Annotated in this window: 56 protein-coding genes, 2 tRNA genes, 1 other RNA gene and 1 pseudogene (2 of these 60 running past the window's edge); 41 read left to right on the top strand and 19 right to left on the bottom strand. The window is 53.1% G+C overall.

From position 1 onward, the window contains the following. The 7 genes from mlaF to murA all read left to right on the top strand — a co-directional run. A protein-coding gene (mlaF, locus tag F4V61_RS10460) for a phospholipid ABC transporter ATP-binding protein MlaF (RefSeq protein ID WP_000531682.1) crosses the window boundary here: on the top strand, positions 1–319 show its 3' portion. Its footprint begins 494 nt before the window's first position; only the last 319 of its 813 coding nucleotides appear in the window; its start codon lies beyond the left edge, outside the window; it ends in the stop codon at positions 317–319. A gap of 7 nt (positions 320–326) precedes the next feature. Then, positions 327–1,109, top strand: a complete 783-nt coding sequence (gene mlaE, locus F4V61_RS10455; RefSeq protein WP_000925800.1) for a lipid asymmetry maintenance ABC transporter permease subunit MlaE — start codon at positions 327–329, stop codon at positions 1,107–1,109. A 4-nt stretch (positions 1,110–1,113) separates the two neighbouring features. Continuing rightward, on the top strand, positions 1,114–1,665 hold the full coding sequence (gene mlaD, locus F4V61_RS10450; RefSeq protein WP_001193594.1) for an outer membrane lipid asymmetry maintenance protein MlaD: 552 nt from the start codon (positions 1,114–1,116) through the stop codon (positions 1,663–1,665). A gap of 18 nt (positions 1,666–1,683) precedes the next feature. After that, entirely contained in the window at positions 1,684–2,319 is a 636-nt protein-coding gene (gene mlaC / locus F4V61_RS10445) for a phospholipid-binding protein MlaC (protein WP_000476477.1), read from the top strand. Continuing rightward, positions 2,319–2,615, top strand: a complete 297-nt coding sequence (gene mlaB / locus F4V61_RS10440; RefSeq protein ID WP_000188848.1) for a lipid asymmetry maintenance protein MlaB — start codon at positions 2,319–2,321, stop codon at positions 2,613–2,615. The genes mlaC and mlaB overlap by 1 nt, the downstream gene beginning before the upstream one ends. Before the next feature lie 199 nt (positions 2,616–2,814). Further along, the gene (ibaG, locus tag F4V61_RS10435; protein WP_024132113.1) at positions 2,815–3,069 is read left to right on the top strand and encodes a BolA family iron metabolism protein IbaG; all 255 of its coding nucleotides are present in this window, start codon (positions 2,815–2,817) and stop codon (positions 3,067–3,069) included. A 53-nt stretch (positions 3,070–3,122) separates the two neighbouring features. After that, the gene (gene murA / locus F4V61_RS10430) at positions 3,123–4,382 is read left to right on the top strand and encodes a UDP-N-acetylglucosamine 1-carboxyvinyltransferase (protein WP_038397559.1); all 1,260 of its coding nucleotides are present in this window, start codon (positions 3,123–3,125) and stop codon (positions 4,380–4,382) included. A gap of 63 nt (positions 4,383–4,445) precedes the next feature. Here murA and sfsB read toward each other — a convergent pair whose 3' ends face one another. After that, positions 4,446–4,727, bottom strand: coding sequence for a DNA-binding transcriptional regulator SfsB (gene sfsB, locus F4V61_RS10425; RefSeq protein WP_000444165.1), 282 nt, complete (start codon positions 4,725–4,727; stop codon positions 4,446–4,448). Positions 4,728–4,952: 225 nt separating this feature from the next. Then, complete coding sequence (ispB, locus tag F4V61_RS10420; RefSeq protein ID WP_001047356.1) at positions 4,953–5,924, bottom strand: octaprenyl diphosphate synthase; 972 nt, start codon at positions 5,922–5,924, stop codon at positions 4,953–4,955. 258 nt (positions 5,925–6,182) lie between these two features. On the opposite strand from ispB, the gene rplU reads away from it, so the two are divergent. From rplU to cgtA, 4 genes are all read left to right on the top strand, one after another. Beyond that, on the top strand, positions 6,183–6,494 hold the full coding sequence (rplU, locus tag F4V61_RS10415) for a 50S ribosomal protein L21 (RefSeq protein WP_000271396.1): 312 nt from the start codon (positions 6,183–6,185) through the stop codon (positions 6,492–6,494). A 19-nt stretch (positions 6,495–6,513) separates the two neighbouring features. After that, positions 6,514–6,771, top strand: coding sequence for a 50S ribosomal protein L27 (gene rpmA, locus F4V61_RS10410; protein ID WP_000940593.1), 258 nt, complete (start codon positions 6,514–6,516; stop codon positions 6,769–6,771). Positions 6,772–6,900: 129 nt separating this feature from the next. Next, the gene (locus tag F4V61_RS10405) at positions 6,901–7,866 is read left to right on the top strand and encodes a DMT family transporter (protein ID WP_000813047.1); all 966 of its coding nucleotides are present in this window, start codon (positions 6,901–6,903) and stop codon (positions 7,864–7,866) included. Between the two features lie 15 nt (positions 7,867–7,881). Continuing rightward, entirely contained in the window at positions 7,882–9,057 is a 1,176-nt protein-coding gene (gene cgtA / locus F4V61_RS10400) for an Obg family GTPase CgtA (protein ID WP_000673546.1), read from the top strand. 130 nt (positions 9,058–9,187) lie between these two features. Here cgtA and dacB read toward each other — a convergent pair whose 3' ends face one another. Further along, complete coding sequence (gene dacB, locus F4V61_RS10395; protein WP_001212691.1) at positions 9,188–10,621, bottom strand: serine-type D-Ala-D-Ala carboxypeptidase; 1,434 nt, start codon at positions 10,619–10,621, stop codon at positions 9,188–9,190. Between the two features lie 246 nt (positions 10,622–10,867). Between dacB and greA the strand changes: the two genes are divergently transcribed. Further along, on the top strand, positions 10,868–11,344 hold the full coding sequence (gene greA, locus F4V61_RS10390; protein WP_001147998.1) for a transcription elongation factor GreA: 477 nt from the start codon (positions 10,868–10,870) through the stop codon (positions 11,342–11,344). A 155-nt stretch (positions 11,345–11,499) separates the two neighbouring features. On the opposite strand, the gene yhbY is transcribed toward greA, so the two are convergent. After that, positions 11,500–11,793 carry a ribosome assembly RNA-binding protein YhbY gene (yhbY, locus tag F4V61_RS10385; protein WP_001592995.1) on the bottom strand — a complete coding sequence of 98 codons (294 nt, stop codon included), beginning with the start codon at positions 11,791–11,793 and terminating at the stop codon, positions 11,500–11,502. Between the two features lie 126 nt (positions 11,794–11,919). On the opposite strand from yhbY, the gene rlmE reads away from it, so the two are divergent. The 6 genes from rlmE to F4V61_RS10355 all read left to right on the top strand — a co-directional run bounded on the left by rlmE (position 11,920) and on the right by F4V61_RS10355 (position 17,527). Next, the gene (rlmE, locus tag F4V61_RS10380) at positions 11,920–12,546 is read left to right on the top strand and encodes a 23S rRNA (uridine(2552)-2'-O)-methyltransferase RlmE (RefSeq protein WP_000145978.1); all 627 of its coding nucleotides are present in this window, start codon (positions 11,920–11,922) and stop codon (positions 12,544–12,546) included. A gap of 103 nt (positions 12,547–12,649) precedes the next feature. Further along, on the top strand, positions 12,650–14,584 hold the full coding sequence (gene ftsH, locus F4V61_RS10375) for an ATP-dependent zinc metalloprotease FtsH (protein ID WP_001107481.1): 1,935 nt from the start codon (positions 12,650–12,652) through the stop codon (positions 14,582–14,584). Between the two features lie 103 nt (positions 14,585–14,687). Continuing rightward, positions 14,688–15,536, top strand: a complete 849-nt coding sequence (gene folP / locus F4V61_RS10370) for a dihydropteroate synthase (protein WP_000764706.1) — start codon at positions 14,688–14,690, stop codon at positions 15,534–15,536. Next, complete coding sequence (glmM, locus tag F4V61_RS10365) at positions 15,529–16,866, top strand: phosphoglucosamine mutase (RefSeq protein ID WP_000071157.1); 1,338 nt, start codon at positions 15,529–15,531, stop codon at positions 16,864–16,866. The genes folP and glmM overlap by 8 nt, the downstream gene beginning before the upstream one ends. A 221-nt stretch (positions 16,867–17,087) precedes the next feature. Beyond that, entirely contained in the window at positions 17,088–17,420 is a 333-nt protein-coding gene (secG, locus tag F4V61_RS10360) for a preprotein translocase subunit SecG (RefSeq protein ID WP_000272681.1), read from the top strand. 20 nt (positions 17,421–17,440) lie between these two features. Then, a tRNA-Leu gene (locus F4V61_RS10355) sits at positions 17,441–17,527 on the top strand. A gap of 186 nt (positions 17,528–17,713) precedes the next feature. Here the strand turns inward: F4V61_RS10355 and argG are convergent. Further along, on the bottom strand, positions 17,714–19,063 hold the full coding sequence (gene argG / locus F4V61_RS10350) for an argininosuccinate synthase (protein WP_079832912.1): 1,350 nt from the start codon (positions 19,061–19,063) through the stop codon (positions 17,714–17,716). Between the two features lie 346 nt (positions 19,064–19,409). On the opposite strand from argG, the gene F4V61_RS10345 reads away from it, so the two are divergent. From F4V61_RS10345 to mtr, 12 genes are all read left to right on the top strand, one after another. Next, positions 19,410–19,486 (top strand) — tRNA-Met (locus F4V61_RS10345). Between the two features lie 207 nt (positions 19,487–19,693). Beyond that, complete coding sequence (gene rimP / locus F4V61_RS10340) at positions 19,694–20,146, top strand: ribosome maturation factor RimP (protein ID WP_000105461.1); 453 nt, start codon at positions 19,694–19,696, stop codon at positions 20,144–20,146. Positions 20,147–20,173: 27 nt separating this feature from the next. Beyond that, positions 20,174–21,676 (top strand): transcription termination factor NusA, encoded by a 1,503-nt coding sequence (gene nusA / locus F4V61_RS10335; RefSeq protein ID WP_001031042.1) that lies wholly within the window; start codon positions 20,174–20,176, stop codon positions 21,674–21,676. A 24-nt stretch (positions 21,677–21,700) separates the two neighbouring features. Next, the gene (infB, locus tag F4V61_RS10330) at positions 21,701–24,382 is read left to right on the top strand and encodes a translation initiation factor IF-2 (RefSeq protein ID WP_000133074.1); all 2,682 of its coding nucleotides are present in this window, start codon (positions 21,701–21,703) and stop codon (positions 24,380–24,382) included. A gap of 156 nt (positions 24,383–24,538) precedes the next feature. Then, complete coding sequence (rbfA, locus tag F4V61_RS10325; RefSeq protein ID WP_001040201.1) at positions 24,539–24,940, top strand: 30S ribosome-binding factor RbfA; 402 nt, start codon at positions 24,539–24,541, stop codon at positions 24,938–24,940. Beyond that, positions 24,940–25,884, top strand: a complete 945-nt coding sequence (gene truB, locus F4V61_RS10320) for a tRNA pseudouridine(55) synthase TruB (protein WP_000089684.1) — start codon at positions 24,940–24,942, stop codon at positions 25,882–25,884. The genes rbfA and truB overlap by 1 nt, the downstream gene beginning before the upstream one ends. A 149-nt stretch (positions 25,885–26,033) precedes the next feature. Continuing rightward, positions 26,034–26,303 (top strand): 30S ribosomal protein S15, encoded by a 270-nt coding sequence (gene rpsO, locus F4V61_RS10315; protein ID WP_000059465.1) that lies wholly within the window; start codon positions 26,034–26,036, stop codon positions 26,301–26,303. Positions 26,304–26,546: 243 nt separating this feature from the next. Further along, on the top strand, positions 26,547–28,682 hold the full coding sequence (pnp, locus tag F4V61_RS10310; protein ID WP_080161195.1) for a polyribonucleotide nucleotidyltransferase: 2,136 nt from the start codon (positions 26,547–26,549) through the stop codon (positions 28,680–28,682). 109 nt (positions 28,683–28,791) lie between these two features. Continuing rightward, on the top strand, positions 28,792–29,676 hold the full coding sequence (nlpI, locus tag F4V61_RS10305) for a lipoprotein NlpI (RefSeq protein WP_000802067.1): 885 nt from the start codon (positions 28,792–28,794) through the stop codon (positions 29,674–29,676). Positions 29,677–29,781: 105 nt separating this feature from the next. After that, on the top strand, positions 29,782–29,862 hold the full coding sequence (yrbN, locus tag F4V61_RS10300) for a protein YrbN (RefSeq protein WP_010723222.1): 81 nt from the start codon (positions 29,782–29,784) through the stop codon (positions 29,860–29,862). Continuing rightward, positions 29,855–31,753: an ATP-dependent RNA helicase DeaD gene (gene deaD / locus F4V61_RS10295; RefSeq protein ID WP_000807237.1), complete on the top strand. Its 1,899-nt coding sequence runs from the start codon at positions 29,855–29,857 to the stop codon at positions 31,751–31,753. Before yrbN ends, deaD begins: the two co-directional genes overlap by 8 nt. 153 nt (positions 31,754–31,906) lie before the next feature. Further along, positions 31,907–33,151, top strand: a complete 1,245-nt coding sequence (gene mtr, locus F4V61_RS10290) for a tryptophan permease (protein ID WP_000105966.1) — start codon at positions 31,907–31,909, stop codon at positions 33,149–33,151. 86 nt (positions 33,152–33,237) lie between these two features. Here the strand turns inward: mtr and F4V61_RS10285 are convergent, their stop codons facing one another. The 3 genes from F4V61_RS10285 to ubiU all read right to left on the bottom strand — a co-directional run bounded on the left by F4V61_RS10285 (position 33,238) and on the right by ubiU (position 36,235). Continuing rightward, positions 33,238–34,245, bottom strand: coding sequence for a luciferase-like monooxygenase (locus F4V61_RS10285; RefSeq protein WP_058345461.1), 1,008 nt, complete (start codon positions 34,243–34,245; stop codon positions 33,238–33,240). A 107-nt stretch (positions 34,246–34,352) separates the two neighbouring features. Next, a complete protein-coding gene (locus F4V61_RS10280; RefSeq protein ID WP_141029341.1) occupies positions 34,353–35,231 on the bottom strand; it encodes a U32 family peptidase in 879 nt (292 codons plus the stop codon). An 8-nt stretch (positions 35,232–35,239) separates the two neighbouring features. Continuing rightward, positions 35,240–36,235 (bottom strand): ubiquinone anaerobic biosynthesis protein UbiU, encoded by a 996-nt coding sequence (gene ubiU, locus F4V61_RS10275; RefSeq protein WP_000421304.1) that lies wholly within the window; start codon positions 36,233–36,235, stop codon positions 35,240–35,242. Positions 36,236–36,451: 216 nt separating this feature from the next. Between ubiU and ubiT the strand changes: the two genes are divergently transcribed. Continuing rightward, a complete protein-coding gene (ubiT, locus tag F4V61_RS10270) occupies positions 36,452–36,976 on the top strand; it encodes a ubiquinone anaerobic biosynthesis accessory factor UbiT (RefSeq protein WP_000884718.1) in 525 nt (174 codons plus the stop codon). Continuing rightward, positions 36,970–37,473 (top strand): GNAT family N-acetyltransferase, encoded by a 504-nt coding sequence (locus F4V61_RS10265; RefSeq protein WP_000908571.1) that lies wholly within the window; start codon positions 36,970–36,972, stop codon positions 37,471–37,473. The genes ubiT and F4V61_RS10265 overlap by 7 nt, the downstream gene beginning before the upstream one ends. Here F4V61_RS10265 and F4V61_RS10260 read toward each other — a convergent pair. Further along, positions 37,460–37,777, bottom strand: coding sequence for a GIY-YIG nuclease family protein (locus tag F4V61_RS10260; RefSeq protein WP_072159250.1), 318 nt, complete (start codon positions 37,775–37,777; stop codon positions 37,460–37,462). The genes F4V61_RS10265 and F4V61_RS10260 overlap by 14 nt on opposite strands. A gap of 37 nt (positions 37,778–37,814) precedes the next feature. Between F4V61_RS10260 and F4V61_RS10255 the strand changes: the two genes are divergently transcribed. Continuing rightward, positions 37,815–38,258, top strand: a complete 444-nt coding sequence (locus F4V61_RS10255; protein ID WP_038397573.1) for a YhbP family protein — start codon at positions 37,815–37,817, stop codon at positions 38,256–38,258. On the opposite strand, the gene yhbO is transcribed toward F4V61_RS10255, so the two are convergent. Next, complete coding sequence (gene yhbO, locus F4V61_RS10250; protein ID WP_038397574.1) at positions 38,238–38,756, bottom strand: protein/nucleic acid deglycase; 519 nt, start codon at positions 38,754–38,756, stop codon at positions 38,238–38,240. The two genes, F4V61_RS10255 and yhbO, sit on opposite strands and share 21 nt — an antisense overlap. 127 nt (positions 38,757–38,883) lie before the next feature. Here yhbO and F4V61_RS10245 point away from each other — a divergent pair, with 127 nt between their 5' ends. Beyond that, positions 38,884–39,519: an NAD(P)H-binding protein gene (locus F4V61_RS10245; RefSeq protein ID WP_038397576.1), complete on the top strand. Its 636-nt coding sequence runs from the start codon at positions 38,884–38,886 to the stop codon at positions 39,517–39,519. Between the two features lie 66 nt (positions 39,520–39,585). Here F4V61_RS10245 and dolP read toward each other — a convergent pair whose 3' ends face one another. The 4 genes from dolP to F4V61_RS10225 are packed head-to-tail and all read right to left on the bottom strand — an operon-like array spanning position 39,586 to position 43,178. Further along, entirely contained in the window at positions 39,586–40,161 is a 576-nt protein-coding gene (dolP, locus tag F4V61_RS10240; RefSeq protein ID WP_038397577.1) for a division/outer membrane stress-associated lipid-binding lipoprotein, read from the bottom strand. 9 nt (positions 40,162–40,170) lie between these two features. Then, positions 40,171–40,761: a DnaA initiator-associating protein DiaA gene (diaA, locus tag F4V61_RS10235; protein ID WP_000893481.1), complete on the bottom strand. Its 591-nt coding sequence runs from the start codon at positions 40,759–40,761 to the stop codon at positions 40,171–40,173. 21 nt (positions 40,762–40,782) lie between these two features. After that, entirely contained in the window at positions 40,783–41,178 is a 396-nt protein-coding gene (locus F4V61_RS10230; protein WP_000057288.1) for a YraN family protein, read from the bottom strand. After that, on the bottom strand, positions 41,136–43,178 hold the full coding sequence (locus F4V61_RS10225; RefSeq protein WP_080161193.1) for a penicillin-binding protein activator: 2,043 nt from the start codon (positions 43,176–43,178) through the stop codon (positions 41,136–41,138). Before F4V61_RS10225 ends, F4V61_RS10230 begins: the two co-directional genes overlap by 43 nt. Positions 43,179–43,240: 62 nt before the next feature. On the opposite strand from F4V61_RS10225, the gene rsmI reads away from it, so the two are divergent. Further along, a complete protein-coding gene (gene rsmI, locus F4V61_RS10220; protein ID WP_000812282.1) occupies positions 43,241–44,104 on the top strand; it encodes a 16S rRNA (cytidine(1402)-2'-O)-methyltransferase in 864 nt (287 codons plus the stop codon). Positions 44,105–44,481: 377 nt separating this feature from the next. Here rsmI and kbaY read toward each other — a convergent pair whose 3' ends face one another. The 4 genes from kbaY to kbaZ form a co-directional block, all read right to left on the bottom strand. Next, on the bottom strand, positions 44,482–45,354 hold the full coding sequence (kbaY, locus tag F4V61_RS10215) for a tagatose-bisphosphate aldolase subunit KbaY (protein ID WP_038397579.1): 873 nt from the start codon (positions 45,352–45,354) through the stop codon (positions 44,482–44,484). Between the two features lie 12 nt (positions 45,355–45,366). Further along, positions 45,367–46,521, bottom strand: coding sequence for an SIS domain-containing protein (locus F4V61_RS10210; protein ID WP_000005495.1), 1,155 nt, complete (start codon positions 46,519–46,521; stop codon positions 45,367–45,369). A gap of 305 nt (positions 46,522–46,826) precedes the next feature. After that, positions 46,827–47,960, bottom strand: coding sequence for an N-acetylglucosamine-6-phosphate deacetylase (nagA, locus tag F4V61_RS10205; RefSeq protein WP_079829433.1), 1,134 nt, complete (start codon positions 47,958–47,960; stop codon positions 46,827–46,829). Positions 47,961–48,045: 85 nt separating this feature from the next. Further along, positions 48,046–49,323 (bottom strand): tagatose-bisphosphate aldolase subunit KbaZ, encoded by a 1,278-nt coding sequence (gene kbaZ / locus F4V61_RS10200; RefSeq protein WP_232081996.1) that lies wholly within the window; start codon positions 49,321–49,323, stop codon positions 48,046–48,048. A gap of 263 nt (positions 49,324–49,586) precedes the next feature. Between kbaZ and F4V61_RS10195 the strand changes: the two genes are divergently transcribed. Continuing rightward, on the top strand, positions 49,587–50,396 hold the full coding sequence (locus F4V61_RS10195; protein ID WP_038397581.1) for a DeoR family transcriptional regulator: 810 nt from the start codon (positions 49,587–49,589) through the stop codon (positions 50,394–50,396). Between the two features lie 103 nt (positions 50,397–50,499). Here the strand turns inward: F4V61_RS10195 and garD are convergent, their stop codons facing one another. After that, positions 50,500–52,071 carry a galactarate dehydratase gene (gene garD / locus F4V61_RS10190; RefSeq protein WP_058819653.1) on the bottom strand — a complete coding sequence of 524 codons (1,572 nt, stop codon included), beginning with the start codon at positions 52,069–52,071 and terminating at the stop codon, positions 50,500–50,502. 528 nt (positions 52,072–52,599) lie between these two features. Between garD and garL the strand changes: the two genes are divergently transcribed. From garL to F4V61_RS10165, 5 genes and pseudogenes are all read left to right on the top strand, one after another. Continuing rightward, positions 52,600–53,370 carry a 2-dehydro-3-deoxyglucarate aldolase gene (gene garL, locus F4V61_RS10185; protein WP_079799039.1) on the top strand — a complete coding sequence of 257 codons (771 nt, stop codon included), beginning with the start codon at positions 52,600–52,602 and terminating at the stop codon, positions 53,368–53,370. 7 nt (positions 53,371–53,377) lie between these two features. Then, positions 53,378–54,286, top strand: a complete 909-nt coding sequence (gene garR, locus F4V61_RS10180; RefSeq protein WP_080161192.1) for a 2-hydroxy-3-oxopropionate reductase — start codon at positions 53,378–53,380, stop codon at positions 54,284–54,286. 97 nt (positions 54,287–54,383) lie between these two features. Beyond that, positions 54,384–55,529 carry a glycerate 2-kinase gene (gene garK, locus F4V61_RS10175; protein WP_079828510.1) on the top strand — a complete coding sequence of 382 codons (1,146 nt, stop codon included), beginning with the start codon at positions 54,384–54,386 and terminating at the stop codon, positions 55,527–55,529. Between the two features lie 32 nt (positions 55,530–55,561). Then, an RNA gene (gene rnpB, locus F4V61_RS10170) (RNase P RNA component class A) lies at positions 55,562–55,939 on the top strand. Positions 55,940–56,054: 115 nt separating this feature from the next. Next, a pseudogene (locus F4V61_RS10165) lies at positions 56,055–56,288 on the top strand (IS4 family transposase); its annotated part runs 956 nt beyond the window's last position; the annotation flags it as partial.

Raw genomic sequence — 56,288 nt, 5'->3', positions numbered from 1 at the left:
CATCATGTTCGATGAGCCGTTTGTCGGCCAGGACCCGATTACCATGGGCGTTCTGGTGAAGCTGATTTCCGAATTGAACAGCGCGCTGGGCGTTACCTGCGTGGTGGTCTCGCATGATGTGCCAGAGGTACTAAGTATTGCGGATCACGCCTGGATCATGGCGGACAAAAAAATCGTCGCTCACGGTAGCGCTCAGGCGTTGCAGGAGAATACGGATCCGCGCGTGCGTCAGTTTCTTGACGGCATTGCCGACGGGCCGGTTCCGTTCCGCTATCCGGCGGGCGACTATCACCTTGATTTACTCGAAACAGGGAGTTAAGCCACTCATGCTGTTAAATGCGCTGGCATCGCTCGGACGCAGCGGGATCAAAACCGTCAGGACGTTCGGGCGTGCCGGGTTAATGTTATTCAATGCGGTCATCGGTAAGCCGGAGTTTCGCAAACATGCGCCGCTGCTGGTGCGCCAGCTTTATAATGTGGGCGTCTTGTCGATGCTTATCATTGTTGTCTCCGGCGTATTCATCGGTATGGTGCTGGGGCTGCAAGGCTATCTGGTTCTGACCACTTACAGCGCGGAGACCAGTCTTGGCATGTTAGTGGCGCTTTCGCTGCTACGCGAACTGGGGCCGGTGGTCGCGGCTTTGCTGTTCGCCGGGCGGGCCGGGTCGGCGCTGACGGCGGAAATTGGCCTGATGCGGGCGACGGAGCAACTCTCCAGTATGGAGATGATGGCGGTCGATCCGTTGCGCCGGGTTATTTCGCCGCGCTTCTGGGCGGGGGTGATTTCGTTGCCGTTACTGACCATTATTTTTGTGGCGGTCGGTATTTGGGGCGGCTCGCTGGTCGGCGTAAGCTGGAAGGGAATCGACGCCGGGTTCTTCTGGTCAGCAATGCAGAACGCTGTCGACTGGCGTATGGACCTGGTGAACTGTCTGATAAAGAGCGTAGTGTTCGCCATTACGGTAACATGGATTGCGTTATTCAACGGTTATGACGCAATTCCAACTTCTGCCGGGATTAGCCGGGCAACGACGCGTACTGTGGTTCACGCATCGTTGGCCGTACTGGGGCTGGATTTTGTGCTGACCGCACTGATGTTTGGGAATTGAGTTCATGCAAACGAAAAAAAATGAAATTTGGGTAGGCGTTTTTTTGCTGGTGGCGTTGCTGGCGGCGCTGTTTGTTTGCCTGAAGGCGGCAAATGTGACCTCTATGCGCACGGAGCCGACCTATAAGGTTTATGCGACCTTTGATAACATCGGCGGTCTGAAAGTGCGCTCCCCGGTGCGTATCGGTGGGGTGGTTGTCGGGCGGGTTGAAGATATCTCGCTTGATCCGAAAACGTACCTGCCGCGCGTAACGCTCGACATTGAAGAGCGTTATAACCATATTCCCGATACCAGTTCGTTGAGTATTCGTACTTCCGGCTTGCTGGGGGAGCAATATCTGTCATTAAACGTCGGTTTTGAAGATCCTGAATTGGGAACGTCTATCCTCAAAGATGGGAGTACGATTCAGGACACCAAGTCTGCAATGGTGCTGGAGGATATGATTGGTCAGTTCCTTTATAACAGCAAAGGCGACGACAATAAGAATTCTGGCGATGCGCCAGCCGCAAAGGAAGGTAATACTGAAGCCACAACGCCCGCGGGCGCAACGAAATAATCTCAGGAGAATTGAGGCATGTTTAAACGACTGATGATGGTGGCCCTGCTGGTCATTGCGCCATTAAGCGCAGCAACGGCAGCGGATCAGAGCAATCCTTATAAACTAATGAACGAGGCGGCGCAGAAAACCTTCGATCGCCTCAAAAACGAACAGCCGAAAATTCGCGCTAACCCGGATTACCTGCGCGAAGTCGTTGCTCAGGAGCTACTGCCGTATGTGCAGGTAAAATATGCCGGCGCGCTGGTGCTGGGCCGCTACTACAAAGACGCGACCCCAGCGCAGCGCGAGGCCTATTTCGCCGCGTTTCGCGAATACTTGAAACAGGCTTACGGTCAGGCGCTGGCGATGTACCACGGACAGACTTACCAGATAGCGCCTGAGCAGCCGCTGGGCAATGCGACCATCGTGCCTATCCGTGTAACGATTATCGATCCAAACGGTCGTCCGCCGGTACGTCTGGATTTCCAGTGGCGTAAAAACTCCCAGACCGGAAACTGGCAGGCGTATGACATGATTGCGGAAGGCGTCAGCATGATCACCACCAAGCAAAATGAGTGGAGCGACCTGCTGCGTACTAAAGGCATTGACGGCCTGACCGCGCAACTGAAATCTATCTCTAAACAGAAAATTACTTTGGACGAGAAACAGTAATGACGCCGCAACTCACCTGGACGCGTGAAGCGGGTACCCTGATGCTGGCGGGAGAGCTGGATCAGGACGTGCTGACGCCGTTATGGGACGCGCGCGTAGAGGCGATGACAGGCGTCACCCGTATCGACATGAGCCAGATCTCCAGGGTGGATACGGGAGGTCTGGCGCTGCTGGCACACCTTGTGAACCAGGCAAAAAAGCAGGGCAATGCCGTGTCATTGTCTGGCGTTAACGACAAAGTTTATGCGCTGGCGCAATTATATAACTTGCCCGAAGACGTACTCCCCCGTATGTAATGAATGCCGGATGGCGGTGTATATGCCTTATCCGGCCTACACTTCACATGATCTCCGTAGGCCGGATAAGACGCGTTAGCGGCGCTATTCGGCACTTTTATAGCGCTGATTTATTAGCGTGATCTTTTGCTTATTTAAGACGGCGCCACTTTGCTCTAAGATGGTGGGCTGTTTCCACTATTTGACGAATAAAGAACCCATGGAAAATGATGAAATTCAGAGTGTGCTGATGAACGCTCTCTCCCTCCAGGAAGTCCATGTCTCCGGCGATGGCAGCCACTTTCAGGTTATTGCCGTGGGTGAGATGTTTGACGGCATGAGCCGGGTCAAGAAACAGCAAACGGTCTATGGCCCGCTGATGGAATACATTGCGGACAACCGTATTCACGCCGTATCGATCAAAGCGTATACCCCGGCGGAATGGGCGCGCGATCGTAAACTTAACGGATTTTAAGCTACGGGTAACCTGCCGGTAGCGGAGATGAATGCTTAACTGAGAATACAATAATGGATAAATTTCGTGTACAGGGGCCAACGACGCTCCAGGGCGAAGTCACAATTTCCGGCGCCAAAAACGCCGCGCTGCCGATCCTATTCGCCGCGCTGCTGGCAGAAGAGCCGGTAGAGATCCAAAACGTCCCAAAACTGAAAGATGTGGATACGTCGATGAAGCTCCTGAGCCAATTAGGGGCAAAAGTGGAACGCAATGGGTCGGTACATATTGACGCCAGCCAGGTGAACGTGTTCTGCGCGCCTTATGATCTGGTTAAGACCATGCGCGCCTCGATCTGGGCGCTGGGTCCGCTGGTCGCCCGTTTTGGCCAGGGACAAGTATCCCTGCCGGGGGGCTGTACTATCGGCGCACGTCCGGTTGATCTGCACATTACCGGTCTGGAACAATTGGGCGCGACCATCAAGCTGGAAGAGGGCTATGTGAAGGCGTCCGTTGATGGTCGCCTGAAAGGTGCGCACATTGTTATGGATAAAGTCAGCGTCGGCGCGACCGTCACCATTATGTGCGCCGCGACGCTGGCGGAAGGGACGACCATCATTGAAAATGCCGCACGTGAGCCGGAAATTGTCGATACCGCTAACTTCCTGGTTGCGCTGGGGGCGAAGATCAGCGGGCAGGGCACAGATCGCATTACAATCGAGGGGGTAGAGCGTCTGGGCGGCGGTATTTATCGTGTTCTGCCGGATCGTATCGAAACGGGCACTTTCCTGGTGGCGGCGGCGATCTCTCGCGGTAAAATCATCTGCCGTAACGCGCAACCAGATACTCTGGACGCGGTACTGGCGAAACTGCGCGATGCCGGTGCGGATATCGAAGTGGGTGAGGACTGGATTAGTCTGGATATGCACGGCAAACGACCGAAGGCGGTCAATGTCCGTACCGCGCCGCACCCGGCATTTCCGACCGATATGCAGGCGCAGTTCACGCTGCTGAACTTGGTGGCGGAGGGAACAGGCTTTATCACTGAAACCGTCTTCGAAAATCGTTTTATGCATGTGCCTGAACTCAGCCGCATGGGCGCGCGTGCGGAAATTGAAAGCAATACCGTGATATGTCATGGCGTAGAAACGCTCTCTGGCGCACAGGTCATGGCGACAGATCTGCGGGCGTCTGCGAGCCTGGTGCTGGCGGGCTGTATTGCGGAAGGCACGACGGTCGTGGATCGCATTTATCACATCGATCGCGGCTATGAGCGTATCGAAGATAAACTGCGCGCGCTAGGTGCGCATATTGAACGTGTGAAAGGCGAATAACCTTCTGTACGCTGAATAACCCCCGCGAACGCTATTGCGGGGGTTGCTTTGCGGGCACTCACTCTATATCTGTTTGCCTTTATTACGCGCTCTCATGAGTCGCGTTCTGTCGATAAACTCATGCGTGTGCGGATCGTGATAGCGCGATGGCCAGATAACCCAGGGCTCCGTTCCCAATGCTTTCGCGATAATCAACTCTCCTTTCGGCCACGGGCGTGTTAACGCATTTGCCAGCGTGGATGAACTCAATCCATTCCTGCGTGACTCGGCGGCCATTGAAGTTCCTTTTTTACGCAGCCCGGCAATGATATCGGCCGGATGCCAGTCAATAAGCTTGCTTTCCATACATCCATCACTCCTTAGGTTAATCACTTACGGTTTTAACAACCCGACGACGTTCGATACTATAACTCTTCGTGAAAGAATGTTCTAAAAAGTTCATGTAAGCGATAGGTATATTCAGAATATGCCAGGGAAACCCATCTATAAAAAGACAGCTAAAAGAGTGTCTGGAGTTTATTGGAGCTTAATGGAGTATCCCGCGCTTTCGCGCGGGATAAGAGAACGGCATTAACGATCGCGCTGCACCGCGATGTGTGCGAGACCGATTAGCGCTTCACGCCAGGGGGTATCCGGCAATATCTGCAACGCGGATATCGCTTTGTCGGCTTCTTCTTCCGCTCGTTGACGTGTCCATTCCAGCGAGCCGCAGGTAGTCATCGCTTCCAGAACCGGATCCAGAAGATGACGGCCGTTACCTTGTTCAATAGCGGTCCGGATCATCGTTGACTGTTCTGGCGTACCGTGGCGCATGGCATGAAGCAGCGGTAATGTAGGTTTGCCCTCATTGAGGTCATCGCCCACATTTTTACCGAGATGCTTGCCGTCGGCACTGTAATCCAGCAGATCGTCAATGAGCTGGAAAGCCGTACCGAGGTAGCGGCCATAGTCCTGCAACCCTTTTTCTTGCTCAGGCGTACAACCGGCCAGGATACCGGAGCACTGGGCGGCGGCCTCGAACAGGCGCGCGGTTTTACTGTAAATCACCCGCATGTAGTTTTCTTCGGTAATGTCCGGGTCATTCACGTTCATTAATTGCAGCACTTCGCCTTCTGCAATTACGTTGACCGCTTCCGACATCACTTCCAGCACTTTTAACGAGCCGAGGCTGGTCATCATCTGGAAGGCGCGGGTATAGATAAAGTCGCCGACCAGCACGCTGGCGGCGTTACCGAAGGCGGCATTTGCTGTCGCCTTGCCGCGACGCATATCGGATTCATCCACTACATCGTCGTGAAGCAGCGTCGCCGTGTGGATAAACTCGATCAGAGCGGCGATAGTCACGTGCGCATTGCCCTGATAACCTACCGCGCGCGCAGCAAGAACGGCAATCATTGGACGAATGCGTTTTCCGCCGCCGCTAATGATGTAATACCCTAGCTGATTAATCAGTTGAACGTCGGAATTAAGCTGTTCAAGGATTGTCGCATTGACACCCGCCATATCTTGCGCGGTTAACTCGTTGATTTTTTCTAAATTCATCGCAAAAGCCGGGCTTATCGCCCCGATTATCCCATGTCTGAATGAGGTAACGTAGGGTTTATGGTTAGAAATATACCCTGATTGTACTGAAAAAACGCCGCAGATAAACGTTACCGTATGCGTTGTGTTTTTTTTCTTCATGTATTGATGGTAGCACTTGTCAAAGCCGTGCAATTTGCGTAATATTCGCGCCCTATTGTGAATATTTATAGCGCGCTCTGAATCATTGAAAAGGTGTGCGCGGAAGCGGAGTTTTTTATGTACGCGGTTTTCCAAAGTGGTGGTAAACAACACCGAGTAAGCGAAGGTCAGACCGTTCGCCTGGAAAAGCTGGACATCGCAACTGGCGAAACTATTGAATTCGCTGAAGTTCTGATGATCGCAAACGGTGAAGAAGTCAAAATCGGCGTTCCTTTCGTTGATGGCGGCGTAATCAAAGCTGAAGTTGTTGCCCACGGTCGTGGCGAGAAAGTTAAAATCGTTAAGTTTCGTCGTCGTAAACACTACCGTAAGCAGCAGGGCCATCGTCAGTGGTTCACTGATGTGAAAATCACTGGCATCAGCGCTTAAGATTAGGGGAGCAGATTAAATGGCACATAAAAAGGCTGGCGGCTCGACTCGTAACGGTCGCGATTCTGAAGCTAAACGTCTGGGCGTAAAACGCTTTGGCGGTGAAGCAGTTCTGGCAGGCAGCATCATCGTTCGTCAACGTGGTACTAAATTCCACGCTGGCACCAACGTTGGTTGCGGTCGTGACCACACTCTGTTTGCTAAAGCAGACGGTAAAGTGAAATTCGAAGTTAAAGGCCCGAAAAACCGTAAGTACATCAGCATCGTTGCTGAGTAAGTTCTTCGTGGTCCGGTAACGGATGAAAGCCCCGCACCTGTTGCGGGGCTTTTTACATTCGATGGCCGACCAAAATATACCCGTGCGGCTGTGCGAATGCCGCTAATGGGTCTTTGCAGGAAATACGGAATGAAGCAGCAGGCAGGCATTGGTATTCTTTTAGCGCTCACTACCGCGATGTGCTGGGGAGCGTTGCCAATAGCAATGAAGCAAGTGCTGGAGGTAATGGAGCCTCCAACCATTGTCTTCTACCGCTTCTTAATGGCCAGTATTGGCCTCGGGGCGATATTGGCAGTAAAAAGAAAGCTGCCGCCGCTGCGTATTTTTCGTAAGCCGCGCTGGCTGGTATTACTGGCGATAGCGACCTGCGGACTGTTCGGTAATTTCATTTTGTTCAGTTCTTCCTTGCAATATTTAAGCCCAACGGCGTCGCAGGTTATCGGCCAGCTATCGCCGGTTGGCATGATGGTCGCCAGCGTCTTTATTCTGAAAGAAAAGATGCGTGGTACGCAGGTGATTGGCGCGCTGATGTTATTGAGCGGGCTGGTGATGTTTTTTAACACCAGTCTGATCGAGATTTTTACCCGGCTGACCGACTACACCTGGGGCGTTATTTTTGGCGTAGGCGCGGCGATGGTGTGGGTAAGCTATGGCGTGGCGCAAAAAGTATTATTGCGACGTCTGGCCTCGCAGCAAATCCTGTTTTTACTGTACACTTTATGTACGATAGCGCTCTTGCCGCTGGCAAAACCGATGGTGATAGCGCAACTGAGCGACTGGCAGCTCGTCTGTTTGATTTTCTGCGGGCTGAATACGCTGGTAGGATATGGCGCCCTGGCGGAAGCGATGGCGCGTTGGCAGGCGGCGCAGGTGAGCGCGATAATCACGCTGACACCGCTATTTACCCTGCTGTTTTCAGATCTTTTATCTATGGCCTGGCCCGATTTCTTCGCCAGACCGATGTTAAACCTTTTAGGTTATCTCGGTGCGTTTGTCGTGGTTGCGGGCGCGATGTATTCCGCCATTGGTCATCGTATTTGGGGCGGTTTACGCAAGCATGAAACGGTGGTTTCGCAACCCCGCTCAGGCGAATGATTTACGGAGAGTAAAATGAAGTTTGTTGATGAAGCATCGATTCTGGTCGTTGCAGGCGATGGCGGTAATGGCTGTGTGAGCTTCCGCCGCGAAAAATATATTCCGAAAGGCGGCCCGGACGGCGGCGACGGCGGTGACGGCGGCGACGTCTGGCTGGAAGCCGATGAAAACCTGAATACACTCATCGATTACCGTTTTGAAAAATCATTCCGCGCTGAACGTGGTCAGAATGGTGCGAGCCGCGACTGTACCGGTAAACGCGGTAAAGACGTGACCATCAAAGTGCCGGTTGGTACGCGCGTTATCGACCAGGGAACCGGTGAGACGATGGGCGACATGACCAAACACGGCCAGCGTCTGTTGGTCGCTAAAGGCGGCTGGCATGGCCTGGGTAACACCCGTTTCAAATCCTCGGTTAACCGCACGCCGCGCCAGAAAACCAACGGTACGCCGGGCGATAAGCGCGACCTGCTGCTGGAGCTGATGCTGCTGGCGGATGTCGGTATGCTGGGGATGCCAAACGCCGGTAAATCAACGTTCATCCGCGCGGTATCGGCAGCAAAACCGAAAGTCGCGGACTATCCGTTTACCACGCTGGTACCGAGCCTGGGCGTGGTACGTATGGACAGTGAAAAGAGTTTTGTGGTTGCCGACATTCCCGGGTTGATCGAAGGCGCGGCGGAAGGCGCAGGTCTGGGAATTCGCTTCCTGAAGCACCTCGAACGTTGCCGCGTATTGCTGCACCTCATTGATATCGATCCGATCGACGGTTCCGATCCGGTTGAAAATGCCCGCATCATTATCGGCGAGTTGGAGAAATATAGCCAGGATCTGGCGGCTAAACCGCGCTGGTTAGTGTTCAACAAAATCGATCTGATGGATAAGACCGAAGCGGAAGAGAAAGCAAAATCGATCGCCGAAGCGCTGGGCTGGGAAGGGAAATACTATCTGATTTCCGCCGCCAGCCAGCTAGGGGTGAAAGATCTCTGCTGGGATGTGATGACCTTTATCATCGAGAATCCGATCGCGCAGGCTGAAGAAGCAAAACAGCCAGAGAAAGTCGAATTTATGTGGGATGACTATCATCGTCAGCAGTTGGACGAAGTGGCCGCAGAAGCTGAAGACGAAGAGTGGGATGATGATTGGGATGAAGACGACGAAGAAGGCGTTGAATTTATCTACAAACGTTAATCTCGTAGCCGGATGGCGCTAGCGCTTATCCCGCCTACAATATGCAACGGGCCGCATTTGCGGCCCGTTTTGTTAGGTTCCGTGTAGGCCGGATAAGACGCCTTCGCGTCGCCATCCGGCAAGAATACACTCAGTTGTTCTGATAAATATCTTTGTACAGACGGCTTTCAAAGCGCACCAACGGGATGCGGCGATTACGCTGATCGGCTGGTGGAACCGCATAGCCGGACAGATACTGTACAAATGCCATTCGCTGCCCGCTGGCGGTGGTAATAAAGCCCGCCAGGTTATACACCCCTTGTAGCGAGCCCGTTTTGGCCGATACTTTGCCGTCTACACCTGCCTGATGCAGACCCGCGCGATATTGCAATGAACCATCATAGCCCGCCAGCGGCAGCATAGAGATAAAGTTTAGCTCGTTATCGTGTTGGGCGATATATTGCAGCACCTGCATCATCGTGGCGGGGGCAATCAGGTTATGGCGAGAAAGGCCGGAACCGTCGGCGATAATGGTATTGCCGATGTCGATCCCCGCCTGTTGGCGCAGAATCTGGCGAACGGCATCCGATCCTGCCCGCCAGGTGCCAGGAACGTTAAACCTGACGTGACCAATCATCCGAAAAACTGTATCGGCGATCATGTTGTCTGACTTTTTCAGCATAATTTTAAGCAGATCGTGCAGTGGCGCCGACTGTTTACTGGCGACGAGCGTTCCGGGCTCGTTGACCTGCGTCTGGCGCAGCAGCGTGCCGCGGTAAGTAATCCCGACCTCTTTTAGCTCCTGCTTTAAGATCGCGCCCGCATAGCTGGCACCGTCCTGAATGGCGAAGGCCAGCGGCAGCGGGTCGGCGCGCTGCGGTAAACAGCCAGTAAGCGTATAACGGTTCAGATCCCCGGGTACGACATCCAACTCGCAGTATTGCGCTTCTGCTGAACCACGCGGCAGCGTTCGCACCTGGCTGAACATCGTTACCGGATAATAAGAGGCCACGCGAATAAAGGCTAAATCGTTCGGTTTTTGCGCGCTATAAAGCGACACAGAAAAACAGTTGCGGTCAACGATGGCGGCAGCAGGAGGCGCGCTGAAACACTGCGTCAGGTCGTTCCAGGGCCAGCCTGGCGCTTTATCGTGGCTGGCGAAAATCGACGTGTCGATAAGCACATTGCCGGCGATTTGCGTGACGCCGGACTTTTTCAGCGTTGCGACCATATTGCGAATATCCTGACGTTTTAGCGTTGGATCGCCGCCAAATCGTGCAATTAAATCACCTTTTAAGATTCCGTTATCGACGCTGCCTTTAGTCTCCAGCGTGGTCGTAAAGCGGAAATCCGGGCCGAGTTGAATCAGCGCCGCCAGCGCAGTAATCACTTTTTGGGTGCTGGCGGGAAGCGCCATCTGCTGACCATGGTAATCAATAACAGGCGCGGGCGCGCCAACCTTTTGCACCATCAGCGCGAGGTTGGCGCCGGCCGGAAGCTGTTTGATGTATTCGTCAATATTCGCGGCCTGAACGCTGAACGCTATACTGGTGGTCAATCCGATGATAAATCTGGAAAATCGCATAATCTCGCGCTAACACCCTGGAAACAAGCCGTCATACTACGGCGCAATACCCTAAAAAGTAAACGATGACCCATAGGGAACTCCAGGGTAAAATGATTATCAAAGAGGAAATTGTAGCTGACCTGGGACTGCGCGCTTGGGTTGGTATTTTTTTGCTTCTGACCCTGGTATGGCTATGCCGGGGCTGGCTCAGCAGCCGGGGTAGAGTTCATTGCCCCCTACAGGAATATTCAAGAGGTATAACAAATGCAAGCTATTCCGATGACCTTACGCGGTGCCGAAAAACTGCGCGAAGAGCTGGATTTTCTGAAATCTGTGCGCCGTCCTGAAATTATCGCCGCTATCGCCGAAGCGCGCGAACATGGCGATCTAAAAGAAAACGCGGAGTATCATGCTGCACGCGAACAGCAGGGGTTCTGCGAAGGACGCATTAAAGATATCGAAGCAAAGCTGTCGAATGCGCAGGTGATTGATGTCACCAAAATGGCGAACAATGGCCGCGTGATTTTCGGCGCAACCGTCACGGTGCTAAACCTGGACACCGATGAAGAGCAGACTTACCGTATTGTTGGCGATGACGAGGCGGATTTTAAGCAAAACCTCATTTCGGTAAACTCGCCAATCGCTCGCGGCCTGATCGGCAAAGAACAGGATGACGTCGTGGTGATCAAAACGCCTGGCGGCGATGTGGAATACGAAGTGCTTAAAGTAGAATACCTTTAAGCATTACCCAATATGCAAATTGTTGGTGTATTGTAAAGAAAGGAAAAAGGCCGCATAGCGGCCTTTTATCAACGGAGAGAGCGTGGCATTTTGCTCTCCTGCTCGTGGAAAACCCCTCGTTTTACACAGATTTTGTGTTCGACTTTAGGATATCCTTAACGCGGCAGCGAGATTTTACGCTCTTTAGTTGGGCGATACAGCACCAGCGTTTTACCGATGACCTGTACGTTACAGGCGCCGGTTTCGCGCACGATAGCGTCCACGATCAAGGTTTTTGTTTCGCGATCTTCCGAGGCGATTTTCACCTTGATAAGTTCATGGTGCTCTAACGCTTGTTCAATCTCGGCCAGTACCCCTTCGGTCAAACCATTATTGCCAAGCATAACAACAGGCTTGAGCGGATGTGCCAGACCTTTTAGGTGCTGTTTTTGTTTAGTACTCAGATTCATCGTATATTTTTGCTTACGTTGGGATTGAAAACGGGTCATTCTACCGCCATCTCCCTTATATCGCCAAATAGGCGTGTAGAAATTTACGCCATTGGCTACGATGAACTGCCCCGACGGGAAAGTTAAATGACAGGTAAAAAGCGTTCTGCCAGTTCAAGCCGCTGGCTTCAGGAACACTTTAGCGATAAATATGTTCAACAGGCGCAGAAAAAGGGGCTACGCTCTCGTGCCTGGTTTAAACTTGATGAAATACAGCAAAGTGACAAACTTTTTAAGCCGGGAATGACGGTAGTCGATCTCGGCGCTGCGCCAGGAGGCTGGTCACAATATGTGGTCACGCAGATTGGCGGCAGAGGCCGCATCATCGCTTGTGATCTTTTACCTATGGATCCTATCGTTGGTGTGGACTTTCTTCAGGGCGATTTTCGTGATGAACTTGTCATGAAAGCGTTACTGGAACGCGTGGGTGACAGTAAAGTACAAGTTGTCATGTCGGATATGGCACCAAACATGAGCGGAACACCGGCGGTGGATATCCCCCGCGCCATGTATCTGGTGGAACTGGCGTTAGAGATGTGCCGCGATGTGCTGGCGCCAGGCGGAAGTTTTGTAGTGAAGGTGTTCCAGGGCGAAGGTTTCGATGAGTATCTAAGGGAAATTCGCTCCCTGTTTACGAAAGTTAAAGTTCGTAAGCCGGACTCTTCGCGTGCGCGTTCGCGTGAAGTGTATATTGTAGCGACCGGGCGAAAGTGATAACCGGCAGATTTCAGACGTAACGTTTGAAAGAAACTGGATATAGAGTATCCTGACGCTGTTTTTAACACAGTTGTAATAAGAGGTTAATCCCTTGAGTGACATGGCGAAAAACCTAATACTCTGGCTGGTCATTGCCGTTGTGCTGATGTCAGTATTCCAGAGCTTTGGGCCCAGCGAGTCTAATGGCCGTAAGGTGGATTACTCTACCTTCCTGCAAGAGGTCAATCAGGACCAGGTTCGCGAAGCGCGTATCAACGGACGTGAGATCAACGTTACCAAGAAAGATAGTAACCGTTACACGACTTACATTCCGATTAATGATCCGAAGCTGCTTGATAACCTGCTGACTAAAAACGTCAAGGTTGTTGGCGAACCACCAGAAGAGCCAAGCCTGCTGGCTTCTATCTTCATTTCCTGGTTCCCGATGCTGTTGCTGATCGGCGTCTGGATCTTCTTCATGCGTCAGATGCAGGGCGGCGGTGGCAAAGGCGCCATGTCGTTCGGTAAGAGCAAGGCGCGCATGCTAACGGAAGATCAGATCAAAACCACGTTTGCTGACGTCGCGGGCTGTGACGAAGCGAAAGAAGAAGTGGCGGAACTGGTTGAATACCTGCGTGAACCGAGCCGCTTCCAGAAGCTGGGCGGTAAAATCCCGAAAGGCGTCCTGATGGTCGGTCCTCCAGGTACCGGTAAAACCCTGCTGGCAAAAGCGATTGCTGGCGAAGCGAAGGTGCCATTCTTTACGATTTCCGGTTCTGACTTTGTGGAAATGTTCGTTGGTGTCGGCGCCTCTCGTGTGCGTGACATGTTCGAGCAGGCCAAAAAAGCGGCGCCGTGCATTATCTTCATCGATGAAATCGATGCCGTAGGCCGCCAGCGTGGCGCGGGTCTTGGCGGCGGTCATGATGAACGTGAGCAGACGTTGAACCAGATGCTGGTTGAGATGGATGGCTTTGAAGGTAACGAAGGTATCATCGTTATCGCGGCGACCAACCGTCCTGACGTCCTTGACCCTGCGTTGCTACGTCCTGGCCGTTTCGACCGTCAGGTGGTGGTTGGCCTGCCGGATGTTCGCGGTCGTGAGCAGATTCTTAAGGTGCATATGCGTCGCGTACCGTTAGCGACGGATATCGATGCGGCGATCATTGCACGCGGTACGCCAGGTTTCTCCGGCGCGGACCTCGCGAACCTGGTCAACGAGGCGGCGCTATTTGCCGCACGCGGCAACAAACGCGTAGTGTCGATGGTCGAGTTCGAGAAAGCGAAAGACAAAATCATGATGGGCGCCGAACGCCGCTCCATGGTGATGACGGAAGCGCAGAAAGAATCGACCGCATACCACGAAGCGGGTCACGCGATTATCGGTCGTCTGGTGCCGGAACATGATCCAGTGCATAAAGTAACGATTATCCCGCGCGGCCGTGCGCTGGGAGTGACTTTCTTCCTGCCTGAAGGGGATGCGATTAGCGCCAGTCGTCAGAAACTGGAAAGCCAGATCAGTACGCTATACGGCGGCCGTCTGGCGGAAGAGATCATTTACGGCGTTGAGCATGTTTCCACCGGCGCGTCGAACGATATTAAAGTCGCGACTAACCTGGCGCGTAACATGGTGACCCAGTGGGGCTTCTCGGAAAAACTCGGTCCGTTGCTATATGCAGAAGAAGAGGGCGAAGTGTTCCTCGGCCGTAGCGTCGCGAAAGCGAAACATATGTCCGATGAAACTGCGCGTATCATCGACCAGGAAGTGAAAGCGCTGATTGAGCGTAACTACAATCGAGCCCGTCAGATTCTGACTGACAATATGGATATTCTGCACGCCATGAAAGATGCGTTGATGAAATATGAAACCATTGATGCGCCGCAGATTGATGACCTGATGGCGCGTCGTGAAGTGCGTCCGCCTGCGGGCTGGGAAGATCCAAACGGCACCAATAATTCTGACAGCAATGGTACGCCTCAGGCGCCGCGTCCGGTTGATGAACCACGCACGCCGAACCCGGGCAACACGATGTCAGAGCAACTGGGCGACAAATAAGCGTTTGTTGTACAACATTATGTTTAGCGCTCACCGAAACCCTGGGGCTTGCCCCGGGGTTTTTCTTTTTTAACTCACCATAAATAAAACAGGGATTTTGACCATGAAACTCTTCGCTCAGGGCGCCACGCTCGATCTCACTCATCCGCATGTTATGGGTATCCTGAACGTAACGCCGGATTCTTTCTCCGACGGCGGCGCGCATAACACGCTGATTGAGGCGGTGAAACATGCGAATTTAATGGTGAATGCCGGGGCGACAATTATTGATGTGGGTGGTGAATCAACGCGGCCAGGCGCGGCGGAAGTGAGCGTGGAAGAAGAGCTGGATCGCGTCATTCCGGTGCTGGAAGCAATAGCGCAACGTTTTGAAGTGTGGATTTCTGTGGATACCTCTAAACCCGAGGTGATCCGTGAAGCGGCAAAGGCGGGCGCGCATATTATCAATGATGTCCGTTCGCTCTCCGAGCCTGGCGCGTTGGAAGCCGCGGCGGAAACCGGCTTGCCGGTCAGTCTTATGCATATGCAGGGCAACCCCAAAACCATGCAGGACGCGCCGAAATATGACGATGTCTTTGCCGAGGTGAATCGCTACTTTATTGAGCAAATAGCACGTTGTGAAAAGGCCGGCATCGCAAAAGCGAAATTGTTGCTCGACCCCGGATTCGGTTTCGGTAAAAATCTCTCTCACAACTATACCTTACTGGCGCGATTGGGTGAGTTTCATCATTTTAACCTGCCGCTGCTGGTGGGCATGTCGCGTAAAACGATGATTGGTCAGCTACTTAACGTGGGACCATCAGACCGTCTGAACGGCAGCCTTGCGTGCGCGGTAATTGCCGCGATGCAGGGCGCGCAGATCATTCGCGTCCATGACGTCAAAGAAACCGTAGAGGCGATGCGGGTGGTAGAAGCCACTCTGTCTGCAAAGGGAAACAAACGCTATGAGTAATCGTAAATATTTCGGCACCGATGGGATTCGCGGGCGTGTAGGCGATGCCCCCATTACACCTGATTTTGTGCTTAAACTGGGGTGGGCCGCCGGAAAAGTGCTGGCGCGTCATGGTTCGCGTAAAATTATTATCGGTAAAGATACGCGTATTTCCGGCTATATGCTGGAATCCGCGCTGGAGGCGGGCCTTGCCGCTGCGGGGCTGTCGGCCTCGTTTACCGGACCTATGCCAACGCCAGCCGTCGCCTATCTGACGCGGACTTTCCGCGCGGAGGCGGGTATCGTTATCTCGGCGTCGCATAACCCGTTCTATGATAACGGGATTAAATTCTTCTCTATCGATGGCACGAAACTGCCTGACGATGTGGAAGAAGCCATCGAAGCCGAAATGGAAAAAGAGATCACCTGCGTAGACTCCGCCGAGCTGGGGAAAGCGAGCCGCATCGTCGACGCCGCCGGACGCTATATTGAGTTTTGTAAAGGCACCTTCCCGAACGAACTGAGCCTCAACGGCCTGAAAGTGGTCGTGGATTGCGCCAACGGCGCAACCTACCACATCGCGCCGAATGTGCTGCGCGAGCTGGGCGCGAGTGTTATCGCCATTGGCTGCGAGCCAAACGGCGTCAACATTAACGAAGAGGTGGGCGCGACCGACGTGCGCGCGTTGCAGGCGCGCGTGCTGGCGGAGAAAGCGGACCTCGGTATCGCGCTTGACGGCGATGGCGACCGGGTCATCATGGTTGACCATGAAGGCGCAAAAGTCGATGGCGATCAGATAATGTATATCATCGCGCGCGAAGGGCTGCGTCAAGGCCAACTGCGCGGCGGCGCGGTGGGTACGCTGATGAGCAATATGGGTCTGGAGCTGGCGCTCAAGCAGCTTGGTATTCCGTTTGCCCGGGCGAAAGTGGGCGACCGCTACGTGCTGGAAAAATTGCAGGAAAAAGGCTGGCGCATCGGCGCGGAAAACTCCGGTCACGTTATTTTGCTGGATAAAACGACCACTGGCGACGGTATCGTTGCGGGGCTACAGGTTCTGGCGGCGATGGTGCGTAATCATATGAGTCTGCACGATCTGTGTAGCGGTATGAAAATGTTCCCGCAGATTCTGGTTAACGTGCGTTATACCGCTGGTAGCGGCGATCCGCTGGAAAATGAAGCGGTGAAAGCGGTAACGGCGGACGTAGAAGCTACGCTCGGCAATCGTGGGCGGGTACTGTTACGTAAATCCGGCACCGAGCCGCTGATTCGCGTGATGGTTGAAGGCGAAGATGAAGCGCAGGTTAGGGCATTCGCCCATCGTATCGCGGACGCGGTAAAAGCCGTTTAATCGTTTAAGTGACTAAAAAGGCGGCGGTTGCCGCCTTACTGTCCGCAAAAAACAACGCTTTTGCTGTTTTTTTCCGCAGTTGATACAATGCGCTTAAATTGCCCTTGCGAAGGTCATTCGCTTTGGTTAGTATTCACACCCGCTTCAGTGGGAAACAGTAAAATCCCGTTTTATTGGTAGAAGCATTGGTACGCGGCAACTCCGCAAGGAACAGGTTGATTATGTACGAAGCTCTTTTAGTTGTTTTCCTTATTGTGGCAATTGGCCTTGTGGGTCTGATCATGCTGCAGCAAGGTAAAGGCGCTGATATGGGAGCCTCCTTCGGAGCAGGCGCTTCCGCTACGCTATTTGGTTCAAGTGGTTCTGGTAACTTCATGACCCGAATGACGGCGGTATTGGCGACGCTGTTCTTCATCATCAGTCTGGTGCTGGGTAATATCAATAGCAACAAAACCAATAAAGGAAGCGAGTGGGAAAATCTGAGCGCGCCGACGAAGACCGAGCAGACTCAACCTGCTGCGCCGGCCCAGCCGACCAGTGATATCCCGCACTAATAACTAATAGCAGTATCCGTGCCGAGGTGGTGGAATTGGTAGACACGCTACCTTGAGGTGGTAGTGCCCAATAGGGCTTACGGGTTCAAGTCCCGTCCTCGGTACCAATATTCCAGAAAAAAGACGCTGAAAAGCGTCTTTTTTTCGTCTGTGACCACATCGAATGATGTGGCATGTAGGCCTGATAAGCACAGCGCCATCAAACAATCAATATCGGATGGCGGCGTGTACGTCTTATCCGCCTACAGTTATCATCCCCTATAAAAAAGGCCGCTTGCGCGGCCTGTGAAATATCATTCGGCTACTTTGCTTTTTTCCAGACTGCCGACCTGTGGTAAACCAGTTGCAGACGATGTCGCTAGCAGGCCAGACTGCGCATAGCCATACAGTTTTTCACGCGTATCGGTGATGTCCAGGTTACGCATCGTCAACTGACCAATACGATCGTCCGGCGAGAATACGGAATCGCCTTTTTCCATGGTCAAACGTTCTGGCTTATAGGTCAGATTGTCGGACACGGTGTTCAGAATTGAGTAGTCGTTGCCGCGACGCAGCTCCAGCGTGACCTCGCCCGTCACCTGGCTGGCTACCCAGCGTTGCAGGGAGTCGCGTAGCATCAGCGCCTGAGAGTCGAACCAGCGACCCTGATACAGCAGACGACCCAGTTGGCGGCCATGCGCGTGATACTGCTCGATGGTATCTTCATTGTGGATACCGGTCAGCAGACGCTCGTAGGCGATGTGTAGCAGCGCCATTCCGGGAGCTTCATAAATACCGCGGCTTTTCGCTTCAATGATACGGTTTTCAATTTGGTCGCTCATACCCAGACCGTGGCGGCCACCGATGCGATTTGCTTCCAGCATCATCTCAACGTCATTACTGAGGGTTTTGCCATTCAGCGCTACCGGATGTCCCTGCTCAAAACGGACAGACACTTCTTCCGCCGGAATCTTCACCTCTTCGTCCCAGAACTTCACGCCCATAATCGGGTTGACGATTTTGACGCTGGAGTTAAGAAACTCCAGATCTTTCGCTTCATGCGTGGCGCCGAGTATATTGGAGTCGGTAGAATAGGCTTTTTCGACCGACATCTTATAGTCGAAACCGCAGGCAATCATAAATTCAGACATCTCATGGCGACCGCCCAGCTCATTGATAAAGTCGGTATCCAGCCACGGTTTGTAAATCTGTAATTCAGCATTGGTCAGCAGGCCGTAACGATAGAAGCGTTCAATATCGTTGCCTTTATAGGTGCTGCCGTCGCCCCAGATATTCACGCCGTCTTCTTTCATCGCAGCGACCAGCATCGTGCCGGTCACGGCACGGCCCAGCGGCGTGGTATTGAAATAGGTCAGCCCGCCGGTAGTATTATGGAAAGCGCCGCACTGAATCGCGGCGATCCCTTCTGTAACCAACTGCTTGCGGCAATCAATCAGGCGAGCATTCTCTGCGCCATACTCCATTGCGCGACGGGGAATGGCCTCATAGTCATCCTCATCCGGTTGTCCCAGATTCGCAGTATATGCATATGGGACAGCTCCTTTTTGTCGCATCCACAGCAGTGCGGCGCTGGTGTCCAGACCGCCGGAAAAAGCGATACCAATACGTTGACCTGCTGGAAGATGCTTAAGAATCGTCGTCATAGAATAGAACCCTGCGTGATTGACTGATAGTGAGATCGGTTTTCTGTTTCAATGCATTTTTATGCAAAATAAATGAGTTTTCATTTAATCATCTTTTATCAGAGACAGGAAGCGTTTAATGAGGATTTACTAAAATAACGTTATGAAATGCGAGTCTAAGCCGGAGAGGGGCGGATGAGTATAACGAAAGGGGAATATTCATTCATTTGCATATTGGGATTAAGGTTGACATTACTCATGCCTGGTCACTATACTATGCGCAGATTTTACGTCCCGTCCTCGGTACCAAATCCCAGCAGTATTTGCATTTTTTACCTAAAACGAGTAGAATTTGCCACGTTTCAGGCGCGGGGTGGAGCAGCTTGGTAGCTCGTCGGGCTCATAACCCGAAGGTCGTCGGTTCAAATCCGGCCCCCGCAACCATTTTCCCTTAGAGTTCTTTTTCAAATATACTGTGAAGACTATGGCCTTCGTAGCTGGATTTGAAAAAAATTCTTTCGGAAGGTACACCAGACCGCAGTTGCGGTTATAGGGTTCAGTTATATAAAGCCCCGATTTATCGGGGTTTTTTGTTATCTGACTACAGAATAACTGGGCTTTAGGCCCTTTTTTTATGTCTTGGGGGTGGGCTTGTCCACATTAGAGCAAAAATTAACAGAGATGATTACAGCGCCAGTCGAAGCCTTAGGCTACGAGCTGGTCGGCATCGAATTTATTCGCGGTCGCACATCCACACTGCGCATCTATATTGATAGTGAAGATGGCATCAATGTTGATGATTGTGCTGATGTGAGCCACCAGGTAAGCGCGGTGCTGGACGTTGAAGATCCTATCTCTGTGGCTTACAACCTGGAAGTCTCGTCACCGGGTCTCGACCGTCCTATGTTCACTGCCGATCATTATGCGCGTTTCCAGGGTGAAGAAGTCGCGCTGGTTCTTCGCATGGCGGTACAGAACCGTCGCAAGTGGCAGGGCATTATCAAAGCGGTGGACGGTGAAATGATTACCGTCACAGTCGAAGGCAAAGATGAAGTGTTCGCGCTGAGTAATATCCAGAAGGCGAACCTGGTTCCCCACTTTTAATAGTCTGGATGAGGTGAAAAGCCCGCGATGAACAAAGAAATTTTGGCTGTTGTTGAAGCCGTCTCCAACGAAAAAGCGCTGCCACGCGAAAAAATTTTTGAAGCGCTGGAAAGTGCGCTGGCGACAGCAACAAAGAAAAAATATGAGCAGGAGATCGATGTTCGTGTAGAAATCGATCGTAAAAGCGGTGATTTTGATACTTTCCGCCGTTGGTTGATTGTTGAAGAAGTGACCATGCCAACGAAGGAAATTACGCTGGAAGCGGCGCGTTTCGAAGACGAAAGCCTCAACGTCGGCGATTACGTTGAAGATCAGATTGAATCTGTCACCTTTGACCGTATCACTACGCAGACCGCGAAACAGGTTATCGTCCAGAAAGTGCGTGAAGCCGAACGTGCGATGGTTGTCGATCAGTTCCGCGATCAGGAAGGCGAAATCGTCACTGGCGTGGTAAAGAAAGTTAACCGCGACAATATCTCTCTGGAAATTAAATCAGAAGGGATGGCCGGTAACGCTGAAGCGGTGATTCTGCGCGAAGATATGCTGCCGCGTGAAAACTTCCGTCCTGGCGACCGTATTCGCGGTGTGCTGTACGCTGTTCGCCCAGAAGCGCGTGGCGCGCAGTTGTTCGTCACCCGCTCCAGGCCGGAAATGCTGATCGAACTGTTCCGCATTGAAGTACCGGAAATTGGCGAAGAAGTGATTGAAATTAAAGCAGCGGCTCGCGATCCTGGCTCTCGTGCCAAAATCGCGGTGAAAACCAACGATAAGCGTATCGATCCGGTTGGCGCTTGCGTGGGTATGCGCGGCGCGCGTGTTCAGGCAGTCTCTACCGAACTGGGCGGCGAGCGTATTGATATCGTGCTGTGGGATGATAACCCCGCGCAGTTCGTCATTAATGCGATGGCGCCGGCAGACGTCGCTTCCATCGTGGTAGACGAAGATAAACATACCATGGATATCGCCGTTGAAGCCGGTAATCTGGCGCAGGCGATCGGGCGTAATGGTCAAAACGTCCGTCTGGCTTCGCAATTGAGCGGCTGGGAACTCAACGTAATGACCGTTGATGATCTGCAGGCTAAACATCAGGCTGAAACACATGCCGCTATTGAGATCTTTACTAAGCATCTTGATATTGATGAAGAATTCGCGACCGTTCTGGTAGAAGAAGGCTTCTCCACGCTCGAAGAACTGGCCTATGTGCCAATGAAAGAACTGCTGGAAATTGACGGCCTTGATGAGCCGACCGTTGAAGCACTGCGCGAGCGTGCTAAAAACGCACTGGCCACTCTGGCACAGGCCCAGGAAGAAAGCCTCGGTGATAACAAACCGGCTGACGATCTGTTGAATCTGGAAGGATTAGATCGCGATATGGCTTTCAAACTGGCGGCGCGTGGTGTTTGTACGCTGGAAGATCTCGCCGACCAAGGCATTGATGATCTGGCTGATATCGAAGGGTTGACCGACGAAAAAGCCGGTGAGCTGATTATGGCTGCCCGTAATATTTGCTGGTTCGGCGACGAAGCGTAATAAACTGTAGCAGGAAGGAACAGCATGACAGATGTAACCGTAAAAGCGCTGGCCGCAGAGAGACAGGTTTCCGTGGATCGCCTGGTACAGCAGTTTGCTGATGCAGGTATCCGGAAATCTGCTGACGACTCTGTGTCCGCGCAAGAAAAACAGACTTTACTGGCGCACCTGAACCGCGAAGCGGGTTCTGGTCCCGATAAACTGACGCTGCAGCGTAAGACACGCAGCACCCTGAATATTCCTGGTACCGGTGGAAAAAGTAAATCGGTACAAATCGAAGTCCGCAAGAAGCGCACCTTTGTAAAACGCGACCCGCAAGAGGCAGAACGCCTTGCCGCGGAAGAACAGGCGCAGCGTGAAGCGGAAGAGCAAGCCCGTCGTGAGGCAGAAGAACAGGCCAAACGCGAGGCGCAACAAAAAGCTGAACGCGAGGCCGCAGAACAAGCTAAGCGTGAAGCCGCTGAAAAAGCGAAACGTGAAGCTGCGGAAAAAGACAAAGTGAGCAATCAACAGACTGACGATATGACCAAAACCGCCCAGGCCGAAAAAGCCCGCCGTGAGAATGAAGCTGCAGAGCTGAAGCGTAAAGCGGAAGAAGAAGCGCGTCGCAAACTCGAAGAAGAAGCGCGTCGTGTAGCAGAGGAAGCTCGCCGCATGGCGGAAGAGAACAAATGGACCGCAACGCCTGAGCCTGTAGAAGACACCAGTGACTATCATGTCACTACGTCTCAGCACGCTCGCCAGGCCGAAGACGAAAGCGATCGTGAAGTAGAAGGCGGTCGCGGCCGTGGTCGTAATGCGAAAGCGGCGCGTCCGGCGAAAAAAGGTAACAAACACGCTGAATCGAAAGCCGATCGTGAAGAAGCACGCGCTGCGGTTCGCGGCGGTAAAGGCGGCAAGCGTAAAGGGTCTTCCCTACAGCAAGGTTTCCAGAAGCCTGTTCAGGCCGTTAACCGCGACGTGGTGATCGGCGAGACCATCACCGTTGGCGAACTGGCGAACAAGATGGCGGTTAAAGGCTCTCAGGTCATCAAAGCGATGATGAAACTGGGCGCAATGGCCACCATCAACCAGGTCATCGACCAGGAAACCGCACAACTGGTTGCCGAAGAGATGGGCCACAAAGTTATCCTGCGTCGTGAAAACGAGCTGGAAGAAGCGGTAATGAGCGACCGTGATACCGGCGCTGCGGCTGAACCGCGCGCACCGGTCGTGACCATCATGGGTCACGTTGACCACGGTAAAACCTCGCTGCTGGATTACATTCGTTCCACGAAAGTGGCCTCTGGCGAAGCGGGCGGCATTACCCAGCACATCGGTGCGTACCACGTTGAAACCGACAACGGTATGATCACTTTCCTGGACACCCCGGGTCACGCCGCGTTTACCTCTATGCGTGCTCGCGGCGCCCAGGCGACGGATATCGTGGTTCTGGTTGTGGCGGCAGACGACGGCGTGATGCCGCAGACTATCGAAGCAATCCAGCACGCGAAAGCGGCAGGCGTGCCGGTAGTGGTTGCAGTGAACAAAATCGATAAGCCGGAAGCGGATCCGGATCGCGTTAAGAACGAGCTGTCCCAGTACGGCATCCTGCCGGAAGAGTGGGGCGGCGAAAGCCAGTTCGTCCATGTTTCTGCGAAAGCAGGTACCGGTATCGACGAACTGCTGGACGCCATCCTGCTGCAGGCCGAAGTTCTGGAGCTGAAAGCGGTACGTAAAGGTATGGCGAGCGGGGCGGTGATCGAGTCCTTCCTCGATAAAGGTCGTGGCCCTGTGGCAACCGTTCTGGTACGCGAAGGTACTCTGCATAAAGGCGATATCGTACTGTGCGGTTTCGAATATGGTCGCGTTCGTGCGATGCGTAATGAACTGGGTCAGGAAGTACTGGAAGCGGGTCCGTCCATTCCGGTGGAAATCCTGGGTCTGTCCGGTGTTCCGGCTGCCGGTGATGAAGTGACCGTCGTGCGTGATGAGAAGAAAGCGCGTGAAGTGGCGCTGTACCGTCAGGGCAAATTCCGTGAAGTTAAACTGGCGCGTCAGCAGAAATCGAAACTTGAGAACATGTTTGCCAACATGACCGAAGGCGAAGTTCACGAAGTGAATATCGTGCTGAAGGCCGACGTACAGGGTTCCGTGGAAGCGATTTCCGACTCTTTACTGAAACTGTCTACTGACGAAGTTAAAGTGAAGATCATCGGTTCCGGCGTAGGTGGTATCACCGAAACCGACGCTACGCTGGCAGCGGCGTCCAACGCAATTCTGGTTGGCTTCAACGTTCGTGCGGATGCGTCTGCGCGTAAAGTGATCGAATCTGAAAGCCTGGATCTGCGCTACTACTCCGTCATCTATAACCTGATCGATGAAGTGAAAGCGGCGATGAGCGGTATGCTGTCTCCGGAACTGAAACAGCAGATCATTGGTCTGGCAGAAGTGCGTGACGTGTTCAAATCGCCGAAATTCGGCGCGATCGCAGGTTGTATGGTTACCGAAGGCGTGGTTAAGCGTCACAACCCGATCCGCGTATTGCGCGACAATGTGGTTATCTACGAAGGCGAGCTGGAATCCCTGCGCCGCTTCAAAGATGACGTTAACGAAGTCCGTAACGGTATGGAATGCGGTATCGGCGTGAAGAACTACAATGACGTACGTGCTGGCGATATGATCGAAGTGTTCGAGATTATCGAGATCCAACGTACGATTGCATAATCTTCGTAATGTCTGGTGGCACTTCGTTTATCAGGCCTACGGTCTCGGGTTGTAGACCTGATAAGCGTAGCGCCATTAGGCTTCGAAGCGCCACCCGGCATGAATTTCAAAAGGGGCTGAATGCCCCTTTTTTGTCTTTATTCTGGAGAATTGATTATGGCGAAAGAATTTGGTCGCCCGCAGCGTGTGGCCCAGGAGATGCAAAAAGAGATTGCAATCATCCTGCAGCGCGAAATTAAAGACCCGCGTTTGGGCATGATGACCACCGTCTCCGGTGTCGAAATGTCCCGTGACCTGGCTTATGCCAAAGTGTACGTCACTTTCCTGAATGACAAAGATGAAGACGCGGTAAAAGCGGGCATCAAAGCGTTACAGGAAGCGTCCGGATTTATCCGTAGCCTGCTGGGTAAAGCCATGCGCCTGCGTATCGTGCCGGAACTGACCTTCTTCTACGACAACTCGCTGGTTGAAGGGATGCGAATGTCCAATCTGGTGACTAACGTGGTGAAACATGACGAAGAACGTCGTGTGAACCCGGACGACAGCAAGGAGGACTGATGAGTCGTCCTCGTCGTCGTGGCCGCGACATTCACGGCGTTCTGCTGCTGGATAAGCCGCAGGGTATGTCCAGTAATGACGTGCTGCAGAAAGTGAAGCGTATCTACAATGCCAACCGCGCCGGGCATACCGGCGCGCTGGACCCGCTGGCGACCGGCATGTTGCCGATTTGTCTCGGTGAAGCGACTAAGTTTTCGCAGTATCTGCTGGATTCAGATAAACGTTATCGCGTAATTGCCCGTTTGGGACAGCGTACTGACACCTCTGACGCCGATGGGCAAATCGTACAGGAGCGTCCGGTGACTTTCAGCGCCGGGCAGCTTGCGAGCGCGCTGGAGACCTTTCGTGGGGATATCGAACAGATTCCGTCGATGTATTCGGCGCTAAAGTATCAGGGTAAAAAGCTGTACGAATATGCTCGTCTGGGTATTGAAGTACCGCGTGAAGCCCGCCCGATTACCGTCTACGAACTGCTGTTTATTCGCCACGAAGGTAACGAGCTTGAACTGGAAGTTCACTGCTCGAAAGGCACTTATATTCGTACTATTATTGACGATCTGGGCGAGAAGCTCGGCTGTGGCGCACACGTCATTTATCTGCGTCGTCTGACGGTCAGCAAGTATCCGGTTGAGCGAATGGTAACGCTGGAACATTTGCAGGCGCTGGCGGCGCAGGCGGAACAGCAGGGCGTTCCGGCGGCGCAGTTGCTCGATCCATTATTGATGCCAATGGATAGTCCGGCTTCGGACTATCCTGTTGTTAATCTGCCGCTAACGTCTTCGGTATACTTCAAAAATGGTAACCCGGTTCGTACCTCGGGCGCGCCGTTGAATGGACTGGTTCGTGTGACGGAAGGTGAAGACGGTAAATTTATCGGCATGGGCGAAATCGACGACGAAGGCCGTGTCGCACCCCGTCGACTGGTAGTTGAGCACCCGGCGTAACGTCGCTTCGTCTTGCGATAAGAGAGCGCTGCGAGTAGAATACTGCCGCTTAACGTCGCGTAAATTTTTTAACAGTTTATGAAGCGTACACTGGGATCGCTGAATTAGAGATCGGCGTCCTTTCATTCTTAATACTTTGGAGTTTTAAAATGTCTCTAAGTACTGAAGCTACAGCTAAAATCGTTTCTGAGTTTGGTCGTGATGCAAACGACACCGGTTCTACCGATGTTCAGGTTGCTCTGTTGACTGCACAGATTAACCATCTGCAGGGCCACTTTGCAGAGCACAAAAAAGATCACCACAGCCGTCGTGGTCTGCTGCGCATGGTTTCTCAGCGTCGTAAACTGCTCGACTACCTGAAACGTAAAGATGTTGCACGCTACACCGCGCTTATCGAGCGTCTGGGCCTGCGTCGCTAATTCTTGCGAGTTTCAGAAAAAGGGGGCCTTCATGGCCCCTTTTTTCAAGTGGACGGCAGCAATTCACTGGAAACTAATGTATTGTTGCTATGAATGATCTTCCGTTGCAGAGGTTCGCGCGGCTAATGAGAGGCTTGATCCGCAAGGGCGGGTAAAGGTTGTCATTAGTCGCGAGGATGCGCAGAAGATCGGGTATTAACGACGGCGCGTATTGTGCCGTCAAAAATTGGAAAGGATATTATTTTGCTTAATCCGATCGTTCGTAAATTCCAGTACGGTCAGCATACCGTTACGCTGGAAACTGGCATGATGGCGCGTCAGGCCACTGCTGCCGTTATGGTAAGCATGGATGACACCGCCGTATTCGTTACCGTTGTCGGTCAGAAAAAAGCCAAACCAGGCCAGGACTTCTTCCCGCTGACTGTTAACTATCAGGAGCGTACCTACGCTGCCGGTCGTATCCCGGGTAGCTTTTTCCGTCGTGAAGGTCGCCCAAGCGAAGGCGAAACGCTGATCGCGCGTCTGATTGACCGCCCGGTTCGGCCGCTGTTCCCTGAAGGCTTCGTCAACGAAGTTCAGGTTATCGCCACCGTCGTTTCCGTTAACCCGCAGGTTAACCCGGATATCGTGGCGATGATTGGTGCTTCCGCCGCGCTGTCCCTGTCCGGCATTCCGTTCAACGGCCCGATTGGCGCTGCGCGCGTTGGTTATATTAATGACCAGTACGTACTGAACCCAACCCAGGACGAGCTAAAAGAGAGCAAACTGGACCTGGTGGTTGCCGGTACTGAAGCAGCTGTGCTGATGGTGGAATCCGAAGCTGAACTGCTGAGCGAAGACACTATGCTGGGCGCAGTGGTATTCGGTCACGAGCAGCAGCAGGTGGTTATCCAGGCGATCAATGACCTGGTGAAAGAAGCCGGTAAACCGCGTTGGGACTGGCAGCCGGAAGCGGTTAACGACGCGCTGAACGCGCGCGTAGCTGCGCTTGCTGAATCTCGTCTGAGCGACGCTTATCGCATCACCGACAAACAAGAGCGTTATGCTCAGGTTGACGTGATCAAATCTGAAACCATCGATCAGCTTACCGCAGAAGACGACACTCTGGACGCTAACGAGCTGGGCGAAATCCTGCACGCGATCGAGAAAAACGTTGTTCGTAGCCGCGTGCTGGCAGGCGAGCCGCGTATCGATGGCCGTGAAAAAGACATGATTCGTGGTTTGGATGTCCGTACTGGCGTACTGCCGCGTACTCATGGTTCCGCTCTGTTCACCCGTGGTGAAACGCAGGCGCTGGTTACTGCAACGCTGGGTACTGCTCGTGACGCGCAGGTGCTTGATGAACTGATGGGCGAGCGCACTGACAGCTTCCTGTTCCACTACAACTTCCCTCCGTACTCCGTAGGCGAAACCGGCATGGTCGGTTCTCCTAAGCGTCGTGAAATTGGTCACGGTCGTCTGGCGAAGCGCGGCGTATTGGCAGTGATGCCGGACATGGATAAATTCCCGTACACCGTTCGCGTGGTGTCTGAAATTACGGAATCCAACGGTTCTTCCTCTATGGCTTCCGTGTGCGGCGCTTCCCTGGCGCTGATGGATGCTGGCGTGCCAATTAAAGCTGCCGTTGCGGGTATCGCGATGGGTCTGGTGAAAGAAGGCGACAACTACGTTGTGCTGTCTGACATTCTGGGCGACGAAGATCACCTGGGCGATATGGACTTCAAAGTCGCGGGTTCCCGCGAGGGTATCTCTGCGCTGCAGATGGATATTAAAATTGAAGGTATCACCAAAGAGATCATGCAGGTTGCTCTGAATCAGGCGAAAGGCGCCCGTCTGCACATCCTGGGCGTGATGGAACAGGCGATCAACGCGCCGCGCGGCGATATCTCTGAATTCGCGCCGCGTATCCATACCATCAAAATCAGCACGGACAAGATCAAAGACGTTATCGGTAAAGGCGGTTCTGTGATCCGCGCGTTGACTGAAGAGACCGGCACCACCATCGAAATAGAAGATGACGGTACTGTGAAGATCGCGGCGACCGACGGTGAAAAAGCGAAGTATGCTATCCGTCGTATCGAAGAGATCACCGCTGAAATCGAAGTCGGTCGTATCTACAATGGTAAAGTGACCCGCATCGTTGACTTTGGCGCGTTTGTTGCCATTGGCGGCGGTAAAGAAGGTCTGGTTCATATCTCTCAAATTGCGGATAAGCGCGTAGAGAAAGTGACCGACTATCTGCAGATGGGTCAGGAAGTCCCGGTTAAAGTTCTGGAAGTTGACCGCCAGGGCCGTGTACGTCTGAGCATTAAAGAAGCAATCGAACAGACTCAACCTGCGGCTGCGCCGGAAGCGCCGACGAGCGAACAGGGCGAGTAAGGTTGCCATCTGCCCTTCGCATTGCGGAGGGCTTTAGACCTGGCTGGACGCCTTGTTGAGCCACCGGGGAACAGGACGTTCATTCAATCGTTGTCTTCGGGAGTGGGAAATGAAGCCTTTTCTGCGCTGGTGTTTCGTGGCGACAGCACTCACGCTGGCAGGATGCAGTAATTCCGCCTGGCGTAAAAGTGAAGTCCTCGCAGTACCATTGCAACCGACTTTACAGCAGGAAGTGATTCTGGCGCGTATGGAACAGATTCTTGCCAGTCGGGCTTTGACCGATGACGAACGCGCACAGCTTTTATATGAGCGCGGAGTGTTGTATGATAGTCTTGGTTTGAGGGCATTAGCGCGAAATGATTTTTCACAAGCGCTGGCAATCAGGCCGGATATGCCCGAAGTATTCAATTACTTAGGCATTTATTTAACGCAGGCAGGCAATTTTGATGCTGCCTATGAAGCGTTTGATTCTGTACTAGAGCTTGATCCAACTTACAACTACGCGCACTTAAACCGCGGTATCGCATTGTATTACGGCGGCCGTGATAAGTTAGCGCAAGATGATCTGCTGGCGTTTTATCAAGACGATCCCAATGATCCTTTCCGTAGTCTGTGGCTTTATCTCGCTGAGCAGAAGCTTAATGAGAAGCAGGCGAAAGAAGCGTTGAAGCAACGTTTCGAGAAAGCGGATAAAGAGCAATGGGGATGGAACATTGTCGAGTTCTTCCTGGGCGATATTAGCGAAGCAACGCTGATGGATAGGCTCAAGGCGGACGCAACGGATAACACCTCGCTCGCTGAGCATCTCAGTGAAACCAACTTCTATTTAGGTAAGTATTACCTAAGTCTGGGGGATTTGGACAGCGCTACGGCTCTGTTCAAACTGGCGGTGGCCAACAACGTTCATAACTTTGTTGAACACCGATACGCATTGTTGGAATTATCGCTCCTGGGCCAGGAACAAGATGACCTGGCAGAATCGGACCAGCAATAGCTGACGAACATATCAGCCCGTAATCTTTTTGATTGCCATCACCTTCGCGGGTGAGGGTGTTGTTGTTCGTTAATACACCTACTTTGAGCCGGTTCACACTTTTCAATGAAAATTGCAGATCAATTTCATGATGAGTTATGTAGACTGGCCGCCATTAATTTTGAGGCACACGTACTACATGGCTGAATTCGAAACCACTTTTGCAGATCTGGGGCTGAAGGCTCCTATCCTTGAAGCCCTTAACGATCTGGGTTACGAAAAACCATCTCCAATCCAGGCAGAGTGCATTCCGCACCTGCTGGGCGGTCGCGACGTGCTGGGCATGGCCCAGACCGGTAGCGGCAAAACTGCAGCGTTCTCTTTACCGCTGCTCAACAATCTTGATCCTGAGCTGAAGGCGCCTCAGATTCTGGTGCTGGCGCCAACCCGAGAACTGGCAGTACAGGTTGCCGAAGCCATGACGGATTTCTCTAAACACATGCGCGGCGTAAACGTGGTTGCCCTGTACGGCGGTCAGCGTTATGACGTGCAGTTACGTGCCCTGCGTCAGGGACCGCAGATCGTCGTTGGTACGCCAGGACGTCTGCTGGACCACCTGAAACGCGGTACGCTGGATCTCTCTAAACTGAGCGGTCTGGTGCTGGATGAAGCCGATGAAATGTTGCGTATGGGCTTCATCGAAGACGTTGAAACTATTATGGCGCAGATTCCGGAAGGTCATCAGACCGCGCTGTTCTCCGCCACCATGCCGGAAGCGATTCGTCGCATTACCCGCCGCTTTATGAAAGAGCCGCAGGAAGTGCGCATTCAGTCCAGCGTGACTACCCGTCCTGATATCAGCCAGAGCTACTGGACGGTGTGGGGGATGCGTAAAAACGAAGCGCTGGTGCGTTTCCTGGAAGCGGAAGACTTTGATGCGGCGATTATCTTCGTGCGTACCAAAAACGCGACCCTGGAAGTCGCGGAAGCGCTGGAGCGTAGCGGCTACAACAGCGCCGCGTTGAATGGCGATATGAACCAGGCGCTGCGTGAGCAGACTCTGGAACGCCTGAAAGACGGTCGTCTGGATATCCTGATCGCCACCGACGTTGCGGCCCGTGGCCTGGATGTTGAGCGCATTAGCCTAGTGGTGAACTATGATATCCCGATGGATTCCGAGTCTTACGTTCACCGTATCGGTCGTACCGGTCGTGCGGGTCGTGCGGGACGCGCGCTACTGTTCGTTGAAAACCGCGAGCGTCGCCTGCTGCGTAACATTGAACGCACTATGAAGCTGACCATTCCGGAAGTCGAACTGCCGAATGCAGAACTGCTGGGCAAACGCCGTCTGGAAAAATTCGCTGCGAAAGTTCAGCAACAGTTGGAAAGCAGCGATCTGGATCAGTACCGTGCGCTGCTGGCGAAAATCAAGCCGTCTGCTGAAGGCGAAGAGCTGGATCTCGAAACGCTGGCCGCCGCGCTGCTGAAAATGGCGCAGGGCGAGCGTCCGCTGATTCTGCCTCCGGATGCGCCGATGCGTCCTAAGCGTGAATTCCGCGACCGTGATGACCGTGGTCCACGCGATCGTGGTCCGCGTGGCGATCGTGAAGATCGTCCGCGTCGTGAACGTCGTGACGTTGGCGATATGCAGTTGTACCGCATTGAAGTGGGCCGTGATGACGGCGTGGAAGTTCGTCATATCGTTGGCGCGATCGCTAACGAAGGCGACATCAGCAGCCGTTACATTGGTAACATTAAGCTGTTCGCGTCTCACTCCACCATTGAGCTGCCGAAAGGTATGCCGGGCGAAGTGCTGCAGCACTTTACCCGCACCCGCATCCTGAACAAACCGATGAACATGCAGTTGCTGGGCGATGCGCAGCCGCACACTGGTGGTGAACGTCGTGGCGGTGGTCGTAGCTTTGGCGGCGAGCGTCGTGAAGGCGGTCGTAATTTTAGCGGTGAACGTCGTGAAGGTGGCCGTGGTGATGGTCGTCGTTTCAGTGGCGAACGTCGTTTCAGCGGCGAACGTCGTGAAAGCCGTGGTCCGCGTCGCGATGACTCTACCGGTCGTCGTCGTTTCGGCGGTGATGCGTAACTCACGCTAACCTGCGCTTTCGCAGCGTAAAGTAAAATATACAGCCCCGATCGTAATCATCGGGGCTTTTTTTATTTCTTTTGTACTCGTGTACTGGTACAGTGTGGCGTATTGATGGATGGTCACACTATAAATGACGGGAGAAATGGCTGTATGTCCACACTTACCACCACCCAAACGTCACCTTCGCTGCTTGGCGGCGTGGTGATTATCGGCGGCACAATCATTGGCGCTGGAATGTTCTCCCTGCCTGTGGTCATGTCCGGTGCGTGGTTCTTCTGGTCGATAGCGGCATTGGTCTTTACCTGGTTTTGTATGCTGCACTCCGGGCTGATGATCCTCGAAGCGAATCTTAACTACCGCATTGGTTCGAGCTTTGACACCATCACCAAAGACCTGTTGGGGAAAGGCTGGAACGTGGTCAACGGTATCTCTATTGCCTTTGTGCTCTATATCCTGACGTATGCCTATATCTCGGCGAGCGGTTCGATTCTGCATCATACCTTTGCGGAAATGTCGCTGAATGTGCCTGCGAGGGCGGCAGGTTTTGCCTTTGCGCTGTTGGTGGCGTTTGTGGTGTGGCTGAGTACGAAGGCGGTGAGTCGGATGACGGCGATTGTGCTGGGCGCGAAAGTGATTACTTTCTTCCTGACCTTTGGCAGCCTGCTGGGACACGTCACGTCGACCACGCTGTTTAACGTGGCCGACGGCAACGCGTCATATACGCCGTACCTGCTGATGACGCTGCCGTTTTGTCTGGCATCATTCGGCTATCATGGCAACGTGCCGAGCCTGATGAAGTATTACGGCAAGGATCCGCGTACCATCGTCAAATGCCTGATTTACGGGACGTTACTGGCGCTGGCGCTCTATTCCGTCTGGCTGCTGGGGACGATGGGCAATATCCCGCGTCCGGAATTTATCGGCATTGCGCAGAAAGGCGGCAATATTGATGTGCTGGTACAGGCGCTGAGCGGCGTGCTGAACAGCCGCAGTCTGGATCTGCTGCTGGTGGTGTTCTCCAACTTTGCGGTAGCGAGCTCATTCCTCGGCGTGACGTTAGGTCTGTTCGACTATCTGGCGGATCTGTTTGGCTTTGATGACTCGGCTATGGGGCGCTTTAAAACGGCGCTGCTCACCTTCCTGCCGCCGATAATTGGTGGCCTGCTGTACCCGAACGGCTTCCTGTACGCCATTGGTTATGCAGGGCTGGCAGCGACGATCTGGGCGGCAATTGTTCCGGCGTTATTGGCGCGTAAATCCCGCCAACGCTTTGGCAGCCCGAAATTTCGCGTCTGGGGCGGCACGCCGATGATTATGCTGATTCTGCTGTTTGGCGTTGGCAACGCACTGGTACACATCTTGTCGAGTTTTAATCTGTTGCCGGTGTACCAGTAATATTTTTATGCCGGATGGCGACTGCGTCTTATCCGGTCTACGCGATCCCGTAGGCCCGGTAAGCGTAGCGCCACCGGGCATAAAAACTACCCCGCCAACGCCTCTTTGACCTGCATCGCCAGGTCAAACGAATGTAGCCGTGCCTGATGATCGAAAATCTGCCCGTTAACCATAATCTCATCCGCCTGGGTTTCCCGCAGGATAGATTCCAGCCCGTGGCGGACCTTCGCTTTATCACCGACCAGCGACATGCTCAACGCCTGTTGCACGCCATACTGCTCGGACGATGACCAGAAGGCATCCATGTTCTCAATCGGCGGCGGTAATTGGCCCGTTTCCCCACGGCGTAGCTTCACGAATGCCTGCTGCATGGAGGTAAACAGGAACTCCGCGTCGCGATTGCTGTCGGCGGCAATAATGTTAATGCACACCATCGCGTAAGGTTTCTCCAGACGCGCCGAAGGAGTAAAGTTAGCGCGATACAGATGCAGCGCCTGGAACAGCATATCCGGCGCGAAATGTGAAGCAAAAGCGAACGGCAGACCGAGTTGCGCCGCCAACTGCGCGCTATACAGGCTGGAGCCAAGCAGCCATACCGGGATCTGCTCACCATAGCCGGGAACCGGGCGCACGTGAGGGTTAGGATCGCGGGCATCAAACCAGTCCACCAACTCTGCGACATCGCGTGGAAAGTTATCGATATCACCCCTCATATGGCGGCGCAGCGCGCGCATCGTCGGCTGATCGCTGCCCGGCGCGCGTCCTAAACCCAAATCAATTCGTCCGGGGTAAAGTGTATTCAGCGTACCGAACTGCTCGGCAATCACCAGCGGTGAATGGTTCGGTAGCATGACGCCGCCGGAGCCTAAATGCAGCGTGGTGGTATTCGCCGCCAGATAGCCAATCAGCACCGAGGTTGCCGCGCTGGCGATACCGGTCATGTTGTGATGTTCCGCCAGCCAGTAGCGGTGATAGCCACGCTTTTCTGCAAGGCGAGCAAGATCCAGCGAATGCGAAAAGGCCTCTTTGGCGCAGGCACCTTCCGGGATTGGCGCCAGGTCGAGTACCGAGAATGGGACAGAGTTGGTAGTCATAGCCGCTCACTTTGTTATCCGTTAATTTTGTCATACTGCATTAAAGATTAGCGAATGTTGTTAACAAAGTGAGCTTTATAAGGCGTCCACGCCGCCATCCGGCAATTTTACGCCTGTAGCTCCAGGCCAGCCAGGCGTTTCCAGTAGCCGTTACAGTCGCTATGCGCGGTAAGCGGTAATGGTGCGCCACCGTTTTCGTTAGCGCGAAAGGCGTCAAGCATGGCAAAGGTCTCCGTACCCAGCGGCGACAGCCGGACAATATCCACCAGCCCCCGCATTGACGCCAGTTCGTTGCCGAGGTTGTAGACATAACCGCTCATGGTCTGAATACCGTTAAGCACAAAGACCTGCTGGTTCTCCTGCGAGAGTACGTTACGCCCGTTCGGGTACTGAATACAGCAGGTTTCGCATTCATCTTTCGGACGGTCTTCCGAACGGGCGGTAAAACAGCGAGCGGAATAAGCCAGCGGCAGATGCCCATAACTCAACACTTCCACTTCAAACTGATTGCGGATGCCCAGCTCATCGCACTGATTGAGCAAATTCACCAGCCAGTCGCGGGAAAGCTCAACCGGCATACACCAGCGCACCATGCCTTCTTTCAGCAACAGGCGCAGCGTGACCGCGTTGTAACAGTTCAGCGCATGGCCAGCGACAAACGGCAGTTTGCGTTCGGCACACAGATTCACTACGCCGAGATCGCTGGCTTCCAATAGAAAGTCGCCGTTGTCCACATAGCGCTTCAGTTCGCCCAGTTCTGAAGAGGCCTGCACCAGCGCCAGCGTGGAGAGGACCACCTGTTTACCGCTGCCAGCGAGGGATTTCGCCATCTCCAGCCAGTCGCCGATTTTGGTAGCGCGGCGCTTGCTGCACACCGCTTCGCCCAGATAAATGAGGTCAGCGCTGCTTTCCATGGCCTGCTGATAAAAATTTTCCAGCGTCTCTTTCGGCCAGTAATAAGGCACTGGTCCTAAGGAATATTTCATAGTTCCTCTCACTGCCATTTACGGTGATACGCGCCTAGCGTGGTCTGGGTGCCTTCGGACATCGCGCCGAGCGTCTCCATCCAGTCGCGTTGTGCAATGAAGTTCTGCGGGGCAGCTTTGCAGCGATCGATCGCCTGGCGCCACACTTTCGCCACCTGGCTGACGTAGGCCGGGCTGCGCTGGCGGCCTTCGATCTTAACCGAGGCGATGTTCGCCGCCATCAACTCCGGCAACAGTTCCAGCGTGTTCAGACTGGTCGGCTCCTCCAGAGCATGATAGCGCTCGCCGTCAACCAGATAGCGGCCTTTACACAGCGTTGGGTAGCCTGCGTTTTCGCCGTCCTGGTAACGGTCAATCAGGACATCGTTCAGGCGCGATTCCAGCCCCTGCGGCGTTTGTTTCCAGCGAACAAAGCGAGCAGGAGAGCAGGCGCCAACGGTATTGGGCGATTCGCCGGTCAGGTAAGAAGAAAGATAACAGCGGCCTTCCGCCATTATGCACAGGCTACCGAACGCGAATACCTCCAGCGGTACGGGCGTGACGCGGGCCAGTTGTTTCACTTGGTGGATCGATAGCACACGCGGCAACACCACGCGGTGGACATCAAAATTGCGGTGATAAAAACGAATAGCCTCTTCGTTGGTTGCCGAGGCCTGAACGGAAACATGACGCTCAATATGCGGATAACGAACTGCGGCATACTCCAGCATGGCGATGTCGGCGAGAATCAATGCGTCGGCGCCAAGCTGCGCCGCCATATCTACGGCGCGTTGCCAGCGGGCATAGCCGTCCGGATGCGCAAATGTATTAATTGCGATATGTAATTTGCGGCGATGCTGATGAACAAAGCTCACCGCTTCCTGCAATTTTTTTTCGGTGAAGTTAAGGCCGGCAAAGTGACGGGCATTAGTATCGTCTTTTAACCCGATATAAACGGCGTCAGCGCCGTTCTCGATGGCCGCCTTCAGCGCCGGGAGATTTCCGGCAGGGCAGAGCAGCTCCATAATTTATCCTGAGGGTTACGTCTGAGACGCAAAATTGTTAACGAACAAGGATTTTAGTTAACCTTGCTGCGACAATTTTTGATTTAAGGCAGTTAAAGGCGTATTGGTAACACCAATAATGGGGTAGAAAATCAGATCCAATTGTTGATTTACGCCGCCATGTGATTTATTGGATATGGCAAAATAACAGGACTATTGAAACAGGGAGTAAAGCTCGTGTTAGATAAACTGCGTTCACGCTTAGTCCATGCTGGCCCGTCTCTGATGAGTGTACCGGTTAAACTGACGCCCTTTGCGCTAAAGCGCCAGGTACTGGAACAGGTTCTGAGCTGGCAGTTTCGTCAGGCGCTGGCCGATGGAGAGCTGGAATTCCTCGAAGGTTGTTGGTTAAGCATTCATGTTCGTGACATTGGCCTGAAATGGTATACCACGGTTGAAAATGAAAAACTGATTGTTAGCCAGCAGGCGGATGCCGACGTCAGCTTTAGCGCCGACGCCAGCGATCTGCTCATGATAGCCGCCCGTAAACAGGATCCGGATACGCTTTTTTTCCAGCGTCGACTGGTCATTGAAGGCGATACTGAGTTAGGGTTGTATGTGAAGAATCTGATGGACGCCATCGAACTGGAGCAAATGCCGAAAGCGTTACGCGTTATGCTGCTGCAACTGGCGGATTTTGTTGAGGCGGGCATGAAAAACTCGCCGCAAACCAAACAGACCTCGGTAGGTGAACCATGCTAATTCGAGTAGAAATCCCCATTGACGCGCCTGGTATTGATGCGCTGTTGCGCCGTTCATTCGAAAGCGATGCGGAAGCGAGGCTGGTTCACGATTTGCGTGAAGATGGCTTTCTGACGCTCGGTCTGGTAGCCACGGATGATGAAGGTCAGGTGGTGGGCTATGTGGCCTTTAGTCCGGTTGATGTGCAGGGCGAAGATTTACAATGGGTCGGCATGGCGCCGCTGGCGGTCGATGAACAGTATCGCGGGCAAGGGCTGGCGCGCCAGTTAGTGTATGAAGGGCTGGATTCGCTCAATGAGTTCGGCTATGCGGCGGTCGTGACGTTGGGCGATCCGGCGTTATATAGCCGCTTCGGTTTTGAACTGGCCGCCCATTACGATCTTCACTGCCGTTGGCCCGGTACGGAAAGCGCTTTCCAGATACACCGTTTGGCTGAGGATGCGCTGGAGGGCGTGACGGGTCTGGTGGAGTATCACGACCACTTCAATCGTTTTTAAGTACCGGCGTTTGCAGGCTGGACAACAGTGATTCAAACGCCTCTTGTTCCGTCACAAGGCGCTCCTTCTGGCGCTTTGTGAGCTGTTTGATGCGATACTCTATGCGCAGGGCCAGTGAGCGATCGCCAACCTGCGCCGCAAATGCCAGCGTTAATTCGCCTTTCCCCCGTAACGCTTTTGCGCCTTTTCCCGTTTGATGCTGTCTGTAACGACGCGCTACATCGGTAGTGATCCCGGTGTAAAGCGCGTTGTCTGCGGTACGAATCAGATACAGATACCAGGGTGTCATTGTCGCCATCAGCATGATAATTTTCAGGTTCCCAGTATAAGCGAGAATAAAGATGGACACACTTACCGCTATAAGCCGTTGGCTGGCGAAACAACATGTGGTGACCTGGTGCGTATGCCGCGAGGGAGAACTGTGGTGCGCCAACGCGTTTTATTTGTTCGATGCGCAACATGTCGCGTTTTATCTGTTAACGGATGATAAAACCCGCCATGCGCAAATGTCCGGCGCGCACGCGCCAGTGGCGGGAACGGTCAATGGCCAGCCGAAAACGGTGGCGCACATTCGCGGTGTCCAGTTTAAAGGGGAAATTCGCCGTCTGGAGGGGCAGGAGAGCGACGTAGCGCGTAAAGCTTACCTTCGTCGCTTCCCGGTCGCCAGAGTGCTGCCCGCGCCGGTATGGGAAATCCGGCTGGATGAAATTAAATTCACCGACAACACGCTGGGATTTGGTAAAAAAATGCGCTGGTTACGCGACTCAAGCGCCCAGCAGGCGTAGCGCCTCACGGTTAAATGCTGGCAGATCGTCAGGCGTGCGGCTGGTCACCAGTTGATCTTTATCGACGACGACTTCCTGATCGTAAAACTCCGCGCCCGCGTTCTTCACATCGATAATAATCGGTTTCACCGCCGTAAGCTTGCGGCCACGAATGACATCGGCGCTGATCAACAACTGTGGGCCGTGGCAAATGGCAAAGACTGGTTTACCGCTGTTAACGAAATCGCGGGTAAAATCCACGAAGCGGTTGTCGCCGCGCAGATGGTCCGGCGAATGGCCGCCCGGTAATAGCAGGGCGTCGAAATCGTCGGGACGAACGTCATCGATCGCCTTATCAATGGTGACGCTGGCCTCGCCTTTTTTCCCTTTCACCGTTTTACCCGCCTCTTTTTCGATGGTAATGACCTCATGCCCGGCCTGACGGAATTCTGCTGCGGGCGAGGTAAATTCTGAATCTTCAAATTCATCGGTAATCAAAACGGCAATTTTCTTACTCATGCGTTTCCTCCACTGTGTTGGCTTTGGATAAGGCAAATTTTCCACAATGATGGATACTTACCTCATCGTTTAAGCCTGGTTGATAGGGCCGAGAGTGCAAGGCGGACAAATCTGTAAAGGAGCGAGGATGAGTCAGGTACTGATTACCGGCGCGACCGGACTGGTAGGCGGACATCTGCTGAGAATGTTGATCAACACGCCGCAGGTGAGCGCCATCGCTGCGCCGACGAGACGCTCGTTGACGGATGCCGTCGGCGTCTATAACCCTCACGATCCGCAGCTTACCGATGCGTTAGCCCAGGTGACCGACCCGGTGGATATTGTCTTTTGCTGCCTGGGCACGACCCGGCGTGAAGCAGGAAGTAAAGCGGCGTTTATTCATGCGGATTATACGTTGGTGGTTGATACTGCGCTGACCGGGCGTCGGCTGGGTGCGCAGCACATGCTGGTGGTCAGTTCAATGGGGGCAAACGCGCACTCTCCGTTTTTCTATAATCGGGTGAAAGGCGAAATGGAAGAGGCGTTAATCGCGCAAAAATGGCCTCGTTTGACTATTGTCCGGCCTTCTATACTGCTGGGCGACAGAACAAAGCAGCGAATGAATGAAACGCTTTTCGCTCCGCTATTCCGACTACTGCCAGGCAACTGGAAATCGATTGATGCGCGGGATGTAGCGCAAGCCATGCTGGCGGAAGCGCTGGCGCCAGAACAAGAAGGCGTGACGATTCTGACCTCATCGCAACTGCGGGAAAAAGCGGGGTAACGAAGCCGGATGATTTGCCGGATGGCGACGCGATTTACACATTCTTATCGCCACCCGGCACACAGATTACTTAATATACGTAAAGGCGGTGGTAACGCGTTTTACGCCGCTCACCCGGCTGGTGATATCCGCTGCCGCTTTACCTTCACGTTTAGTCACCAGTCCCAGCAGGAACACTTCGCCGTTTTCGGTGGTGACTTTCACATTTGACGATTTTACCTGATCGCTGGTCAGCAGTTGTGAGCGAACTTTCGTGGTGATCCAGGTATCGTTAGAGGCGGTCCCCAGACCGATAGGCTGTCCCTGGCGAATCTCATTATAAACTTCGGTGGCGCCTTCAACGCCCATCGCGATCTGTTTAGCGCGTGCGGAGAGTTCACTGTTTGGCGACTCGCCGACTAACAAAACCTTGCCCTGATAAGCTGTGACATTGATGCGCGTTTCTTTCTTGATTTGCTCATCTTTCGACAGCGCGCTGCTGACGCGCAGTTCCAGCGTTCCGTCATCCACTTGGGTGCCCACGCTACGCGGATCGGTTGCGGCTTTGGTGCCGACGGCCGCCGTACCCACTACTGCGGCGGCGACGCAACCTTGCAATAGCAACGCAGAAATAAGGACTGCGAGCGGCGAAAATGCCTTCATGTGTACTCCTTAATCATCCTGGTGAGGAAAAAGCGTGTTATCGATCAAATCACACAGGCAGTTTACCGTCAGCATATGCATTTCCTGAATGCGCGCGCTGTGGTGTGAAGGGATACGAATTTCAACATCCTGCGGCCCTAATAGTCCGGCCAGTTCGCCCCCGTCATATCCGGTTAGCGCCACAATGGTCATGTCACGCGTGACGGCTGCTTCAACGGCTTTTACGATATCGCGACTATTACCACGCGTAGAGATTGCCAGTAAAACATCGCCCGCATGTCCCAGCGCCCGGACTTGTTTTGCATAAACTTCATCGTGCAGACGATCGTTAGCGATCGCTGTTAAGACCACATTATCGGTATTTAGTGCAATGGCGGGTAAACTGGGTCGCTCCGTTTCAAAGCGGTTAATCATGCTGGCAGCAAAATGCTGTGCGTTGGCCGCGGACGTCCCGTTTCCACAACAGAGGATTTTGTTGCCGTTAAGCAGGGAATGAACCAGCGTCATGGCGGCGCGGGAAATAGCATCCGGAAGCGCTTCCGCCGCAGCAATTTGAGTTTGAATGCTTTCTGTAAAGCAGACTTTGATTCTTTCGAGCACGCTAATCCTTAAAATCGTCAATTATGAGTGGTCGTTAAACGCATCCCGAAACCACTCAATCTCATTTCCGGTGAAGGCTAACACATCGAACCGGCAATCCACAGTATCAAAACTCCCATTCTGGCGGGCCAGCCACAAGTGGGCAGTATGTAATAATTTGTGTTGTTTGCTGCGGGTCACACTAGCAGCCGCGCCGCCATAAAGTCCGGAACGCCGATAGCGGACTTCAACAAAAACCGTGGTTTTTCCGTCGCGCATGATCAGATCGATTTCGCCGCCGCGCACGCGCACGTTGGCGGCGATAAACCGCAGTCCTTTGCTTTCCAGCCAGCGACGCGCGGCAGCTTCCCACGCATCACCGGCCTGTTTACACGTTAGCTGGCGGGAATAATTTCCCCTTGCTGGTATTTGAGCCATGATAACTTCCTGTTAATCACACAATCCGGGCTGGCGGTTAATGCGCCGGTATTACCGTTGATCTCAAATCCTGGCACCTGACGCATCTGCGAAAAGTGGTTCGCCAGCGTCCAGGCGTCCACGCCCATAGCGTACATTCGCGCCAGAGAATAGTCGTTATGTACGGCATTCATCGCCTGCTGCATTAACGACATATTGCCGCCTGCCAGCATGGGAATTTCACTGTACTGCAAGCCCTCCATTTCCAGACGGAAGTCGGGGCCGGAGGTGCCTTGCGCGCTGCGAGAGCTGGCATACAGCGTCGCGCCGCTCCGGGTGCCGTTACGCATGGCGATCATCGGTTTAATAAAGCCAATCTCTTCAGGCGTGGCCAGAATATAGACCGCGTCTACGTGTCCGCCGCCGGTGATTTGCGCGTCGGTCGGCGGCGCAGGGATGGTCAGACCGCCAATAGTGACACCCGGCTGCGCAGGCACGCTGGCGGCGACCGGGCTACCCGTCAGCGCAATACCCGCGCCGCCATTTACGCCCATTTTCAGCTCGGCTACGGAGCCGAATTTTTGCTGTAATACGATGCCGCCGCCCAGTTTTTGCCACTCCTGAGTGAAGGCGTTCGCCACGCGATCGCCAAGCGAACTACGTGGGAGCAACAGCAGCGGCGTCTGCTTGCCCTGGTCATAAATATGATGCGCCGCGTCACGGGCTTCATCTTCCGGAGAGAGCGCGAAATAGCAGATGTTAGGGAAGCTACGCACCGTTTCCGGCTGGTTGAGCGCCAGCACGTTGAGCGGCGTGTTGCTTTTCATCAGCGCTTCCACATTGTTTTTCAACAGCGGCCCGACCACGATACTGGCGCCGTCTTGCTGAACCTGCGCAAGAATCTGATCCAGCGGTTGGGAAGAGGTATCGTAGATTTTTAGTTCGGCAGAAGGATTTGCCGGCGCGTTTGCCGTAGCAGGCTGCGCAGGGGGAGTTTGTGGCGCGCTGACCGGCGTAGCGGACTGGGATTGCTCGTCATCAGTCAGATCGCTCACCGATGCCTGCGACGGACTGGCGACGCCGTCTATGATTTGCGGCTGCGTATCATCCACGTCAGGTTCGACAGGCGCGGCGGCAGGCTGCATCTCCACCGCCTGAGTACCGAGGTTTTTCGCGGCTTCAAAACCTTGCTGGATGGTACGGCCAAACACGGCGGCCTGACCGCTCAGTGGCAGCAGCAGAGCGATTTTGCTGGTGGAAGCCGGTTTAAAACGTTGTACATTGACGAGCGGCGTCGGCAGCATTTTCGTCCCCGGATTTTGCGGGTAGCGTTTTTGCCAGTCGGCGATCCCGGCTTTCAGCATGTCTGGATCGTTGCGGTTGTCAAACCAGACGCGTTGTAGATCCAGCCAGCCCTGCAGCACATTTTCATCGGCGTTGATAACCAGCGTCCGGGCCTGATCCTGCGTCATGGCGGAGAGCGCTTGCCAGGTGGCGTCGATATTTTTTTGTTTATCTTTCGCCGCCAGTAGCGGTTCCTGGGCGATTAACGCCCGCAACAGGGTAAGCGACGGGCGTCCCTGGCTGGCATCGATCTGCGCCTGCCAGTAACGCGCCAGCTGATTTGGCGCGACGTCAGTGGGTTTTAGCCTATCCAGCAAGGCCTGCGCGCCTGCCACATCTTTCTGCGCCAGTTTGATCTCGACGGCCTGCAGCGACTGCTCGCGGCGCTGCGTATCGTTCAGATTCTGCGGGAGTTGGTTGAACAGCTCGACGGCCTGCTGGCTTTTACCTTCTTTCAGCAGTGCACGAATGGCGAGTAATTGCCAGTTGGTCTTGCTATCATCAGCGCTTTGCTGCATCTGATGCAGGTAAAAGGCGGAGTCAGCTTGCGCTGAGCTCTGCATATAGGCTGCACTTTGATCCGGCGCCTGGGTGCCGCACCCTGCGAAAAGCAGCGCCGCCAGGACGACAGGCAGCGTGCGCGCGGCCTTCAAACGAGAAAATGTTGAGGGTACCATACTGTATCCAGTGATATTTTTTACGCAATGCTCAATATTAAATCGGCAATACGGACGACACAATGAAACAAAACGAATCGGCGGATAATTCTCAGGGCCAGCTCTTTATTGTACCTACTCCTATCGGGAATTTGGCTGATATTACCCAACGTGCGCTGGAAGTTTTACAAGCCGTTGATTTAATTGCCGCTGAAGACACTCGTCATACCGGTTTATTACTGCAACATTTTGCGATTAACGCCCGGCTGTTCGCATTGCACGACCATAACGAACAACAAAAAGCGGAAACGCTGGTCGCGAAGCTGAAAGAAGGTCAGAACATCGCGCTGGTTTCCGACGCCGGTACGCCGCTGATTAACGATCCTGGCTACCATCTGGTGCGTACCTGCCGCGAAGCGGGCATCCGCGTGGTGCCGTTGCCGGGGCCGTGTGCGGCGATTGCCGCACTAAGCGCTGCTGGTCTGCCATCCGACCGTTTTTGCTATGAAGGCTTTTTGCCGGCGAAATCCAAAGGTCGCCGCGATGCGCTGAAGGCAGTTGAAACGGAGCCGCGGACGCTGATTTTTTATGAGTCCACCCATCGTCTGCTGGATAGCCTGGAAGATATGGTGGCTGTTTGGGGCGGATCCCGCTACGTAGTGCTGGCGCGCGAGCTGACCAAAACATGGGAAACGATTCACGGCGCTCCGGTCGGCGAACTGCTGGCGTGGGTGAAAGAGGATGAAAATCGTCGCAAAGGCGAAATGGTGCTGATTGTTGAAGGGCATAAAGCGCAAGAGGACGACCTGCCCGCCGACGCGCTGCGCACGCTGGCGCTGCTACAGGCCGAGTTACCGCTAAAAAAAGCGGCGGCGCTGGCGGCGGAAATTCATGGCGTGAAGAAGAACGCGCTGTATAAGTATGCGTTGGCGCAGCAGGGAGAGTAACTATAAGTAACGTCTAACTTATTTTCACGATGATATATATTCGGCAGGTAACTGAGTTATCTGCTGAGGTTATTAACTCGTTTTGTATCTTTTCTATCGCTTGTTCCGGCCACTATTTTTATATGCTGAAGATGATTTAGCAAAAGTGTTTACTGCTCTCAACCGTGTGGTTTTCGTCTTCCATAATCATCCCGTTGATGTGGGCAATGCTTTGAAATAATGCCCATTCTTATGGTTCAAAAGGCCTTTCTTAGAGTATGCAGAAGACTTCATTATTTACAATAAGGTACTATGAAGATCATGAGGTGTTCATCATGACCTTCATAAATTGAGAACTAAGTAATCCTTAATATATTTATCTAACCCAGATAAATATATTAGTACTGTAAAGCGGGTAATAATTTTCCGTATGAATTACAAAGTGTTATTTTACTTCTTACTACTTCTTTCATGGCATTCATACCAACGCGCATGTAATACCGTGGGTCGTTGCCGTCCGGGTTTTCAATGAACCATTTTTTGACCGCAGCCGCGAAAGCGATTTTTAATTCGGTCGCTACATTCACTTTACATACACCTAATTCAATAGTGCGGCGTACATATTCATCAGGTACATCGCTTGCGCCGTGCAGTACCAGCGGTATATCTACCACTTCACGAATTTCTGCCAGACGCTGGAAATCGATTTTGGGTTTTTTAGTGTAGAGACCGTGTGCAGTACCTATAGCAACAGCGAGGCTGTCTACACCCGTCAGTTCGACAAAGCGTTTGGCTTCCTGCGGATCGGTCAGAAAAGCATTTTCCGCATCAACGCTCATGTCATCTTCGACACCGCCCAGTCGCCCTAGCTCTGCCTCCACGCTGCAATCACGTGAGTGGCAAAAGTCTACGACCGATTTCACCAGCTTTACGTTCTCTTCAAATGGGAAGTGGCTACCATCGATCATGGCGCTACGCACGCCAGCATTCACCTTATGGCGAATGTCATCCAACGATTCGTGGTGATCGAGATGCAGCGCCAGTGGTATATCGAAACTGGTAGAGTACGCGCTGCATAGCGCATAGATCTCTTCCAGCGCAATATGCTTAAAAGTACCCGGCGTCCCAGCGAGGATCACGGGTGATTTCATTTCTCTACACACTTCAAGGATAGCCTGGATCGTCTCGGCGTTATGAATATTGAAAGCAGGCACGGCATAACCTTTTTCCTGCGCATCCTGCAGGAGATATTTCGTAGAAATAATGCTCATGATCGGAACCTCTTAATCCTGCCAGGGATGAATAACAACGCCCTGTACCACACGGTTGACGGTGCCGCTGGCGGAAGGAGTATCTGGAGTATTACCAACACTGATTGATTGTGTGAGCGCGAATACCTGAGCGTACATCAGGAAGCAAAAAGCCAGCTCTATATCGATGAAGTGTCGTGCTGGCGGCAGGAGGATGTGCGGGCCAGCTTCGATAACGGCATCACTTTCAGCGGCAATGGCTATGACGCGCATGGCCTGCCGATCGCGACGCAGTTCAGCCAGCAGATCGAGATCATACTGGCGTGTATAAGGGTGGCTGGAGATATACACCACGATCAATGTTTCGCTATCGACCAGTGATTTTGGGCCGTGGCGGAAACCTGTTGGCGAGTCATAGAATGCTGCCAGTTTACCCGCTGTCAGCTCCAGCACTTTCAGCGATGACTCACGTGCGGCACCCTGCAGTCCACCGCTGCCGAGATAAACGATTCGCTGCCAGGGCTCATTACCAAACACGCCGTGGTTGAAATCACCGAGTGAGTTCAGAATCGCCTGGCAACGATCGGCCACGTCACGGAATGTCCGACTATTAATAGTTTCCGGAACGAAGACTGCCAGGCAACTGGCCATCATGGTGGTGATACTACTGGTCATCGCGAAGCCGCGATCGTGTGTTTCTGCTGGCATTAACAAAGCAAAAGTATTGTCGTTTTCAACGGCATTTTGATACAAGCTACCAGCCTCGTTACAGGTGATCGAAAGGTGGTAACACTCTGGAACGAAATGATTTGCCAGTTCAACGGCGGCGACACTCTCCGGGCTGTTACCGGAACGAGCGAAGGAGATCAACAGTAATGGATGCGACGGGTTCAGATAGTCCGTCGGATTGGTGACCAGATCGGTAGTCGGTATGGCACAGATATTTTTTCCGGTCTGGCTGGCAAGCCAGGGAGCGATAATGTCGCCAATAAATGCTGAAGTACCCGCCCCGGTCAGGATGATCCTGAGGTTGTTTTTATGCAGCAATGGTGTGAGAAAACTGTCAATCGCGGAGCGAATATTGTCGATATGATTCAGCGAGCGGAGCCAACTGGCTGGCTGCTGACGGATCTCTTTTTCTGTCCAGGTTTCTGTTGTCGCGGCTGCGGAGGTATAGGTTTCTGACATAATGTAAGTCCTTAGTCTTGTGAATTCCACATCAGACGTTAGCAATGTGTTGCTATCTTTCGTTTCATTTCACTTATTCACATAATCATTTGTTGTAATTTATAGGAAAGGAAACGAAAGTTCAATGCGAGTAAATGAAATAAAACGAAATTTTAGTGAGGCAAGGTGGGGGTTGTATTTATCTTATTGATATATAATAAATATTATTAAATGTAGAGAGTTTTGTTTTTACGAAACGAAAGGAAAGGAAAGAAAAGGCCTTGCGAGAGGTAACCGAAGGCCAGGATAACGTACAATGAAAAGGATTATAGGGGAAATGCTTGGCCCTGAATCCAGATCTGTTGTAAATACAGTCTGTTATCTAGCGCGATGATATTGGCGCGTTTGCCTGTTTTTAACGATCCCAAATGATGATCGATCCCCAGCAGGCGGGCCGGATGTAGCGAAGCCATATGGATCGCTTCCACTGTAGCGATTCCCGTAAACTCGACCATATTGCGAACCGCAGCATCAATTGACAGTGTGCTGCCCGCCAAACCGCCGGAAGCGGTCCGCACGATACCGGCGTGCATCTCTACCTCTTCACCGCAGAGCGTATAGCGCCCATCGGGCTGACCTGCAGCCTGCATGGCATCGGTGATCAGCACCACCCGATCTTTGGCGCAACAGCAACATAGCTTCATTGCCGTCGGATGGACGTGGTGGCCGTCAGCGATAAGCTCCAACCAAGCTCGTGGGTCCGTTAACCCTGCGCCGACCATTCCTGGCTCCCGGTGATGCAGACCGGTCATACCGTTATAGCAGTGCACCAGCCCGTCCGCACCTGCGTCAAAAGCTGCGTGGGTTTGCTGCCAGGTAGCTGCACTGTGTCCTAGCATCACCCGTATCCCCTGCTGCTTCAGATGGGTAATTGTCTCTAATGCTCCGGTTTTTTCTGGTGCCAGCGCGACCACGCGTAAGGTATGCTGGGAGACTGCTATCAGTTCATTTAATTCGACGAGATTCAGTTCCCGGAACAGTTTCGGGGGATGCGCTCCTTTATTCTGCGGCGTGAAGTAGGGACCTTCCAGATAGCTCCCTAATACCTGCGCGCCTGGGCCACCCGAATGGCAGCGTAGCGCTATACGCTCCAGAGTGCGGTGAATTGCCGTTAGCGGCGCTGTGACAGTAGTGGGTAGCCAACTGGCTACCCCTTCACGTGCTTTATGAATTGCCAGTTTATCGAGTGCGTCCGGCGATTCATCCATCACGTCGACTCCCGCGCCGCCGTGAACATGGGTATCAATATAAGCAGGACATAACAACTCGGCATCACGCAATGCTATGCCTGCCGGAATGGGCTCTACCGCAGTAATAATGCCCTCTTCAATACGTAACTGGTGATCGTCCAGCCAGCCTTGCTCTGTCAGCAGTCGCCTGGCGCGCAAAATTTGCCTCATACACCTTCCTCAATCGGTTTTCCTTAGCGGCACCGACCCAGTTCATCGACCAGTACCAGATTTACCATAACGTTTTTCTTTTTCGTTATTCGTTATAGAACGTCGTGCCATAACAGGCGGCGTGGTACTGCTGCAGGATGTCCTGAATATGGCTGATGATGAGTTCTCTCGGCGTAGCGTTGAGATCTCCCTCGCGGACTTTTACGTACTGCAACGGTAAATATTGGCTGATGAGCGGCAGTGGAATAGGTTCGTCTGCGAGGTTGCGCACCAGCCGCTCGAAGGCGCCATCAATTTGGCTGTCCGGCCAGTAGTAGCGAACGCGGTCAGAATAGCTGTAGCCACGCGCCAGACGGCGTGCATTGCCATCTCCATGATAGTGGTTCTGCCAGTATTCCGGGCGATCGAGCATCACGCTTTCAAGTACATGACGTAGTCCGGAGCAGGCTTTGGCCGGAAGCAACTCTTCTTCAATGGCCGCCAGCGAGAACAGCGCTTCGCGTAGGGCGAAGGTCAAAGCCGGGCCGACTTTCAGAATGGCGAAGTGGTCTTTCACTAGCTGGCGCAGCGACTGCGGCGTCTGGTAATCCGTGGAGTGCGCTTCGAATACCAGCATGTCATACGTCTCCACCATCTTGCTCAGTTCGGTGGCTTTTTGCGGTTGATAATCGATGATGTGCGTGTGGTCGAACTCGACGCCGGGTTGCACAACCAGTGCGTTGATGCGCGGCCAGATAGCATCCAGCCCCTGCTTTTCGAATGCACAACGGTGGGCTTCCAGCGTAGCGCGTGCTGCCTCCGGCGTGGTCACTTCTAGCTCTGTTAATGTTTCATGAGCTCCGCCGGGAACCGGAACTTCCGTCCCGATGACATAGACCAGATCGGACTTGCCGAAATGCTGCTGGCAGGTTTCTTCTGCCACTTTCGCCAAGCGAGCCGCCCGCTCCGCTACGATTTCATCGGTTAGTGGCACGGGATCATCGGCGCAGGACATACTGCAATCCAGGTGGATCTTTTTAAATCCGGCTGCCACATAGCTTTTGATCAGGTCATCGGCATTGGCCATTGCCTGTGTCGCGGGCAGGTTTTGCCAACGATTAGGACCGAGATGATCTCCGCCCAGAATTAATTCTGATTGCGGAAATCCCAGCGAATCGGCGAGCTGGCAGACAAAATCGCGAAAATCTGCAGGGGTCATGCCTGTGTAGCCGCCAAACTGATCAACCTGGTTAGAAGTTGCTTCGATCAACAACGGAGTGTGATTGGCGTGGGCGTAGCGTATCGCGGATTCCAGTACTAGTGGATGCGCGGAACAAACGGCATAAATCCCGTTTGCCTTCCCGCGTTTATGCTGCTCCACCATGTTAGTCAGATGTTTCACTTTCTTCTCCAGTTCAGTTAGTTACGTCTACATTCTTTCGTTATGTTTCATTTAATATTGCTATATGGTCTTTTGAAAACAAAACGAAAGATAATGATTTTCCGATCTGTTTCACAAAAGAAACATAATGAAAGGTTTTGGTGGGGAGGATAGGGTATTACTGGAAGGAGGCTTGCTTTCCCCTATAAGAAAGGTGTTAATAGTCGAAACGAAATAAAACGAAAGATTTAACTAAAGGATTTTTTATGGGCCATACTGACTCTTCTGCAGATAAACGCGTAACGGGTACCAGTGAAAGGCGTGAGCTGATTATCCAGCGGTTGCGACAGCAGGGAAGCGTACAAGTAAGCGATCTTTCCGTACTTTTTGGCGTATCTACAGTGACAATTCGTAACGATCTGGCTTTCCTTGAAAAGCAGGGTATCGCAGTAAGAGCCTACGGCGGCGCGCTAATCTGCGACAGTAATACTTCATGTATGGAGCCTTCTGTAGAAGATAAAAGTTCTCTTAATACGGCATTAAAACGCAGTATTGCCAGAGCTGCGGTTGAACTGATTAAGCCGGGTCATCGTGTGATTCTTGACTCAGGTACCACGACTTATGAAATTGCTCGTCTGATGCGCAAGCATACTGATGTGATTGCAATGACCAATGGTATGAACGTTGCTAATGCATTACTGGAAGCCGAGGGAGTCGAATTATTAATGACTGGTGGACATCTCCGCCGTCAGTCTCTGTCTTTTTATGGCGACCAGGCGGAACACTCCTTACAGAATTACCATTTCGATATGTTGTTCCTTGGTGTTGATGCTATTGATTTAGAGCGTGGTATTAGTACACATAATGAAGATGAAGCCAGGCTTAATCGTCGGATGTGTGAGGTGGCGGAGAAGATCATTGTTGTTACTGACTCCAGCAAATTCGATCGTTCCAGTCTGCATAAGATCGTTGATACGCAACGGATCGATATGATTATTGTTGATGAGGGTATTCCCGTAGAAAGTCTGGAAGGGCTACGTAAGAGCGGAATTGATGTGATCCTGGTGAAAATATAATTAAATAGCACGTAAAAATACCGGGTGGCGCTTACCCGGTCTACAAATTATACGGTTATATTCAGGCCGGATAGCGGTTACGCCTTATCCGGCACCGCCTTGATCAGGTCACTGGCGCCGGGTTAAATACCGCCAGTTGGTTATGTAAGCCCCACTGGTCTGAGAAAGTCTTTTTCCGGCCGCTGGCAACATCCAGAATAAAGTGGAACAGCTTCCAGCCCACGTCTTCGATGGTCTCTTCGCCGGTAGCGATGGTGCCCGCATTAATATCCATTAAGTCATACCAGCGGTTCGCCAGCTCGGTACGCGTCGCCATTTTAATCACCGGCACCGCCATCAGCCCGTATGGCGTGCCGCGCCCAGTGGTAAAGACCTGTACGGTAATGCCGGAAGCGACCTGCTGCGTGCCGCAAACGAAATCGCTGGCGGGCGTCGCGGCGTAAATCAGGCCGCGTTTGGTGGGGCGCTGCCCCGGTGACAGCACCTCCACAATGGCGCTCTTACCCGATTTAGCGATAGAGCCCAGCGCTTTTTCCACCACATTCGCCAGACCGCCTTTTTTGTTGCCTGGGGACGGGTTAGCGCTGCGATCGGTTTTCCCCATATCAAGGTAATTATCGTACCAGGCCATCTCGTCCAACAGACGTTTACCCACGGCTTCGTTGATGGCGCGCGGCGTCAGAAGATGAATGGCATCGCGCACTTCGGTGACTTCCGAGAACATCACCGTGGCGCCGCAGCGTACCAGCAGATCGGAAGCGTAACCCACCGCCGGGTTTGCCGTGACGCCGGAAAACGCATCGCTGCCGCCGCACTGCATCCCGACGACCAGCTCGGAGGCCGGGCAAGTTTCGCGCTGGCGCTGGTTCAGTTTCGCCAGATGGCGTTCGGCGACCTGCAAAATCTCATCGACCATTGATTTAAAGCCGACATGCTGTTCGTCCTGTAAACGCACAATGCTGGCGCTTTCAACGGTAATGGCGGGAATATCCCCGGTGCCTTCCAGCAGTCGCTCCGGCTGAAGCTTTTCGCAACCGAGGCCAATTACCATCACTTCGCCGCCAAAATTTGGGTTGAGCGCAATATTATGAATCGTGCGAATCGGTACAACCGCCGCTGGCGCGTTGATTGCCACGCCGCAGCCGTACAGATGGTTCAGCCCCACAACGCCATCTACATTCGGGTATCTGGGCAGTAGGTCGCGCTCAATCACTTTCACCACATAATCGACCACGCCCGCTACACAGTGTACGCTGGTGGTAATGCCAAGCAGATTTTTGGTGCCGACGCTGCCATCGGCGTTACGATAGCCCTCAAACGTGTAACCCTCCAGCGGCGGCAGTGGTTCGGGCACTTTTGTCGCCAGCGGCAGCGTATTCAGCGGCGGCGCTTTCGGCAGTTCAACCAGTGATTCGTCGATCCAACTTCCGCGTAATATGTCGCGTACCGCATAGCCGATGACTTCGCCGTAACGGACAATTTCGCCGTGAGCAGGGATATCCGTCAGAGCGACTTTATGTCCTTGCGGAATATGTTCAGTCAGTTCCAGACCATCCGGAAAACGTGTTCCGGCTTTAAGACCGTAGTCATTAACAATAATTGCGACATTATCGGTTTCATGTACTTTTATATAAAACGCCGATGGCGATTTCTGGCGAATTTCGATATTGGCCATTGTTCAGCATTCTCCAGCCTGGATGATAGAAATAGGATTATCTATTTGAGTTATGGTTAAATCGTTAAATCTCAATATAAGAAATAAAGTTGACGCATAATGAAATAAGAATGACAGCAGTATAAATAAAAGAATGTGATCCAGATCACCGCAAATTATGAAATTTCTTATCCAGGCAAGGTAAAGCGTAAATATGTGCATTAGCGCCCAGTGTTTTGGGCTCTAGCCTAAAAATAAGCGCTAAATGACGCTTTCTTAATGAGCATTTGCACAATGATTATCCGCACCATACTGTTTATACTGAATAGCGAATACAGTGTGTCTGACGGGTTATTAGAAAACACCATAATAATAAAAGACGATAAAAATATCAGGGTGGTATATTGTGATACAGAATGTATTACCGATATGAAAATAGAGTGCGGAGAACCCTTCTGATTTTCAGATAAGTATTTTTATTGTCGCTGCGATAAGTCTGGCGGCGGCATCACATGTAAAGAATTAAAGAAATAAGCGAAGGTATAAGCGATGAATAACGCTATTTTTCCGAATAAGTTTAAAGTGGCGCTGGCGGCGCAACAGGTGCAGATCGGCTGCTGGTCTGCGCTGGCAAGTCCAATCACCACCGAAGTTCTCGGTCTGGCGGGATTTGACTGGCTGGTGCTGGATGGTGAACACGCGCCGAACGACGTGACTACCTTAATTCCGCAGTTAATGGCATTGAAAGGCAGCGCCAGCGCGCCTGTGGTACGTGTGCCGACCAATGAACCGGTCATTATCAAACGGATGCTGGATATCGGGTTTTATAACTTCCTGATCCCCTTTGTTGAAACGCAAGAGGAAGCGGCTCGCGCTGTCGCCTCTACGCGTTATCCGCCGGAAGGCATTCGCGGTGTCTCCGTTTCTCACCGCGCCAACATGTTCGGCACGGTGCCTGATTACTTTGCGCAGTCGAACAAAAACATCACCATTATTGTTCAAATCGAAAGCCAACTGGGTGTAGACAACGTTGATGCCATTGCCGCAACGGAAGGCGTTGATGGCATTTTCGTCGGCCCCAGCGATCTGGCCGCCGCGCTGGGTCATCTCGGCAATGCTTCTCACCCTGATGTGCAGCAGACGATTCAACATATTTTCGCCCGCGCCAAAGCACATGGTAAACCGTGCGGCATTCTGGCGCCGATAGAGGCGGACGCCCGCCGTTATCTGGAATGGGGCGCGACATTTGTCGCTGTTGGCAGCGATTTAGGCGTATTCCGCGCTGGCACGCAGAAGCTTGCCGACACCTTTAAAAAATAATCCCGGTATGAAAAGAGAGAACGTTATGACGATGAAAGTTGGCTTTATTGGCTTAGGCATCATGGGTAAGCCCATGAGCAAAAACTTACTGAAAGCAGGGTACTCGCTGGTAGTGTCGGATCGTAATCCTGAAGCGATTGCCGACGTAATCGCCGCAGGCGCGGAAACGGCCTCTACAGCGAAGGCGATCGCTGAACAGTGCGACGTCATCATCACGATGCTGCCTAATTCTCCGCATGTAAAAGAGGTTGCGCTGGGTGAGAACGGTATCATTGAAGGCGCAAAGCCGGGAACCGTATTGATTGATATGAGCTCTATCGCGCCGCTGGCGAGCCGTGAGATCAGTGAGGCCCTGAAAGCTAGAGGCATTGAAATGCTGGATGCGCCGGTCAGCGGCGGAGAACCCAAAGCCATCGACGGTACGCTGTCCGTTATGGTCGGCGGCGATAAAACGATTTTTGACAAATATTACGACCTGATGAAAGCGATGGCGGGATCCGTGGTGCATACTGGCAATATTGGCGCAGGCAACGTCACGAAACTGGCCAACCAGGTGATCGTGGCGTTGAATATTGCGGCAATGTCTGAAGCGCTGACGCTGGCGACCAAAGCTGGCGTCAACCCGGATCTGGTCTATCAGGCGATTCGCGGCGGCCTGGCTGGCAGCACGGTACTGGATGCGAAAGCACCGATGGTCATGGACAGAAACTTTAAACCGGGTTTCCGTATCGATCTGCATATAAAAGATCTGGCGAATGCGCTGGATACCTCCCACGGCGTTGGCGCGCAACTACCGTTGACTGCCGCCGTTATGGAAATGATGCAGGCGCTACGAGCAGATGGACACGGTAATGACGACCATAGCGCCCTGGCGTGCTACTACGAAAAACTGGCGAAAGTGGAAGTCATTCGCTAACGATGTTATGCCCGGATGGCGCGCAGCGATTCGGGCCTGAATTCCAGGCTGAATAAGAGAAACGCCGTCCGGCGTTGTGCAGTAACAGGCTACCACTATGAAAATCGTAATTGCCCCGGACTCTTACAAAGAAAGCCTTTCTGCCGCCGAGGTCGCACAGGCGATAGAAAAAGGATTTCGGGAAATCTTTCCCGATGCGCAGTATGTTTCTGTCCCGGTCGCTGATGGCGGAGAAGGAACGGTCGAGGCGATGATTGCCGCTACGCAGGGCGCTGAACGCGCCGCATGGGTGACCGGGCCGTTGGGTGAAAAAGTGAAAGCTTGCTGGGGAATGTCTGGCGACGGCCACACCGCGTTTATTGAAATGGCGGCGGCCAGCGGGCTGGCGCTGGTTCCGCCAGAAAGACGCAACCCTTTGATTACCACCTCACGGGGAACGGGAGAGCTGATATTGCAGGCGCTGGAAAGCGGCGCAAGAAATATCATTATCGGCATTGGCGGCAGCGCGACAAATGACGGCGGCGCCGGGATGATGCAGGCGCTGGGCGCAAAACTGCGCGATGCAAACGGCGCGGATATCGGTTACGGTGGCGGAAGCCTTCATTGCCTAAGCGACATTGATATTTCAGAGCTTGATCCCCGCTTAAAACTTTGCGCTATTCGTGTCGCCTGCGATGTTTCTAATCCACTGATCGGCGATAACGGCGCATCACGTATTTTTGGGCCGCAGAAAGGCGCGACCGAAGAGAACATTCTGGAGCTGGACAGGAATCTTGCTCACTATGCCGACATCATAAAAAAATCGCTGAATATTGATGTAAAGGCGGTGCCCGGCACAGGAGCGGCAGGCGGTATGGGGGCGGCATTAATAGCCTTTCTCGGCGCGGAATTACGCAGCGGAATCGAAATTGTCACAGCGGCATTAAACCTGGAGGAGCATATCCACGACTGTACGTTGGTGGTGACTGGGGAAGGGCGGATTGATAGCCAAAGTATTCGCGGTAAAGTGCCTGTCGGCGTAGCAAGTGTAGCGAAAAAATATCATAAGCCGGTGATTGGTATTGCCGGTAGCCTGACGCACGATGTCGGGATAGTGCATCAATACGGCATCGACGCTGCCTTTAGCGTACTCACGCGCATTGTGACGCTGGAGGAGGCTTTCCGGAGCGCTTTTGACAATATTTATCGGGCGTCCAGAAATGTTGCGGCCGCTTTGGCGATAGGAATGCGCAGCACAGGGTGACAAAGTCGCGCGAACCCTCTATACTGCGCGCCGAAGCTGACCAGACAGTCGCCGCTTCGTCGTCGTCCTCTTTCGGGGGAGACGGGCGGAGGGGAGGAAAGTCCGGGCTCCATAGGGCAGGGTGCCAGGTAACGCCTGGGGGGGAAACCCACGACCAGTGCAACAGAGAGCAAACCGCCGATGGCCCACGCAAGTGGGATCAGGTAAGGGTGAAAGGGTGCGGTAAGAGCGCACCGCGCGGCTGGTAACAGTCCGCGGCACGGTAAACTCCACCCGGAGCAAGGCCAAATAGGGGTTCATAAGGTACGGCCCGTACTGAACCCGGGTAGGCTGCTTGAGCCAGTGAGCGATTGCTGGCCTAGATGAATGACTGTCCACGACAGAACCCGGCTTATCGGTCAGTTTCACCTCTTCATAAAACCCGCTTCGGCGCTGAGGGATCCCCAGTAATGGGCGGGTAAAAAAGACAGGCATAGAGTTTTGTGATCTAATGATTTGTGCAACCAATTCAATGAGATCACCTCTATGCCTGCTCACCAGGTATGTCAGAATTTTTTCCGCGATGCATTAGCACCGCTTCACAAATACCGACAAAATGCTTTGCTGGATGCCACCATCGTACTCATCAATGGCGCATCTCTGACGCTGACAAGTATCGGGCGTTATTTACCCGGTACGGCTCAGGTCAAAAATAAAATCAAACGCGTTGACCGACTGCGCGGTAATGAATCTCTTCACCGCAATATCCCACTGATTTTC

Origin of the sequence: Salmonella enterica subsp. arizonae, from assembly GCF_008692845.1 — a bacterium.
Classification (GTDB): Bacteria; Pseudomonadota; Gammaproteobacteria; order Enterobacterales; family Enterobacteriaceae; genus Salmonella; species Salmonella arizonae.
The sequence above is the reverse complement of the archived record's forward strand: the minus strand, read 5'-3'. Positions and strand labels throughout refer to the sequence as shown.

Excerpts from the sequence above, each read along its gene's own strand:
- mlaE (WP_000925800.1), top strand. The coding sequence starts at position 327 with ATGCTGTTAAATGCGCTGGCATCGCTCGGACGCAGCGGGATCAAAACC.
- mlaD (WP_001193594.1), top strand. The coding sequence starts at position 1,114 with ATGCAAACGAAAAAAAATGAAATTTGGGTAGGCGTTTTTTTGCTGGTG.
- mlaC (WP_000476477.1), top strand. The coding sequence starts at position 1,684 with ATGTTTAAACGACTGATGATGGTGGCCCTGCTGGTCATTGCGCCATTA.
- mlaB (WP_000188848.1), top strand. The coding sequence starts at position 2,319 with ATGACGCCGCAACTCACCTGGACGCGTGAAGCGGGTACCCTGATGCTG.
- ibaG (WP_024132113.1), top strand. The coding sequence starts at position 2,815 with ATGGAAAATGATGAAATTCAGAGTGTGCTGATGAACGCTCTCTCCCTC.
- murA (WP_038397559.1), top strand. The coding sequence starts at position 3,123 with ATGGATAAATTTCGTGTACAGGGGCCAACGACGCTCCAGGGCGAAGTC.
- sfsB (WP_000444165.1), bottom strand. The coding sequence starts at position 4,727 with ATGGAAAGCAAGCTTATTGACTGGCATCCGGCCGATATCATTGCCGGG.
- ispB (WP_001047356.1), bottom strand. The coding sequence starts at position 5,924 with ATGAATTTAGAAAAAATCAACGAGTTAACCGCGCAAGATATGGCGGGT.
- rplU (WP_000271396.1), top strand. The coding sequence starts at position 6,183 with ATGTACGCGGTTTTCCAAAGTGGTGGTAAACAACACCGAGTAAGCGAA.
- rpmA (WP_000940593.1), top strand. The coding sequence starts at position 6,514 with ATGGCACATAAAAAGGCTGGCGGCTCGACTCGTAACGGTCGCGATTCT.
- F4V61_RS10405 (WP_000813047.1), top strand. The coding sequence starts at position 6,901 with ATGAAGCAGCAGGCAGGCATTGGTATTCTTTTAGCGCTCACTACCGCG.
- cgtA (WP_000673546.1), top strand. The coding sequence starts at position 7,882 with ATGAAGTTTGTTGATGAAGCATCGATTCTGGTCGTTGCAGGCGATGGC.
- dacB (WP_001212691.1), bottom strand. The coding sequence starts at position 10,621 with ATGCGATTTTCCAGATTTATCATCGGATTGACCACCAGTATAGCGTTC.
- greA (WP_001147998.1), top strand. The coding sequence starts at position 10,868 with ATGCAAGCTATTCCGATGACCTTACGCGGTGCCGAAAAACTGCGCGAA.
- yhbY (WP_001592995.1), bottom strand. The coding sequence starts at position 11,793 with ATGAATCTGAGTACTAAACAAAAACAGCACCTAAAAGGTCTGGCACAT.
- rlmE (WP_000145978.1), top strand. The coding sequence starts at position 11,920 with ATGACAGGTAAAAAGCGTTCTGCCAGTTCAAGCCGCTGGCTTCAGGAA.
- ftsH (WP_001107481.1), top strand. The coding sequence starts at position 12,650 with ATGGCGAAAAACCTAATACTCTGGCTGGTCATTGCCGTTGTGCTGATG.
- folP (WP_000764706.1), top strand. The coding sequence starts at position 14,688 with ATGAAACTCTTCGCTCAGGGCGCCACGCTCGATCTCACTCATCCGCAT.
- glmM (WP_000071157.1), top strand. The coding sequence starts at position 15,529 with ATGAGTAATCGTAAATATTTCGGCACCGATGGGATTCGCGGGCGTGTA.
- secG (WP_000272681.1), top strand. The coding sequence starts at position 17,088 with ATGTACGAAGCTCTTTTAGTTGTTTTCCTTATTGTGGCAATTGGCCTT.
- argG (WP_079832912.1), bottom strand. The coding sequence starts at position 19,063 with ATGACGACGATTCTTAAGCATCTTCCAGCAGGTCAACGTATTGGTATC.
- nusA (WP_001031042.1), top strand. The coding sequence starts at position 20,174 with ATGAACAAAGAAATTTTGGCTGTTGTTGAAGCCGTCTCCAACGAAAAA.
- infB (WP_000133074.1), top strand. The coding sequence starts at position 21,701 with ATGACAGATGTAACCGTAAAAGCGCTGGCCGCAGAGAGACAGGTTTCC.
- rbfA (WP_001040201.1), top strand. The coding sequence starts at position 24,539 with ATGGCGAAAGAATTTGGTCGCCCGCAGCGTGTGGCCCAGGAGATGCAA.
- truB (WP_000089684.1), top strand. The coding sequence starts at position 24,940 with ATGAGTCGTCCTCGTCGTCGTGGCCGCGACATTCACGGCGTTCTGCTG.
- rpsO (WP_000059465.1), top strand. The coding sequence starts at position 26,034 with ATGTCTCTAAGTACTGAAGCTACAGCTAAAATCGTTTCTGAGTTTGGT.
- nlpI (WP_000802067.1), top strand. The coding sequence starts at position 28,792 with ATGAAGCCTTTTCTGCGCTGGTGTTTCGTGGCGACAGCACTCACGCTG.
- yrbN (WP_010723222.1), top strand. The coding sequence starts at position 29,782 with ATGAAAATTGCAGATCAATTTCATGATGAGTTATGTAGACTGGCCGCC.
- deaD (WP_000807237.1), top strand. The coding sequence starts at position 29,855 with ATGGCTGAATTCGAAACCACTTTTGCAGATCTGGGGCTGAAGGCTCCT.
- mtr (WP_000105966.1), top strand. The coding sequence starts at position 31,907 with ATGTCCACACTTACCACCACCCAAACGTCACCTTCGCTGCTTGGCGGC.
- F4V61_RS10285 (WP_058345461.1), bottom strand. The coding sequence starts at position 34,245 with ATGACTACCAACTCTGTCCCATTCTCGGTACTCGACCTGGCGCCAATC.
- F4V61_RS10280 (WP_141029341.1), bottom strand. The coding sequence starts at position 35,231 with ATGAAATATTCCTTAGGACCAGTGCCTTATTACTGGCCGAAAGAGACG.
- ubiU (WP_000421304.1), bottom strand. The coding sequence starts at position 36,235 with ATGGAGCTGCTCTGCCCTGCCGGAAATCTCCCGGCGCTGAAGGCGGCC.
- F4V61_RS10265 (WP_000908571.1), top strand. The coding sequence starts at position 36,970 with ATGCTAATTCGAGTAGAAATCCCCATTGACGCGCCTGGTATTGATGCG.
- F4V61_RS10260 (WP_072159250.1), bottom strand. The coding sequence starts at position 37,777 with ATGCTGATGGCGACAATGACACCCTGGTATCTGTATCTGATTCGTACC.
- F4V61_RS10255 (WP_038397573.1), top strand. The coding sequence starts at position 37,815 with ATGGACACACTTACCGCTATAAGCCGTTGGCTGGCGAAACAACATGTG.
- yhbO (WP_038397574.1), bottom strand. The coding sequence starts at position 38,756 with ATGAGTAAGAAAATTGCCGTTTTGATTACCGATGAATTTGAAGATTCA.
- F4V61_RS10245 (WP_038397576.1), top strand. The coding sequence starts at position 38,884 with ATGAGTCAGGTACTGATTACCGGCGCGACCGGACTGGTAGGCGGACAT.
- dolP (WP_038397577.1), bottom strand. The coding sequence starts at position 40,161 with ATGAAGGCATTTTCGCCGCTCGCAGTCCTTATTTCTGCGTTGCTATTG.
- F4V61_RS10230 (WP_000057288.1), bottom strand. The coding sequence starts at position 41,178 with ATGGCTCAAATACCAGCAAGGGGAAATTATTCCCGCCAGCTAACGTGT.
- F4V61_RS10225 (WP_080161193.1), bottom strand. The coding sequence starts at position 43,178 with ATGGTACCCTCAACATTTTCTCGTTTGAAGGCCGCGCGCACGCTGCCT.
- rsmI (WP_000812282.1), top strand. The coding sequence starts at position 43,241 with ATGAAACAAAACGAATCGGCGGATAATTCTCAGGGCCAGCTCTTTATT.
- kbaY (WP_038397579.1), bottom strand. The coding sequence starts at position 45,354 with ATGAGCATTATTTCTACGAAATATCTCCTGCAGGATGCGCAGGAAAAA.
- F4V61_RS10210 (WP_000005495.1), bottom strand. The coding sequence starts at position 46,521 with ATGTCAGAAACCTATACCTCCGCAGCCGCGACAACAGAAACCTGGACA.
- nagA (WP_079829433.1), bottom strand. The coding sequence starts at position 47,960 with ATGAGGCAAATTTTGCGCGCCAGGCGACTGCTGACAGAGCAAGGCTGG.
- kbaZ (WP_232081996.1), bottom strand. The coding sequence starts at position 49,323 with ATGGTGGAGCAGCATAAACGCGGGAAGGCAAACGGGATTTATGCCGTT.
- F4V61_RS10195 (WP_038397581.1), top strand. The coding sequence starts at position 49,587 with ATGGGCCATACTGACTCTTCTGCAGATAAACGCGTAACGGGTACCAGT.
- garD (WP_058819653.1), bottom strand. The coding sequence starts at position 52,071 with ATGGCCAATATCGAAATTCGCCAGAAATCGCCATCGGCGTTTTATATA.
- garL (WP_079799039.1), top strand. The coding sequence starts at position 52,600 with ATGAATAACGCTATTTTTCCGAATAAGTTTAAAGTGGCGCTGGCGGCG.
- garR (WP_080161192.1), top strand. The coding sequence starts at position 53,378 with ATGAAAAGAGAGAACGTTATGACGATGAAAGTTGGCTTTATTGGCTTA.
- garK (WP_079828510.1), top strand. The coding sequence starts at position 54,384 with ATGAAAATCGTAATTGCCCCGGACTCTTACAAAGAAAGCCTTTCTGCC.